This window comes from Streptomyces silaceus (genome assembly GCF_001419745.1).
Classification (GTDB): Bacteria; Actinomycetota; Actinomycetes; order Streptomycetales; family Streptomycetaceae; genus Streptomyces; species Streptomyces silaceus.
The window spans coordinates 1-48193 of the sequence record NZ_LIRJ01000112.1; the positions used below are offsets into that span (position 1 = coordinate 1).

Below are 48193 nucleotides of genomic sequence, written 5' to 3' on the forward strand. Positions count from 1 at the left end.
GGCGAGGCCGAGCAGCGCGATGAACTCGTCGTAGAACTGCTGCTCCAGGGAGCCGACGGCCATGTACCCGCCGTCGGCCGTCCCGTAGGTGCCGTAGAAGGGACAGCCGCCGTCGAGGAGGTTGGCGCCGCGGCGGTCCTGCCAGCCGCCGGCCGCCAGCATGCCGTGGATCATCGCGGAGAGATGGGCCGTGCCGTCCACGATCGCGGCGTCCACGACCTGGCCCGTGCCGTGCACGCGCGCGTGGTGGAGCGCGGCGAGGATGCCGACGACGAGATAGAGCGAGCCGCCCGCGTAGTCGCCCACGAGGTTCGCGGGGATCGCGGGCGGCTCGTCGGGGTTGCCGATCATGCCGAGGGCGCCGGTGATGGCGATGTAGGAGATGTCGTGCCCGGCGCGCTGGGCGAGCGGGCCCTCCTGGCCCCAGCCGGTCATCCGGCCGTAGACGAGCCGCGGGTTGCGGGCGTGGCACTCCTCGGGGCCCACGCCGAGGCGCTCGGCGACGCCGGGCCGGTAGCCCTCGATGAGCACGTCGGCGCGCTCGACGAGGTCGAGGACGCGGGCCGCGCCGTCGGCGGCCTTCAGGTCGACGACGACGGAGCGCTTGTTGCGGTTGGTGACGTCGTACTCGGGGTTGATCGCGAGACCGCTGCCGCCCGGCCGGTCGACGCGGACGACGTCGGCGCCCAGATCGGCCAGGAGCATGGCCGCGAACGGGCCGGGCCCGATGCCCGCAAGCTCCACCACCCGCACCCCGGCGAGCGGTCCGTGAACGCCCTTGCCCGGCACTGCCATTGAGCCCCCAGCGCTATGACACAACTGATGTAACACCAGTGATGCTAAGAACGTGTTCCACCGTGCACAAGCCCCTGGCGAGCAAGCGCTTAGCCAATTCTGGCCCGCGGCTCCCGCCGGCAGCGGGCGGCGCCTAGCCTGAGGACATGGATTCCGTACTGGTCAGCGCGTGTCTGCGGGGAGTTCCGTGCCGCTACGACGGCCGCGACAAGGCCTCGCCCCGGCTCGACGAAGCGGTGGCGGGACGCGAGGTCGTGTCGTTCTGCCCCGAGGCCGCCGGGGGCCTGCCGACGCCGCGCCGGCCCGCCGAACTGGTCGGCGGCGACGGGCACGACGTCCTGGACGGCACCGCGCGGGTCGTCGAGGACACCGGGCGCGATGTGACGGCCGCGTTCGTGGCCGGCGCGCGGCGCGCGCTGGCGGCCGCCCGGCACGGCGGCTGCACGGAGGCGCTGATGATGCCCCGCAGCCCGTCGTGCGGGCGCGGGGCGGTGTACGACGGGTCGTTCGGCGGGGAGCTGGTGGCCGGGGACGGGGTGACCGCGGCGCTCCTCGAACGGAACGGGATCGCGGTGCGGAACGCTCCGGGGGTGTGAATCCGCCAGGTCGTCGCGCGCGGGCCGCGCTCACCCCGCGCGGGCGTCCAGCTCCGCGACGAGCTTCTTCGTGGCGATCGCCCGGTAGCTCTCCTCGACCCAGTCGCACAGCAGCTCGGCCGCGGGGGCGCCCCGCTCCTCCAGGGGGATGCGCACCCAGCCCGACCGGCCGAGGCCGTACCCCGCGGGCTCGGCGCCCGGCGCGGTCAGGGCGTGCGCGTGCGCCGCCTCGTCCGTGAGCTTGACGGTGATCCCCATGGGGTGACTGCCGTCGCCCATGCCGAGGAAGACGAACACCTTCCTGTTGACCTTCGCGACCGACTCGCCCCACGGGAACTCCTCGGTGGCACCCGGCATCCCGAGCGCGAAGACCCGCACGCTCTCCCACTTCTTCACGGCGCCTTTCGGGACAGCCATGGACACCTCCTGGTCGCGGCCCGCCCCTCTCACGCTAGCCTCGGCCACCGACAACTGCCCGGGGGCGTACGGCTGAGAGGTGCCATGACGGGTCGCAACGGCAAGAACAGTGATCGCGCATACGACATCGTGCTCTTCGGAGCGACGGGGTTCGTCGGGGTGCTCACCGCGGAGTACCTCGCCGCGCACGCGCCCGAGGGGCTGCGCTGGGCCCTCGCGGGCCGCGACACCACGAAGCTGGAGAAGCTGCGGGAGCGCCTGGCCGAGGACCACCCGGCCTGCGCCGGGCTCCCGCTGGTGCGGGCCGACGTGGCGGACCCCGCGTCCCTGCGCGACATGGCGGGACACGCGCGCGTGGTCGCCACGACCGTCGGCCCCTATCTGGCCTACGGGCAGGACCTGGTCGCCGCGTGCGCCGAGGCGGGCACGGACTATCTGGACCTCACGGGCGAGCCGGAGTTCGTGGATCTCATGTACGTCCGGCACGACGCCGAGGCCCGGGAGACCGGGGCGCGCATCGTGCACTCCTGCGGCTTCGACTCGGTCCCGCACGACCTGGGGGCGTACTTCACGGTGGGACAGCTGCCGGAAGGCGTGCCGCTGCGGGTCGACGGATTCGTTCGGGCCGCCGCCCAGTTCTCCGGCGGCACCTTCGCCTCCGCGCTCAACCAGTTCGGGCGGGGCCCGCAGATGCTGGCCGCCGCGAAGGACCGGCGGCGGCACGAACCCCGCCTCGTGGGCCGCAAGGCGTACGCGCCGCCGAGCGCGCCCCGGTACGCGGGCGAGGTCGGCGCGTGGGCGCTGCCGCTGCCGACGATCGACCCGCAGGTGGTGCAGCGCTCGGCGCGGGCCCTGGACCGGTACGGGCCGGACTTCCGCTACCGGCACTACGCGGCCGTGAAGTCGCTGCCGGTCGCGGTGGGCGGCGCCCTCGCCGTCGGCGGTCTGGTCACGGCGGCCCAGCTGCCCGCCGCGCGGCGGTGGCTGTCGGGGCGGCTCAGGCCCGGGGACGGCCCGAGCGACGAGCGGCGCGCCAAGTCGTCGTTCTCGGTGCGGTTCGTCGGCGAGGGCGGCGGCAAGCGGGTCTTCACCGAGGTCTCCGGCGGCGACCCCGGCTACGACGAGACGGCGAAGATGCTGGGCGAGGCGGCGATGTGCCTCGCGCTGGACGACCTGCCGCGGACCGCGGGACAGGTGACGACGGCCGTGGCGATGGGGGACGCGCTGCTGGAGCGGCTGCGGGCCGCGGGGCTCGCGTTCCGGGTGGCGTCGGTCCGCTAGCACGGCGGACGGGTGCCCGCCCCCTGCTGGGGCGGGCACCCGTCGGCGCGGAGCTGCCGGTGCCTAGGCGACCGGCACGGGGTAGGTCGGGTACTCGACCCCGGAGACGTACTGGACGACCCGGATGACCTGGCACGAGTAGCCGAACTCGTTGTCGTACCAGAGGTAGAGGATCGCGTTGTCGCCGTCGACCTTGGTGGCGCCGGCGTCGACGATCGAGGCGTGGCGCGAGCCGACGAAGTCCATCGACACCGCGTCGGGCGCCGTCGTGAAGTCGATCTGACGCTTCAGCGGCGAGTGCAGCGACACGTCGCGCAGGTAGTCCAGGACCTCGTCGCGGGTGGTCTCGCGGCCCAGGCGCAGGCTGAGGATGGCGATCGAGACGTCCGGCACGGGCACGCGGATCGAGCTGCCGGTGATCGGGGCCTTGAGGTCGGGCAGCGCCTTCGCGACGGCGGAGGCGGCACCGGTCTCGGTGATGACCATGTTGAGCGGCGCGGAGCGGCCCCGGCGGTCGGCCTTGTGGTAGTTGTCCAGCAGGTTCTGGTCGTTGGTGAACGAGTGGACGGTCTCCACGTGGCCGCGCAGCACGCCGTACTCGTCCGCCATCGCCTTCAGCGGCGGGACGATCGCGTTCGTGGTGCAGGAGGCGCAGGACAGGATCTGCTCGTCCGGCTTGATCGTGTCGTGGTTGACGCCGTGCACGATGTTGGGCACGTCGCCCTTGCCGGGGGCGGTGAGGACGACCTTGTCGATGCCGGGGCGCAGGTGCTGGGAGAGCCCCTCGCGGTCGCGCCACTTGCCGGTGTTGTCGATCAGGATGGCGTTCTCGATGCCGTACGCCGTGTAGTCGACCTCGGACGGGTCGTTGGCGTAGATGACCTTGATCTCGTTGCCGTTGGCGACGATCGTGCTGTTCGCCTCGTCGACGGTGATCGTGCCCTGGAACTGGCCGTGGATCGAGTCGCGGCGCAGCAGCGAGGCGCGCTTCACGAGGTCCTGGTCGCCGCCCCCGCGCACGACGATGGCGCGCAGCCGCAGGCCGTTGCCCGAGCCGGACTTCTCGATGAGGAGGCGGGCGACGAGTCGGCCGATGCGGCCGAAGCCGTACAGGACGACGTCGCGGCCCTCGCCGCGCTCGGCCTTGTTGGCGCCGATGGCACCGGAGACCGCCTCGGCGGTGAACTGCTCGACGGTCAGACCGCGGTCGTCGGCCTTGTAGGCCTCCGCCAGCAGGGCCAGGTCGATCTGCGACGGGCCGAGGTCGAGCGTCGTGAGGGCCTGCAGGAACGGCAGCGTCTCGGTGACCGAGAGCTCCTCGCCGGCGATCTGGCGGGCGAATCGGTGGGTCTTCAGGATGCTGACCACCGACTTGTTCACCAAGGAGCGGCTGTGCAGCAGGACGGTGACGTCCCGCTCGCGGTGCAGCTTCCCGATGACGGGGATCATCGACTCCGCGATCTCCTCGCGGTGCTTCCAATTGGTGAACGAGTCGTCATTGACAGTCACAGGAGTATCTTTCGAGCTAGGCGGCGCTCATATGCTAACCCGACGCTCTTTTGAGCCTTCAACCGGGCGTCAGCCGGACACGGCCTCCCGCAGCGCCGCCCGGCACAGCGCGTCAGCGCGGCGCGTGGACTCCGGGAGGCGGTAGCGCGGGGTCAGGCACAGCGTGTGCGCGCAGGCACCGTCGAGATCCACCCGGTGACCCGCCGAGACGAACACCGGCTTCACGTCCTCGCGGGTGCGCAGCGCGCGGCCCACTTCCTCGGTGCCGTCCAGCAGGGGCGAGGCACTCCCCCGCGGCGCGGCCGGCGCCTCGTACGCGAAGGTGAAGGGGTTCTTGGCGACGCCGATCGTCGGCAGGCCCGTCAGGACGCCGAGGTGGCTCGCGAGCCCGAAGCGCCGCGGGTGGGCGACGCCGTAGCCGTCGCAGACGACCAGGCCCGGGTCGGCACGCAGCCCGCGCAGGGCGGCGAGGACCGTCGGGATCTCGCGGAACGCCAGCAGGCCCGGCACATAGGGGAAGGTCACCGCGCCCACCGCCGTCGCCTCCTCGATCACGTCGAGGGTGGCCGCGTCGAGCACGACGACGGCCGCGGCGACGACGTCCCGCTCGTCGTCGTAGGCGACGTCCACGCCGGTCACGTGGCCGGTGCCGGGCGGTGGTCCCGGCTCGTCGAGGACGACGCGGGTGCGCAGCTCGTCCTGGACGGCGCGCGCCGTCCGCTCGTCGGTGGGCCAGTCGCCCGGAAGTGAGTAGCTGATCATGGTGCGCGTCAGCCTAGTGGGGCCGCCGGGCGGCCCCGGAGCTTTGAACCCGGCAACCGGCAGAACCGGCCCCGGCTTCGGACCGGCATTAAAGAAGCGTAAAGATTGCCGGAAACCGGCAATGAATAGATCACTCCTGACATGTCACGATCGCCCCGTACCGAGGTGAAACGGCATGACGGGGGAAGTGATCCGATGACGGTCTTTCTGGGTCTCGGCATCGCGGGGATCGTGCTGCTGGTGCTCTCGCTCCTCCTCGACGGGGTCCTGGAGGGACTCCTCGGGGGAGCGGGCGCGCTGGACGGGCTCTTCGACGGGCTCCTTTCACTGCCGGTCGTCGCCGGGTTCGTGTCCATGCTCGGCTTCGGCGGGGCACTCGTGCTCGGTACCACCGGACTCGGCGCGGGTCCCGCCACCGTCGCGGGAGCCTGCGCCGGGACCGGAGCGGGCTGGCTCACCTGGAAGCTCACCCGCGCCCTGATGCGTGACCAGACCGCCCCGACCCCGCGCGGCGACGACCTCGTGGGGACCGCGGGCTCCGTGGTCACCGCGATCCCGGCCGACGGCTACGGCGAGGTGCTGCTGCGCCTCGCGGGCCAGCCCGTGAAGCTCTCGGCCCGCAGCTCCGTCGCCGTGGCGCGGGGCACCGAGATCTGGGTCGCCGAAACACTGTCGCCGACCTCGGTGGCCGTGCGGCCCGTGGAGCGCTGACCGGCCGCGGAGCCCCGCGCCGGACACCGGCCGGGCACCGCGCGACCGACCCGCGCACCGCACCGCAGCCGTGACCGCGCACGCCCGGACACGCCCGGGCACGACCGCGCACGCATCGACTGCCCTACGTCTTGTAACCGATCTGCCGTCCCCGGGTGGCAGGGGGGAATGCACATGAGTCCTGTTCTGATCTCCGTCGTCGGAGTCGTCGTACTCCTCGTCCTGTTGGCGCTCGTCGTCATCACGCGCTACAAGGTCGCCGGGCCCAGCGAGGCCTTCATCGTGACCGGGCGGCGCGGCAAGAAGTCCACCGATCCCCACACCGGCCAGGTCATCACCGACAACAGCGGCCAGAAGGTCGTGGTCGGCGGCGGCGTCTTCGTCGTGCCGTTCGTCCAGCAGAAGTTCACCCTCGACCTGTCCTCGCGGCACATCCCGATCGCCGTCCGCGGCGCGGTCACGCTGCGCGGTGTGAAGTCGAACCTCGAAGGCGTCGCCATCGTGAAGGTCGGCGGCACCGAGGACTCGATCCGGGCCGCGGCCCAGCGCTTCCTGGTGCAGCAGGACGGCATCGTCGGCTTCACCCAGGAGGTGCTCTCCGGCGCCCTGCGCTCCATCGTGGGACGCATGTCGGTGGAGGACATCATCCGTGACCGCGCCGCGTTCGCCGGGCAGGTCGCCGAGGAGGCCGAGGCCAGCCTGTCCGGCCAGGGCCTGGTCCTGGACGCCTTCCAGATCCAGGACATCACCACCGAGGGCTCCTACCTGGAGGACCTCGGGCGCCCGGAGGCCGCCCGCGCCAAGCAGGAGGCCGACATCGCCGAGGCCGTGGCGCGCCGCGCCGCCGAGCAGGCGCGGCTGAAGGCGGAGGAGGAGATCGCGATCGCACAGCGGACCTTCTACCTCAAGCAGGCCGAGATCAAGGCCGAGACGGACGAGGCGGCGGCGCGCGCGAGCGCCGCGGGTCCGCTGGCCGAGGCCGCGCGCCAGCAGGACGTCCTGACCGAGCAGGAGAAGGTCGCCAAGCGCCAGGCGGCGCTCACCGACAGCGAGTTGGACACCCAGGTCCGCAAGCCCGCCGACGCGGCGCGCTACCAGGCCGAGCAGGAGGCCGAGGCCCGCAGGATCGGCCTGGTCAAGCAGGCCGAGGCCGACGCCGAGCGGGCGCGGCTCACCGGTGAGGGCGAGAAGGCGCAGCGTGCCGCGCTCGCCGACGCCGTGCGCATGGAGGGTGAGGCCGAGGCCGCCGCGATCGGCGCGAAGGGCGCCGCCGAGGCCGAGGCCATGCGCAAGAAGGCCGACGCGTTCGCGCAGTACGGTGACGCCGCCGTCCTGCAGATGCTCGTCGAGGTGCTGCCGAGCGTGGTCGCCAAGGCGTCCGAGCCGCTGGGCGCGGTGGACAAGATGACGGTCATCTCGACGGACGGCGCGAGCCAGCTCTCCCGCACGGTGGCCGACAACGTCGCCCAGGGCGTCGAACTCCTCAGCTCCACCACGGGAGTGGACCTCGCCGAGATGCTCAAGGGCATCACGGGAGGCAAGGCCACGTCGCCGCAGCCGGCCGCGGCCCCGGCCGCCGCCAACGGCCGGATCGACGTGACGGACTAGCCCGGACCGCGGGGCGAAAGGCCCCTCACGTCCCGGTGCGGCGCACCGCGATCGCCAGGGTGTCGTCCTGGTGGAGCACGTCATGGAGCAGGTCCTCGGCCACCAGGCCGGGGACCTCTTCCGTGGGCGCGGCGCGGTGCCGGCACAGGGCGTCCTTGAGCCGGCGCTCGCCCTCCACCGGGTCGCGCCGGCTCTCGGTCAGACCGTCGGTGTACAGGAGCAGGACGTCGTCGGGCCCCAGCTCCGCCGTCAGGACGCGTTCGCTGCCGGGCAGGGGGAATCCGACGCCGCGCCCGCGCACCTCCAGATACCCCGCGCTGCCGTCGCCCCGGGCAACCAGTGCCGGCGGATGACTGCCGTTGGCGAGGCTGAGCGTGCCGTCGGCGGGGTTCAGCCGGGCCAGCAGCAGGGTCGCCATGACGCTCTGGTCGAAGGGCGCCAGGATGCCGTCGGTCCGCGCCACGATCGACTCCAGCGGATGGCCCTCCAGGGCGAGGGTCCGCACCGCGTGGGTGACGGTCAGCGCGGTACGCGTGCTCGTTATGCCGTGCCCGAGCGCGTCGACGACCGTGATGTGGACGGTGCCGTCCGGCAGCGTGAACCAGTCGTACAGGTCGCCGCCGGTGGGCGCCTCGTCGCTGGCCGGGGCGTAGTGCACGGCCAGTTCCAGGCCGTCGACGTGCAGCGGCCTGGGGCGCAGCGCGTCCTCCAGGGCACGCAGGGTACGGCCGTGCGCGGTGCGCAGCTGTTCGTCGCGCTCTTCGAGCTGTACGTACAGGGCGAGGACGCCGCTGTTCGTCTCGGCCAGCTCGTGCTTGAGCCTGCGGTGCTCGTCGGCCAGGGCGTCCGCGCGCGCGAGGGAGGCACGGAGCTCCTCCTCCAGGAGGGCGACGTCGGCCTCGCCGCTGTGCGCCGCCGCGGGGGTGGCCGGCGGGCGGCTCACCTGCGGCCCGCCGCCGGGGCCCGGCACACCGGCCGGCGGCAGGGGAAGGTTCCACACCACCGTGCCGTCGGGCTGGGTCCGGGCCCGCAGCGGCAGGTTGTCGGTGGCCACGTCGGGGCCGCGGTTCTGGCCCGGCAGGCGCAGGGCGAGGGTCAGCAGATGGGCGCCGTCCTCGTCGGTGTCCCGGCCGCTCAGCAGGGTGACGGGCCGGCCGCCGCCGAGGGCCGCCGCGGCGACCTCGCTCAGCGACAGCACGAGGCGCGCCCGGTCGTCGGCGGGCAGCCGGTGCCCCAGGGCGATGCTTCGTACGGTGTGCCGCAGGGCCGTGAGCGTACGGAAGGTTTCGCGGGTCATCTCATTCCCAGGTGGGGGCCGAGGGCCAGGACGGTGGCGTCGTCGCGCCGGCGGCGGTGGCTGTGGGCCAGGGACGCCGCGAGCATCACCGGGGGCAGCCTGCGGAGCGCATCGGAGGGGGCGTGCGTCCACCGGTGGTCGATCCCGTCGGTGTACAGGACCGCGGTGGTGTGCTCGCCCAGGTCCACGAAGCGGCTCCTGAGCGTGGGGAGGGTGTATCCGACGATGCCGGCCTGGCCGGTGAACTGGTGGTGGATGCCGTCGGGGGACAGCACCGCGGCACGGACGTTGCCGACGCCACAGTACTCGGCCTGTCCGGTGGTGATGCGCAGGGCGGCGACGGCTGCCCCGCGCGTGTGCCGCAGCGCCTTGTGCAGGGCGGTGAGCACGTCCGCCAGCGGGGCCGCGGGGTTCGCCAGGAAGGTCCGTTCGGCGCGCTGGGCGGCCGTGGCGGCCTCGGGTCCGTGGCCGAGGCCGTCGATGACCAGCACGGTCCGGGCGCCGCCGTGTTCGACCACGGCGTACCCGTCGCCGTTCTCCCGCTGGCCGTCGGCGGGCAGGCACAGCGCGCCCGGCGCCGCGGCGGTGCGCGGTGCGTCCGGGGCGGCGAGGCGCGCGTGGGCGAGCGTGCCAAGCCCCGCCTCGGAGCGGATGGTGAACTCCGTGGCGATCCGGCGCACGGCGCCGAGTCCGGCGCCCAGCGTGCTGGTGGTGCTGTACCCGTCCGTGAGGCTCAGGTCGATGTCGGGCATGCCGGGACCGGAGTCGACGGCGATGACGTCCAGGCTGTCGCCGAGCGGCGACCGCTGGACGAACAGGGCGCCGTTCCTCGCGTGCTTGACGATGTTGCTGGCCAGCTCGCTCGCGAGGACGGCCGCCTGGTAGGGCAGCGCGCCGGGCATCTCGCGGGCGCACGACCGGGCGTGGTCGGCCGCGCTCTGCACGGCGCTGGGGTGGTCGATGGCGATGTGCGTGGAGCGGGCCGCCGTGGCGGTGTTCACCGCGGTCCGACCCAGCGCAGGACGGTCACGGTCGTGCCGCTGCCGGGGACGGACCGCACCTGGAACTCGTCCATGAGACGGCGCGCGCCGCCCAGCCCGTGCCCGAGACCGGCACCGGTGGTGTACCCGTCCGTGAGCGCCTCGTCGATGTCGGCGATGCCCGGCCCCTGGTCGCTCACCACGAGGCGCAGCCCCCGGCGGCCGTTGCGCTGGACGATCTCCAGGGTGAGCGTGCCCCCGCCGCCGTGCACGTAGGCGTTGCGGGCCAGTTCGCTGGCGGCCGTGACGATGCGCGTCTGGTCCACGAGCCCGAACCCGACTCTCAGCGTCGCCTCACGGACCGCGTGGCGGACCGAGAGGAGGTCCTCCTCCGCGCGGATGACGTGCTCGGCACGGGTGCCGTCGGTCTCCGAGAGACCCTCGGCGAGGGCGGGGCGGACGGACGTTTCCTCGATGTCACGGTAGAGGGACAACGGGTTCCCCCTTTGGGGGTCGGGGTGCGGGCTGCCAGCCCAGCGCGATCATTCCCTGCTCCGCGTTGAGCGTGGTCTCCACACCGGACAGCTGCAGTCCCAGTTCGACCAGGGTGATCGCGACCGCCGGGCGCATGCCGGCCACGATGACCCGCGCACCCAACAGCCGTGCCGTGGTCGTCAGTTCCATCAGCGTGCGGGCGACGAACGAGTCGATGATCTCCAGCCGCGAGATGTCGATGAGGATCGCGCGGGCCCGGTCGGCGACGATGCGCTCCGTCAGCTCCTCGGTGAACGCGACCGCGGCCTTGTCGTCGAGTTCGTTGAGCAGGCCGGTGACCAGCACGTCACCGAGCCGCAGGATGGGTACGCCGCTCAAGCCGCCGTTCACCGCGCGTCCGCGGGCGAGGCGAGATGGAGCGACGGGTCCCTGAGCAGGGGGATGGCGGCGGCGAGGGCGTCGGCGAGGGTCGCGCGCGTCAGGATGTTCGACAGGTCGATGCCGAGCTGGGCGATGATCTGGGCGATCGGCGGGCGGATGCCGCTGATCACGCAGTCGGCGCCCATCAGCCGTACGGCGTTGACCGTCTGCATCAGGTGGTGCGCCACCGCGGTGTCGACCGTGGGCACCCCCGTGATGTCGATGATGGCGACCTGCGCCTCGTCCCGCTCGATGGCCTCCAGGAGGTTCTCCATCACGACCTGGGTCCGCGTGGTGTCCAGGGTGCCGATCAGCGGCACGGCGAGGACGCGTTCCCACAGGCGCACCACCGGCGTGGAGACTTCGAGGAGTTGGCGGCTCTGACGCCGGATGATCTCCTCGCGGCCCTCGACGTAGATCTCGAAGGACATCGCGCCGGCGGTGTCGAGGAGGCGGTTGATGAACAGCGCGACGTGGTACAGCGCGGTGACGTCGCCCTTGGGCGTGTTCTCCTGCACCGCTTCCAGCAGCGCTTCCTTCAGTGCCAGTACGGCCAGTGAGGTGGCCGTGGGCGTCGCGCCGCCGCGTGCGCGGCGCAGCGACAGGTCCGTGACGGCCTGCCGCAGGCCGGGGTGCGCGGCCACGACGTCCTGCACCGCGTGCTCGGTCTCCAGACCGGCGAGCAGGGCCTCGACCAGGGAGTCGGCCTCCTCGTTCAGCTCGGCCGTGGTGATGCCGGTGTCCAGGACGGCCCGCTCCGACTGGAGCTCCACCCATCGGTCGGCCACCTTCTCGCCTTGCTCGCGCAGGGTGGCACTGACGCGCGACCGGGCCTCGGACTCACTGGTGTTCATTCCATCCACCTTAGCAATTGTTGTCGCGCGGCAAATGTTATCCCGAGGCCGACGATCTTCTGACGCGCGGAGGTCACGATGCGTCAACTGCGGCACCCGGCAGCGCCCTTGACCGACTCCCCGCCGGGGCCCAGCAGTACCGTCACCCCTGCCCAGCTCACACGCAGAAGTATCGTTACCACCAGTTCGACCGTCTGCATGTACCTGGATGCACCGAAAGTAAACCCACGCGATCAGGGGAACCGCCGCCGTCCCGCTCCCGCCGGGACCGCGCGCACCGGGATCAGGCCGACTCGACCGCCCGGGCGCCCGCGGAGCCGGTACGGGGCTCGGTCCCCTCCACCGCCCGACGGAAACCGCCCAGCCCTTTCACCAGAGCGGAGCGTTCGGCGGGCCGCATCGTCGAGATCGCCTCGAGCAGGGCTCCTTCCCGGCGGGCCCGCAGATCCTTGAGGTAACTTTCTCCCCGGCTCGACAAGCGCAGTTCGAGTTCGCGGCGACTGGCTGAACTGAGGGACCGCTCAATGAAGCCCAGGGCATGAAGGCGGTCACACATACGACTCACCGAAGACGGCGCCGACCCCAAGTGCTCACCGAGCGTGCGGAGGTTGATTCCCTGAGCGCCGTCCAGGGCGAACAGCACCCGCAGCTGGGACGACGACACGGGGGCGGTCGGTGTCATGTCCCGGCCTCTCCCCCAGAGCACTTCGAGCAGTTCGATGACTTCCCTGGCGGCCTGCGCGGCCGCACCAGGATCGCCCCCGCCGGAAGTGTCGGCATCCATGCCCGCAACTGTGACACTTCGCAATGACCCTGTCAGTCGATGAGGCATGGCAGGCCGACGGCTCCTTCTCGCACTCTCGTCCCGAACAGGAACAGGTGGTACCCGACAGGTGGACAGATTCACGGCTGTGGAACGTGCCCTGCGCGACTCCGCACCGCACGCTCTGCTCGAAGCAGTGCAGGACGCGCTCGCCGTCCACTACACAGCCCGCTCCGTCGACCTGCTCATGGCCGACTACGCGACGACCATACTCCAACCGGTCAGCGCCCTCCCCTACACCGCGCGGCCCGTGCCGGTCCACACCAGTGCCCCCGGCCGCGCCTTCGGACGCCAGGAACCGCACATCGAGGCCGACGGCCACGAGGGGCAGGGCCCCGGCGGAGAGGGCGCGGAAGGCGTCGTCTGCGTGCATCTCCCGGTCAGCGTGCGCGGCGACCGCATCGGCGTCCTCACCGTGCGCCTGCCCGCCCCCGCCTGCGACCCCGACACCGTGCGCGAACTGAGCGACATCGCGGAGGTCCTCGGGCACGAGATCCTCGTGGCGGAGCGCGACACCGACCTCTATCTCCAGGCCCGGCGCGCCGACCGGCTCACCCTCGCCGCCGAGATGCAGTGGCAGCTGCTGCCCGGACGGTCCTGCTCCCGGCCGGAGTACGACATCGGGGCCCAGCTGGAGCCGGCCTACGCCATCTACGGCGACAACTTCGACTGGTCGACCTCGGCCGACCACCTGACGCTCACGGTCACCAATGGCATGGGCGAAGGCATCGAGGCCGCCCTGCTGACCAATCTGGCGGTCAACGCGCTGCGCAACGCGCGCCGCGCCGGGCTGTCGCTCGCGGACCAGGCGTGCCTGGCCGACCAGGCCCTCTACGGCCACCACCAGGGCGACGTCCATCTCTCCACGCTGCTGCTGCGCTTCGACCTCGCCACGGGAGAGGCCGAGGTCATCGACGCGGGCTCGCCGAAGATGTGGCGGCTGCGTGACGGCCGGGCCGAGCCCATCGAGCTGGACGCGCAGCTCCCGCTCGGCATGTCCGAGGACACGCCTTACACGGCGGAGCGCCTCCAGGTCCTGCCCGGGGACCGGCTCCTGTTCGTCAGCGACGGCGTCTACAACGTGGCATCGCCCTCGGGTGAGCGCTACATCGAGCGTGCGCTCACCCGGGCGATGACCAGCACCCGTCTGCTGCCGCCCTCGCAGGTGCCGCGTGCGGTGCTCCTCGAACTGTCCGGGCACCGCGGGCCGATCGACGCCGAGGACGACGCGATGATCGTGTGCCTCGACTGGCGGGGGCGCGCCTGAGACCGGCATGAGCGCAGGTCAGCCGGCGGGGGTGAGCATGCCCGCGCGCAGGCGCTCCAGGGTGCGGGCCAGCAGCCGTGAGACGTGCATCTGCGAGACGCCCAGGCGTTCGCCGATCTGCGCCTGCGTCAGCTCGTCGACGAACCGCAGGTGGAGGATCCGACGGTCGCGGTCGCCCAGTTCGGCGAGCAGGGGCGCCAGGGTGTGGAAGTCCTCGACCAGTTCGAGGGCCGGGTCCTCCTCGCCGATGAAGTCCGCGAGGGCCGCCTCGCCCTCGTCGGGGTCGCCGTGGACGGAGGCGTCCAGGGAGGTGGAGTTGTAGCCGTTGGCGGCGACCTGGGCCTCGACCACCTCGTCCTCGTCCAGGTTCATCAGGGCGGCCAGCTCCGCGACCCGCGGGGCCCGGCCGAGTCTGGTGCTGAGCTCCTCGGTGGCCTTGGCGAGTTCCACCCGGGCCTCCTGGAGGCGCCGGGGCACATGCACGGCCCAGGACGTGTCGCGGAAGAAGCGCTTGATCTCCCCCGTGATGTAGGGCACCGCGAACGTCGCGAACTGGGTGTCACGGGACAGCTCGAAGCGGTCGATGGCCTTGATCAGACCGATCATGCCGACCTGGACGATGTCCTCCATCTCGTCGGCGCGGTGCCGGAAGCGCCCGGCCGCGTACCGCACGAGGGACATGTTCATCTCGATCAGGGTGTTGCGCGCGTACTGGTACTCGGCCGTGCCCTCCTCCAGCGAGGCGAGGCGGTCGAAGAACACCCTCGACAGGTCCCGGGCGTCCTGCGGGGTCATGGTCCGCGGCGCGGTGATCTCCGGCAGCGTCTCGCTCCCGGTGCTTGCCCGTGTTCCCGTCACCATCGTCATGTTGCCCTCCTTGTCGGCCGGCTCTGCGCGTCCTCCGGAACGCCGGTGGAACGGCTCCGGTGAACCGCGACTACCCCGAAGTGATCACTTCATGTCAGTCGATCGCACAACTCCACGATCTGGCCGGGACGTTCGTACAGTCTCGCGGTTCGCCCGCGTCAAAGGCGTTGAACCCGCCATTTTCGGGCAAGAGATCCTCTCGTACGGCCCTCACCTGCTATTGCCGTACCGACGCACGAGAAGGAGGAGGCTGATGCGGACACCGCACGCACCGCTCGACACCGCACCGCCGGAGACGGCCACCTTCGACAAGAAGCCAGAATCCGTCACGGACGCGCGGGACCTCACCCGTGACTTCGTGGCCGGACTCACCCCGGCCGTCGGCGACCAGGCCGCCGCGACCATCGAACTCGTCGTCTCCGAGCTCATCACCAACGTGGTGCGCCATGCCCGCGGAGCCCTGTGCTCCCTGCAGCTTCAGGCCCGCACCGACGGCATCACGATCGCCGTCTCCGACGCGGACCCACGGCCGCCCCGGGAGCGCGCTCCCGATCTGGAGGGCGGTACGGGCGGGTTCGGCTGGCCCATGGTCCAGAACCTGGCCAGGGCCGTGAGCGTCACCTTTGACGCGACCAGCAAGACCATCCGGGCGGAACTCGCGAGGTAGCGCCCCCGGTGTCCGGCCGCGCCCTCCGGGCGGCGACACTCCGTCCATGAATCCGGACTGCGGTACTCCGCCCCTGGCATGGACCCTGCGCTCCGCGAGGACGGCGGACAGAGAGGCCATCGCGGAACTGCGCGCGATCGTGATGCGGCCGGACCTCGAACGGCTCGGGCGGTTCGACCCGCACCGGGTGCGGCAGCGGCTGCGGGACTCCTTCTCGGCCGAGCACACGTCCGTGATCGAGAGCGACGGCGCCTTCACGGGATCCGTCACCCTGCGGCCCGGCGAGGACGGCCACTGGCTCGAACACTTCTACCTCGACCCGCGGGCGCAGGGGCGCGGCCTCGGCTCGGCCGTCCTCGGCTCGCTCCTGGAGCGCACCGACGCCGAGGGGGCGGCCGTCCGCCTCGACGTCCTCCAGGGCAGCTCCGCCCGGCGGCTGTACGAGCGGCACGGATTCACGGTGGAGACGGAGGACCCGGTCGACGTCTTCATGGTGCGCCCGCCCCGGACGGACGCCTGGCCGGCGGCCCGTTCGGGCCGCCGGGTAGCCTCGCGATCATGTTCATTCTCGAATTGACCTACACCGCGCCGGTCGCCGCCGTCGACGAGCACCTCGCAGCGCACGTGGCCTGGCTCGACGCGCAGTACGAGGCCGGCGTCTTCATCGCCTCCGGGCGCAAGAACCCGCGCGACGGCGGCGTGATCATCGCCGTCGCGGACGACCGTGCGCGGATCGAGGAGATCACCGCCGCGGACCCGTTCACGGTCGCCGGGGTGTGCGCGTACCGCGTCACCGAGTTCTTCGCGACGAAGACGGCCCCGGAGCTCGCCGCCTACCGCGAGCAGCTGCCCGCCTAGCGCGGCTCCAGGCGGGCGATCCTGCCCTTCTCGCCGGATGCCCAGCAGCCCCGGTCCCGGGCGCAGTCGACGGTGTCGTACGAACCCGTATCGACCGTGCGCCAGGTCCTGCCGCCGTCCGTCGTGACGTCCGTGCCCGTGGGGCCGACCGCGAGGGCCGTGCCGCGGCTGTGCGGGAACCACGTCACGCCCGAGCGGTAGGCCGGTGGCGGGCGGGCGGCGGGGTCCCAGGTGCGGCCGCCGTCGCGGGTGACCGCCGCCGCCTTCGGCGAGGCCTGGTCGGCGCGGTAGTCGCCGCCGACGGCGATGCCGTGGGCGCGGTCGCGGAAGGCCAGCCCGAAGACGCCACGGGCCGGATCGCCCGCCGGGATCGGGGCGTCGGTGGCCGTCCAGGTCAGACCGCGGTCGGCGGAGTGCAGGACGCGCGCGCGGGCCGCCCCGCCGGTGGCCAGCCACACGTCGCGCGGCCCCGAGCTCACCAGGCACTGGCCGCTCGCCGCGAAGGCCGCCTCGCCCTCCTGGGCGGCGGGCATGCCGGCGTTCGGCAGCACCTTCCAGGACCGGCCGCCGTCGGCGGTGGACAGGATGCGGTACTTGCCGTCGACGGGGTCGCTCATCGCCAGGCCGTGGCGGCGGTCGAAGAAGGTCATGCAGTCGTAGAAGGCCTTGGCGTCGGTGTTGCGGAAGGACTCCGTCCAGGTCGCCCCGCCGTCCTCGGTGCGCAGCACCCGGGACGCCTCGCCCTCGCCGATGGCGAGGACCACCGCGCGGCGGCCGTCGAAGGCCTCCACATCGCGGAACTCCAGATCGGCGGCGCCCGGTGGGGAGACATCGCGCCAGGTCTCGCCGCCGTCGGTCGTACGCAACACCGTCCCCTTGGTTCCCGCCACCCAGGCCGTCCGACCGCTGACGGCGGCGAGACCGCGGAAGCGCGCGTCGGTGCCGCTGTCCTTGAGCTGCCAGCGTGGCGCCCCCTTCGACGGGTGTCCGCGGCCGTCCGCCTGCGCGGTCCCCGGCGCCGCGAGGACGGCCCCCGCGAGCGCCGCGCCGCACAGTCCCGCCAGTACCGTGCGCCTCATCGACTTCGTCTTCCCCATGCCCCTCATGGCGGGCGAAGCTAGCCGACCCGCCGGGCCTCGTCCAGATGGCCGGAAGGCGTCCCCCGTGCGGTGAGCGACGGGAACCGCGCGGGCCGCCACGGTGTCGCGGTGACAGAGGTCACTCGCTCTCACCCGCTCTCCGTGTGCACGGATCTCGTCATTCCGTCGTCTATCCAGGTGCCGAACCCCAGTCGTCCAGCAGTCAGTGAGGGAGCAGGCGTTGTCCACCGTCATCGAGCAAGCCGTAGAGGCCCGCCTCGTCGCCGCCGCGCCGCGGATGCCGACCATTCCCGCCTCGCTCCACTACGACCTGCGGGATCCTTTCGCCGTGCGGATGAGCTTCCCCGCGCCGGCGACCCTCGAGGGCATCGAGGTCTACTGGACCTTCGCCCGCGAACTGCTGACCCAGGGCGTCGAGCGCCCGGCGGGCGACGGCGACGTGCGCGTGCGCCCGTACGGCTTCGACCGCACGGTCGTGGAGTTCCACGCGCCCGAGGGCACCGCGATCGTCCACGTCCGCACCGGCGACCTGCGCCGCTTCCTGCACCGCACGACGGCGCTCGTGCCCCTCGGCCAGGAGTTCCGCCACGTCGACCTGGACCAGGACCTGGCCGAGCTGATGCGGGACGCCTGCTGAGAGAAGCCCGCTGAGGGAAGCCCCCGAGGGCCCTCCCTCTCCCTCACCGGCTTCCCTGTCACGCCCCCGCGGCTCTCAGCCGCCCCCGGAGCGCGCGACCTCCGCCGACGCGATCGCCGTGGCCAGTGCCTTGCGGAGGTGGCGCATCAGCTCCCGCAGCTCCGGCGACCCGCCCGCGCTGCGGTCGGTCAGCTCCTCCAGCCTGTCCTTGTGACGCCTGCGGTCCCTGCCGGTGACGACCGGGCGCAGCTTCCCGGTGGCCGCGCACACGACGAGCGCCGCCTCGCGCTCACCGACCTCCTCGACCGGCTGCGGTCCCCGCAGCACGGCGAGCACCTCCGCGTGCAGGGCCTCCGCGTATCCCGTGCGCTCCAGCTCCCAGTGCCGGGTGGGAAAGACACCGAGGGCGCGCCTGCGCTCGGCGCGCAGATAGCCGTGGGCGGTCAGCTGGTCGCGGACCGCGCTCAGGGTGGCGCGGGAGCGGTACGTCAGCCAGCCGCGCCACTTGCGCGGGCGGGAGCGCTCGACCGCTTCGAGCAGGCCGTCCAGGACCGTGTCGCCGGTGCGCGCGCCCACGGCCGGTGCGACGGTGCCGCCCGACTCGCGCAGCAGGCCGCGCTGCGCCAGCTCCGTGAGCGCCCCGGCGCGGACCACGAGGTGCAGGTCGGGTCCGCCGGTGAATCTGCCCTTGTCCGGGTGGTAGGCGAGCAGGAAGAGCTTGGCGGGCAGGGACAGCGTTCCGAAGTGCACGGCGCCTCCTCGGCCGGTGGGCCGGACGATAAAACGTTGACACGCACCTGGGGCCTTCGTACGGTGTACAGCGGTTCTGTTGCCGTCGATAGGAGAAGGACGTTGCTCGTCTGAGGTCATGAGACACCGCGTCACGCAGCTTTCGCTGTCGTGCACGCCGTTGTGCGACCTCGGCATCCGAGCCGTCCCGTCCCCCGGCACAGGCCTTCCTTCTTCTCCCGGCCTCTCCACCGCCGCGGTGTCTCGAACGCGTTGCCCCTGACCACGCTCGACTCACGCAACCGCGAGGCCCGTATGTCTCCTACCCCCACCTCTCTCACCTGTACGTCGCTCTCCTTCGCCTGGGCCGACGGCACCGGCGTCTTCGACGGCCTCCAGGTGGCCTTCGGTCCCGGCAGGACCGGGCTCATCGGCACCAACGGCTCGGGGAAGTCCACCCTGCTGAAGCTCGTCGCCGGCGAGCTGACGCCCACCGAGGGCGCCGTGCGCGTCGTCGGCGAGGTCGGCTATCTGCCGCAGAACGTCACGCTCGACACCGGTGCCCGGGTCGAGGACGTGCTCGGCATCACCGCGACGCGCGCCGCCCTGCACGCCATCGAGGCGGGCGACGTGCGCGAGGAGCACTTCGCCGCCGTCGGCGACGACTGGGACGTCGAGGAGCGCGCCCGCGTCACCCTCGACGAGCTCGGGCTCGGCCACATCGGCCTGGACCGCACCACGGGCGAGGTGTCGGGCGGCGAGTCGGTGCTGCTGCGCCTGGCCGCGCTGCTGCTGCGCCGGCCGGACGTCCTGCTGCTCGACGAACCCACCAACAACCTCGACCTGTACGCCCGTCGGCGCCTGTACGCGGCCGTCGAGGCGTGGTCCGGGGTCCTGGTCGTGGTCAGCCACGACCGTGAACTCCTGGAGCTCGTCGACCAGATCGCCGATCTGCACGAGGGCGAGGTGCGGTGGTACGGCGGGAACTTCAGCGCGTACGAAGCGGCGCTCGCCACCGAGCAGGAGGCGGCGGAGCGCATGGTGCGCGTCGCCGAGTCCGATCTGCGCAGGCAGAAGCGCGATCTGGCCGACGCCCAGGTGAAGCTCGCCCGCCGCAAGCGGTACGGCCAGAAGATCCAGGACAGCGGCAGCCTGCCGAAGATCCTCGTGGGCGCGCGCAAGCGGGCCGCGCAGGAGTCGGCCGGCAAGCACCGCATCATGCACCAGGAGAAGCTCGCCGAGGCGAAGGAGCGCCTGGACGACGCCGTCGAGGCGGTGCGGGACGACGACGAGATCCGCGTCGACCTGCCGCGCACCCTGGTCCATCCGGGGCGCACCGTCCTGACCCTGAGCGGTCTCGAACTGCGCTACGGCGCCCGTGTGAAGGGCGAGTTCGAACTGCGCGGGCCCGAGCGGATCGCGCTGATCGGCCGCAACGGCGCGGGCAAGACCACGCTCCTGCGCACCATCTCCGGTGAGCTGGAAGCGGTCTCCGGCGAGGCGCTGACGCACGTCCCGACGCGGTTCCTGCCGCAGCGCCTGGACGTGCTCGACGACGGGCTGAGCGTCGCCGAGAACGTGGCGGCGCACGCGCCCGACGCGACCAACAACCGCGTCCGGGCGCGTCTGGCCCGCTTCCTGTTCAAGGGGGCCAAGGCCGACCAGAAGGCCGGGACCCTGTCGGGCGGGGAGCGGTTCCGGGCGGCGCTCGCGGCGCTGCTCCTCGCGGAGCCGGCGCCCCAGCTCCTCATGCTCGACGAACCGACCAACAACCTCGACATGGCGAGCGTGAAGCAGCTCTCGACGGCCCTGGAGTCGTACCAGGGCGCGCTGATCGTGGCCAGTCACGACGTACCGTTCCTGGAGTCCATCGGCATCACGCGGTGGCTGCTCCTGGACGGGGAACTGCGGGAGATCACCCAGGAAAAGAAGACAGAAGCTGTCGGGTATTCCGACTAGCTTCGCGTGCATGCACCAGGAGACGCACGCATTCATCACCATCGCCGGAGCCCGTGAGAACAACCTGAGGGAAGTGGATCTGCGCATCCCGAAGGGCCGTCTCACGGTCTTCACCGGGGTGTCCGGGTCCGGGAAGTCGTCGGTCGTCTTCGACACGATCGCGGTCGAGTCGCAGCGCCAGCTGAACGAGACCTTCACGTGGTTCGTCCGCAACCGGCTGCCGAAGTACGAGCGGCCGCACGCGGACACCATCGAGGAGCTCTCGCCCGCGATCGTGGTCGACCAGCGGCCGATCGGCGGCCACTCCCGCTCCACCGTGGGCACGATGACGGACATCTACTCCGTGATCAGGGTGCTGTTCTCGCGGCACGGCACGCCGAGCGCCGGCCCGGCGACGGCGTACTCGTTCAACGACCCGTCGGGCATGTGCCCGGAGTGCGACGGCCTGGGCCGCACGGTACGGCCCGACTACGGCCGCATCATCGACCCGGCGAAGTCCCTGGCGGACGGCGCGATCCTCTTCCCGCCGTTCGCCGTGGGGACCTGGCAGGGGCAGACGTACACGAACACGACCGACCTCGACACGCACAAGCCGGTCGGTGAATTCACCGCCGAGGAACGGCAGTTCCTGCTGCGCGGGAGCCGGGACCGGAAGAAGGTCAACGTCGACAACACGGGCGGCGCCCGCGACATCGACTACGAGGGCCTCGCCGACCGCTTCGAGCGGCTCTACCTCAACCGCGACCTGTCCACGCTCTCCCAGAAGACCCGCGACATGGTGCAGGCGTTCCTGGACGAGGGTTCCTGCCCGTCCTGCCACGGGGCCCGGCTCAACGCGGCGGCGCTCGCCACCCGCGTCAACGGCCTGGGCATCGCCGACTGCACCCGCATGGAAGTCAGCGACCTCATCGAGGAGTTGGGCCGTGTCCACGACGCGGTCGCGGGCCCGGTCGCGCAGGCGGCCGTGGCGGCCCTGGAGCGGATCGAGGCGATCGGCCTCGGCTATCTCAGCCTGGACCGCGAGACGTCCACGCTCTCGGGCGGCGAGGGCCAGCGCCTGAAGATGGTGCGCCATCTCGGCTCCAGCCTCACCGGCATGACGTACATCTTCGACGAGCCGAGCGTGGGGCTGCACCCGCGTGACGTGGGGCGCCTGAACGATCTGCTGCTCCGGCTGCGCGACAAGGGCAACACCGTCCTGGTCGTCGAGCACGACCCGGACGTGATCGCCGTGGCCGACCACGTCGTCGACATGGGCCCCCGGGCCGGGACGGGCGGCGGCCTGGTCGTCTTCGAGGGCACGCCGGACGAGCTGCGGCGCGCCGACACCCTCACCGGCCGCCACCTGCGCCGCGCCACCGGCATCAAGGAGCACCCGCGGACGCCGACCGGCGGTCACTGGATCGAGGGCGCCGACCTGCACAACCTGAAGAACGTCAGCGTGCGCGTGCCGACCGGGGTGCTCACGGCCGTCACCGGCGTCGCGGGCTCCGGCAAGAGCACGCTGGTGTCGAAGGCGTTCACCGAGGCGCATCCGGACGCCGTGGTCGTCGACCAGTCGTCCATCGGCATCTCGGGCCGCTCGACCCCGGCGACGTACCTCGGGATCATGGACACGGTGCGCAGGCTCTTCGCGCGGGAGACCGGGACGAAGGCGAGCCTGTTCAGCTTCAACTCGCACGGCGCGTGCGAGCGTTGCCAGGGACGCGGGATCATCTACAGCGACCTGGCGTTCATGGATCCGGTGACCACGACGTGCGAGGCGTGCGAGGGGCGCCGCTTCAAGGACGAGGTGCTGCGGCTGACCGTCGACGGGAAGTCCGTCGTGGACGTCCTGGAGATGACGGCCGAGCAGGCGCTGGCGTACTTCGAGCACCTCGGCGACGACGCGGTACGCCGCCGGCTGCGCGCCCTGCGCGACGTGGGGCTCACCTACCTCACGCTCGGACAGCCGCTGAGCACGCTCTCCGGCGGCGAGCGCCAACGCATCAAGCTGGCCACGCAGTTGCACCGGACGGGCACGACGTACGTCCTGGACGAGCCGACCACCGGCCTGCACATGGCGGACGTCGACGGGCTGCTCGCGATGCTCGACCGGCTGGTCGACGCGGGCAACACGGTGCTCGTCGTCGAGCACAACCTCGACGTCGTCAAGCACGCGGACTGGGTGATCGACCTCGGCCCCGACGGCGGCAAGCACGGCGGACGCGTCGTCTTCGAGGGCACGCCCGCGCAGCTCCTGCGGGCCGAAAGGTCCTTCACGGCGGAGCATCTGCGAGGCGCTCTGGGCGAGGGGCGGGCGCGCGCTGCATGATGTGCGGCACCGCCGCGCCCGGTCGGGGCGCGGCAGCCCGTCCGCCCGCGTGAGGAGAGCCAGCCGTGCCCAGCAAGAAGGCCCTGATCCGCCGCCCGGGACCGCGCCTCGCCGAGGGGCTGGTCACCCACCTGGAACGCACGCCGGTGGACGTCGGCCTCGCGCTGCGCCAGTGGGAGACGTACGTCGCGGCACTGGACGCGCACGGCTGGCAGACCTTCGAGGTGGAACCGGCGGACGAGTGCCCCGACGCGGTCTTCGTGGAGGACGCGGTGGTCGTCTTCCGCAATGTGGCGCTGATCGCCCGGCCGGGTGCCCTGCCCCGGCGCGGCGAGACGCCGGGCGTCGAGGAGGCGGTGGCCCGGCTCGGCTGCTCGGTCAACTGGGTGTGGGAGCCGGGCACCCTCGACGGCGGCGACGTCCTCAAGGTCGGCGACACGATCTACGTGGGCCGGGGCGGCCGGACCAACGCGGAGGGGGTGCGGCAGCTGCGGGCCGTCTTCGAGCCCCTCGGGGCGCGCGTCGTCGCGGTGCCCGTGTCGCGGGTGCTGCACCTGAAGTCCGCGGTGACGGCGCTGCCCGACGGGACGGTCGTCGGGTACGGGCCGCTGGTCGACAGCCCGGCCCTCTTCCCCCGTTTCCTTCCCGTACCGGAGGAGGCGGGCGGGCACGTGGTGCTGCTGGGCGGATCGAGACTGCTGATGTCGGCCGCCGCACCGAAGAGCGCGGAGCTGTTCGCCGATCTGGGATACGACCCGATTCAGGTTGATATCAGCGAGTTCGAGAAGCTCGAAGGGTGTGTGACGTGCCTCTCAGTCCGACTCCGTGAACTGCACGACTGACCAGCAATGAGGCCCCAGTTGCACAGGGGCCGGCCGGGACCCGGGATGCCGGGCCCTTTACGGCGGGTTTAACCTACGGCAACGTAACCTACGACACCGTAGGTAGTGCACCGCTCGCACTGCCCGTACGCACCTCCGTAACCCTCTGGCCCGTCCCCCCTCTGGAGCCCCCGTGACGATCACCTCTCCCCACCTCGGCAGCGCGGACAGCTGGACCGACGCCCGCCTGCTGTACGCGCTGGAGGAAGTCGTCGAGCGCGAGCTGAACCGCCATCTGAAGGTGGCGAAGGACTGGATGCCGCACGAGTACGTGCCGTTCACCGACGCCCGCAACTTCCCCGGCCAGTTCGAGGACGGCGAGGCCTGGGAGAAGGGCCAGTCGCCGGTCACGGACATCGGGCGCATCGCCTTGGTGGTCAACCTGCTGACCGAGGACAACCTCCCCAGCTATCACCACGAGATCGCCAGCCTCTTCGGCCGCGACGGCGCCTGGGGCACCTGGGTGCACCGCTGGACGGCGGAGGAGGGCCGGCACGGCATCGTGATGCGCGACTACCTGCTGGCCTCGCGCGCCGTCGACCCGGACGAGCTGGAGCGCTTCCGGATGGCGCACATGAGCGAGGGCTTCGAGTCGGACAACCGCCACTCGATGCTGCACTCGGTCGCCTACGTCGCCTTCCAGGAGCTGGCGACCCGCATCTCGCACCGCAACACCGGCCATCAGTCGGGCGACCCGGTCTGCGACCGCATGCTGGCGCGCATCGCGACCGACGAGAACCTCCACATGGTCTTCTATCGCAACCTCCTCAAGTCCGCCTTCGAGCTCGCGCCCGACCTGACGATGCAGGCCGTGCGCGACGTGGTGGTCAACTTCCGGATGCCGGGCCACGGCATGCCGGGCTTCGAGCGGGCCGCCGCGCAGATGGCGATCGGCGAGGTCTACAACCTGCGGATCCACCACGACGACGTGCTGCAGCCCGTGCTGCGCTTCCTGAAGATCATGGAGATCGACGGGCTCGGCGCCGAGGGCCGCCAGGCCCAGGAGGAGCTGGGCTTCTACATGGGCGGGCTCGACGCGGAGGCGTCGAAGTTCGACGAGAAGCTGGCCGCGCGCAAGGCGCGGATGGCGGCGCGGCGCGGCTGACCGCCGCCGGTGGGATCGGGGGGCGCCCTGCCCCCCTCCCCCCGGGACCAGGTGGGGCTCGGCCTCAGGCGGCGAAGACCGCGCTGGCCAGGGCCACGTGGACGGCCGTGCCGCCGAGGATGCTCAACAGCGCGTTGCGGCGCCACAGATGGAGGCCGACGGTCACGGCCAGGGCCACCAGCGGTGCCAGGGCGCGCGGTTGCGTGAGCGGCAGGTCGCGCAGGCAGTAGACGACCAGGATCACCATGACGCCGGCGGGCATGCGGGTGCTGAGGTACTGGACGGTGGCGCTCTCGCGCAGGGGGGCGAGGGCGGCGAAGGGCAGGGCGCGCAGGGCCCAGGTCACGGCGGCGGTGACGAGGACCGCGGCGACGGCGTAGCGGGCGTCAGGCATGGTGCGGCGTTCTTCCGGTCGTGACGTGGCGGGCCAGCAGGCCGACGGTGAACAGGGCGAAGGCGGCCAGGAGCAGTTCGCCGGGGAACAGGAGCCGGGCGAACAGGGCGCTGAGCAGGGCGATCACGGGGGTGGGCAGGTCGCCGCGCAGATCCCGGCAGGCCTCCAGGGCGAGGACGGCGAACAGGGCGGTCAGGGCGAAGTCGAGGCCCGTGACGGACTCCGGGATGAGCGAGCCGAGCAGCGCTCCGGCGACCGCGCTGCCCGCCCAGTACAGATGCAGGAGTCCCTGCACCCACAGGATGCGCTGCCCCGGCCAGGAGCGCCCCCTCTCTCCCGAGGTCAAGGCGTACGCCTCGTCGGTCAGCGCGAAGGTGGAGTACCCCTTGCCCAGGGCGCCGCCGACGCGGTCCAGCGGGAAGGAGAGCGAGTAGAAGACGTGCCGGACGTTCACCATGAAGGCGGTCGCGGCGATGGAGAACAGCGGGGCCGCTGCGGCGACGAGGCCGATGAGCAGGAACTCGAACGATCCCGCGAAGACGAGGGCCGCGGACAGGCCCGCCCACCACCAGTCGAGGCCGGACTGGGTGACGAGCGCCCCGAAGGCGAGCCCGAGCGGAATGAAGGCCAGCCCCACCGAGGCGGACTCCTTGAAGGCCACCACCGCCTCCGACCTGGGACGGGAGCCGACATCGAGGGCTGGGGCGGAAGCACGGCAAGCAGGAACGGAAGCAGGTGCGGGAGAAGAGGCAGAGGAGGAGACGGGAGGATCGCCGACGACGGAAGGCGGTATACGCATACCCGAAACATTATGCCGAATCGCACCTTATTTGGTTGCCTATAGTGGCCGTATCATCGCTCCATGAGCAATGAAATCCGCCTGGACTCCGTGGACCGTGAAATTTTGTTTCACCTCCGCCAGGACGGCCGTCTGACCAACGTCGAACTGGCCAAGCGCGTCGGCCTGACCGCGCCCCCGTGCCTGCGCCGGGTCAAGCGCCTGGAGGACGCCGGCGTCATCTCCGGATACCGCGCCGTGATCGACCACGGCGCCCTCGGCCGCGGGCTCGAAGTCCTCATCGACGTCGAGGTCAGCGCGAACGACCGCAAGACGTACCTGGAGTTCGAGGAGGTCGTGGCCTCGTACGAGGAAGTCGTCGAGGTCCGGCGGATGTTCGGCCGCCCCGACTACTTCATCCGCGCCGCGGTCGCCGACCACGCCGCCTACGAGGCCTTCCTCACCGGCAAGCTCACCGGTCTGCCCTGCGTGCTCCGCGTCGACTCCCACCTGACCATGAAGACGATCAAGGGCCCCTGACGGCGAACCCCGACGGAGTCCCCGATTTACGGAATCCCTCCGCGGTGCGACTGTGGGCACCAGGGGTGAACCCATGGCGCAGACCCATGAGTGGATGTTCTACGAGGTCATGTGGCGCAGCTGGGCGGGCCGGGCGCAGGTGCCCTACCCCGTTCCGTGGTGGACGCAGCAGGCCTTCCGGCGCTGGAGCGACGACTTCGACTCCGGGACGTACGAATCGAAGGAGGCCGCCCTGGCCTCCAACGCCCTGTACCGCTACTGGCACATGGTGGGCGTGAAGGACCACCGCCAGGAGTCCCTGATCGGCCAGGCCGGCGAGATCGAGCCGGTCTACGACAAGTACTGCCTGTCCTTCTTCCTCTACGACCCGGTGACGGGCGCCCTGCACCTGCCGCAGCTGATCGAGGGCGGCTCGGTCGGGCAGCGCATGGAGGCGCCGCATCTGCCGGTGGTCCTCACCGACTTCCGCACTCCGGACGGCATCGAGTTCGTGCAGCGCACCTTCGCGACGGCGATCGGGGCGCGGCAGCGCGACCTGGTGGTCACCCGGCTGACGGTGGGCACCGCGACCGGCCAGCCGCGTCAGGGCTGGCTGTGCGCGGCGGTCATGCCCGCGGGGCCGAGCGGCTTCCAGCGCCACGACCGCGACGGCCGGCGGATCACCGACCGCAGGCTGACCTTCCTGCGGCATCTGCCGGAGGAGAACCGCGTGGAGACGAACAGCGGCTGGGGCCCGGTGTTCGACACGCCTCCCGAGCAGTACGGCGTGTACGGCAACCCCGAGTTCAGCCGGGACCCGGACAGCTACCTGGCCCACAGTCCGTTCCACGACCTGGTCATGGGCGGCAAGCTGAACGGTGCCCGCCAGGCGCAGGACCAGGTCGCCGGCCTGTGCAGCGCGGTGTTCGCCTGGCCCTTCCGGGTCGTCGACGACGAGATGTTCGAGGTGGACGTACGGCTGCCCGTCGATCTGTACAGCGGGGCCGCCGACCTGGCGGAGATCAGGGCGACGCCCGCCGCCGAGCTGGAGGAGCGGAACCGTCAGTTCTGGACGACCAAACTCCTCGGCCAGGGCGTGCAGCCGGAACTGCCGTGGCCGGTGACGCACTTGACGGACCTGTTCCGCGAGGCCCGCTCGCAGCTCCTGATCCTCTCCGACGGCGGTGAGATCCATCCGGGGCCGACGGTCTACGACTCGTTCTGGATCCGCGACTCGTCCGTCGAGGCCACGGCCTGCTCGCTGGTGGGCGACCAGGCGCTCGCCGAGCACCAGCTGGGCACGCACTACCCGCTCAGGTTCAACCGCGGCACGGGCCGGATCGGGCCGTGCGCCGAGTACGGCTTCTTCGGCGGGCCGCACGAGCGGGACGCCCACGAGTGGGACAGCAACGGCCAGGCGCTGTGGGCGATCGGCCGCTTCGACCGCACGAAGGGCCGCGGCGCGGCGTTCGGCGCGAAGCTGTACCAGCCGTACGTGGTCGACGGCGCCCGGTGGCTGCGCGACAACCGCGATCAGTACGGGCTGCTGCACAGCGGATGGAGCGCCGAGCACCTGGGCGAGAGCGACAAACCGCACTACTGGGACGACCTGTGGGCGGTCGCCGGGCTCTACGAGGCGGCGCGGCTCGCGGAGCGCATCGGCTCGCCCGACGCGCCCGAGCTCTGGGCGGCCTTCGACGACGTGCGGCGGGCCACGGCCGCCTCGGTGCGCTGGGTCCTCGCGGAGCAACGCCGTCGCGGCGCCTGGGAGACGTACATCCCGACCGGTCCCGCCGATGTCGGACGGCTGGACTCGACGATGATCGGCACGGCGGCGTTCTTCCATCCGCTGCGGCTGCACATGGGCAGCAAGCTGGGCGCGGACATCGACCGGGCGGCACGCTTCACGCTCGACACCATGTACGCCCATTTCGTGTCCGGCGGCTACCGGCACGAGGCGGCCTGGAACGCCTACGGCCCCTATCTCACGACGCAGTTGGCGCACGCCTGTCTGCTGGCGGGCGATCCGGTGCGGATGGACGCGCTGCTCGGCTGGACCGTCGGGGCGTCCTTCCCGAGGACGCAGGAGCGGGCGGTCGCGCTCGGCGCGTGGAACGAGCAGCACGCCTTCTCCATCGCCTCCGACTTCCGCGAAGTGCCCTCCCGCCCCTGGTACATGGGCGACATCCCGCACGGCTGGGCGGCCGCCGAGTATCTGCTCCTGATCCGCGACATCCTGCTCTTCGAGGCGGACGAGGACCGGGATCCGCATCTGTACATCGCGCCGGGCGTGCGTCCGCACTGGGTGCCGGACGGGGACACGGTGGCCGTGGAGTCGGCGCCGACGCTCTTCGGTGCCCCCTTCGGCTACCGGCTCACCCATGACGCGGACCGGCGGACCGTGACGGTGGAGATCGGCGAGGCCCCGGAACGGGTGCGCTACGTCTATCCGTGCCGCTTCGGGCCGGTGCGCTCCGTGTCGGTGGACGGGCGGGACCTGCCGGTCACCGGCGACGACGTCCAGGTCCCCGCCGGGGCGCGGCGGTTCAGGGTGACGTACGCCTGACACGCGCTCGTCCGCGCCCGGTCACCGCTGGGGTGGCCGGGCGCGGACGAGGTCGGACGCGTACGGGTACGGACGTGGTCGGTTGCGCGGGTCAGGCGCGCGGTTCCCGTCTGAGGGCGTACCGCTCCTTCTCGGAGAGGCCGCCCCAGACGCCGAACCGCTCGTCGTTGGCGAGTGCGTACTCCAGGCAGGCCGAGCGCATCTCGCAGAGCTGGCAGATGAACTTCGCTTCGCGCACCGAGCTACCGGGCTCGGGGAAGAAGAAGTCGGCTCCGGTCTGGGCGCACAGCGCCTGCTCCTGCCAGGCGAGTTCGGGCTCGGCTGTCATGTCGATCTGCATGCAGCAGATGCTGCCCCACCGCGCGAAACAAGCGATCAACAAACGATCAACAACCGTTTGGCCGGTGTTTCGCGACGGCACGCGCGGTGCTCGACACCTTGCCCTTCCCGAGGGTCCGATGCTCATCGGCGCGCCGGGACATCCGACGCTTCCCCGCGCCGGGGCGCCGCTCTCCTCGGCCCCGATGAGGGTTGCCCCGCGGGCCCCGCCGCGAAACGCCCCGCGCGCCCCGGCCCGCGGCCTACCCCTCCATCTCCTCGCCGGGAGGCGACGGCTGCAGCACCGCGAACCGCGCGCCCGCCGGGTCGGCGAGCTTGGCGAAGCGTCCCACGCCCTGCATCGAGATCGGCTCCATCCGCACCGTGCCCCCGCCCCGCCGGGCCCTGGCCACCGCCTCGTCGCAGTCCGCCACCTGGAAGTACGGGAGCCAGTACGCCCCCTCGCCCGCCTCCGAGGGGTCGCTCGCGAGCGGCACCATGCCGCCGAACATGTCGTCCTCGGTGCCGTCCGCCGGATGCACCATGGTGTAGCTGCCGCCGGGGAAGGGGGTCTCTGAGGTGCCCCAGCCGAACACGGAGCCGTAGAACGCGGCGGCCCGGGGGACGTCCGCGGTGTAGAGCTCCGTCCAGACCAGGCTGCCCGGTTCGTTGACCACGTCGAGGCCCTTGAGCTCGCCCTGCTGCCACACGGAGAACGGCACTCCGGAGGAGTCGGTGAGGCCCGCCATGCGGCCGAGGTCACGGATGTCCACCGGCTCAAAGAGGGCTCCGCCGCCGGCCTGCTCGACCGCCTTCACCGTGGCGTCGACGTCCGGCGTGCGGAAGTAGAGCGTCCAGGACGGCGCGGCCTCCTCCGCCGGCATGGCCATCGCGCCCGCCGCGGTCCTGCCGGACAGCTGGAACCGGCTGTAGCCCCCCACGTCCGCGCCGCCGGGCTCGAGCTCCCAGCCGAACAGGTCGCGGTAGAAGCCGCTGACGTCGGCCAGGTCGGGGGCGCACATGTCCACCCAGACCGGGGCGCCCGTCAGGAAACGGGTATTGAGCATGATCGACTCCTTTGTCGCATCTCTCTTCCGTATCTCCGAGTCTGGCACCCGCCACTGACAATCCGCCCGCCATGCCGCCACACGCCGACGACCTCGTCATTTCATGAACGCACAACATTTCTGAGAGCGCTCTCAGTCACAACTCTTGACGCCCCTCGCGCCCGCCACGACAGTGGTGCACCACCCGCACGAGTCCCCCCAACCCCTGTACGCACCTCCCCCGCACACCTCTTGTCACCACGTCCCCCCACACACTCACGACCGCGCAGGAGACCTTCCGTGATATCGCGTCGAATGTTCCTGACCTCAGCCGCCGGCGCGGCGGGCGCCCTCACCTACCCCGTCTGGGGCAGCGCCCTGAGCCCCAGCGCCCGCGCGGGCGGCAAGGCCGCGCCCGCCACCTGCGAGCTGGCCCTCGCGAACAAGTCGCTCCCGGGCCAGGTGCACGCCTACGTCACCGGGCACGAGCAGGGCACCGACCGCTGGGTGCTGCTCAAGCCCGACGGCGGCGTCTACCGCCCCGACTCCCCCTCCGCGCCGCAGACCCCGCTGCCCGTCGACTGCGCCATCCCGCTCGGCGCGGCCGGTTCGGCCCCCAAGGTCCTGACGCTGCCCCAGATGTACGGCGCCCGCGTCTACTTCGTGCGCGACGACAAGCTGGACTTCTTCCTCAACCCCGGCCCCTCGCTGGTCGAGCCCGCCTTCGCGACGCCCGAGGACCCCAACTACGGCCGCACCTGGTCGTTCTGCGAGTTCACCTTCAACCCGCAGCAGCTCTACGCCAACATCAGCTACGTCGACCTGGTCACCGCGCTCCCCATCGGCCTGTCCCTGGAGGGCGACGGCAACCACACCGTCGCCCCGCTGCCCGACGGCGCCGTCGACAAGATCGCCGCGGACCTCGCGGCGCAGGCGGCCAAGGACGGCCAGCCATGGGACGACCTGGTCATCCGGGGCGACGGCGGCGTCCTGCGGGTCATCTCGCCGCAGAACCTCATGGCCCCGTACTTCGACAAGCCCGACCAGATGCCCTTCCGCGACGTGTGGAACGGCTACATCGACCAGGTGTGGGACAAGTACCGCTCCACGGACCTCAAGATCGACCTGCAGGGCGGCCGCGGCGTGTTCACCGGGCGCGTCAGCGGCGACGTACTGACGTTCAACGGCGGCCACTCCTTCACCAAGCCCACGTCGAAGGACATCTTCACCTGCAACCACGGCCCCTTCGCCAACAACCCCGGCGACCCCGACGACAAGAAGGGCCTCCTCGCCCGCCTCGCCGCCGGCTTCAACCGCAGCATCATGCTCACGCACCCCGAGCAGCCGAACGGCGCCACGTCGGACGACTACTACCGCGACGCGGTGACCAACCACTGGTCGCGGGTGGTCCACGCCAACTCGCCCATCGGGTACGCGTTCCCGTACGACGACGTGCGGCCCGACGGCCAGCCGGACGTCTCCGGCGCGGCGCACGACGGGAACCCCCGGCGGTTCACGGTGAGCGTGGGGTCGTAGCCTGCGGGAACGTGGGTCCGTAGGCTTCAGAGAAGTCGTGCCCTCGGAGAACCCGGTGGTCCAGACCCGTTACGCCGAGGCCCTGCGCACCAGGGCCGTCGGCAGGACCACCGGGGAGGGCTCTGGATCCGCCGCCCCGCCTCTGCCGCGCAGGAGCATGCGGGCCATCAACCGGCCCATCTCCTCGATGTCCTGACGGACCGTCGTCAGAGGCGGGTCGGCCTGTTCGGCCACCGGCAGCATGTCGTCGAAGCCGACCACCGCCACGTCGTCCGGCACCCTCCTGCCGTGCTCGCGCAGCACGCGCAGGGCGCCGGCGGCGGACAGGTCGTTGGCGGCGAACACGGCGTCCACATCCGGGACCCTGTCGAGGAGTTCCCGCATCGCGCGCTCGCCGCCCGCCGGGGTGAAGTCGCCCTCGGCGATCAGCCGCGGGTCCGCATCGGCCAGCACGTCGCGGAAGCCGTCCAGCCGGTCGACCGCCGAGGTCTGGTCGAGGGGGCCGGTGATGTGCGCGACCCGGCCCCGGCCGAGTCCCACCAGGTGACGCACCGCTTCGCGCGCCCCGCCGCGGTTGTCGCAGTCGACGTACGGGGCGACGGGATCGCCGGGGTCCAGTGGCCGCGCCGCCCGGGCGTCCGCCCAGCCGGGCCGGCCGCCGAACACCGTCGGCACCCCCGCCCTGCCGATGATGCCGGGCAGCGGGTCGTCCAGGTGCAGCGAGAAGACGAGCGCGCCGTCGACATGGCCGCCCGCGAGATAGCGGCCCACCCGCTCGTGGTCGTCCCGCCCCTCGGTGAGCAGCAGCACCAGCTGGACGTCGTGCGCCGTCAGCTCCTTGCTGATCCCCCGCAGTTGCAGCGCGAAGAACGGATCCGCGAAGACCCTCGTCTCCGGCTCCGCGATCACCACGGCGACCGCGTCGTGGCGCCGGGTCACCAGGCTGCGGGCGGCGCGGTTGGGGACGTAGCCGAGCTCGTCGACCGCGCGTCTCACCTTCTCGGCGAGCACCTCCCGTACACCCGGGTCACCGTTGACCACACGGGAGACGGTGGCCCTGGAGACCCCGGCCCGGGCGGCCACGGCTTCCAGGGTGGGACGCGGTTCCTCGGTCACCTTCGCTCACTCCTCCCTGACGATGTCAGGAGGCATCCTTCCGTACGAGGCCCTCCGGCGGCTCGGCGAGGGCGGGTTCTCCATAGAGGGGGCTCCCGCAGAGGGTCGCGTGTCCCGTACCCGTGACACATACGCTGCCCCCATGTTCAAGAAGCGGAGAGAGCGCAAGCAGGCCGAACTCCACGAGCGGCTGGCGGCGGCCCTGCGGGACCCGGACGCGGGCGTCCGCGCCACGGCGGCGACCGAGGCCGCGGAGTCCGCCGACCTGGAGTGGGCGCTGCCCGAGCTGGCGCGCGCCGTGGCGCGCGAGCCGTGGACGGACGACTTCCACGAGACGGTGGTGGACGGCTTCGCCGTGACGCTGCGCCGCGACACCGCCCTGCGCGAGCGCGCGGAACGGATCGTCGCCGGGCATCTCGACGACCCCGAGGGCTTCCTGCGCGCCTGGACCGCCTTCATGACGGAACTCGGCTGGAGCCCCGCCCCGCGGGACGCCGGCGAGGACATGCACGACGACATGCGCGAGCGGCTCGCGGCGCTGCGCGGGCACGGCTGGAGCGCGCAGGGCCTCGCCGGGCTCGGGCGGCCGGACGCCTTCGAGCGCGAGCTGGCGTTCGACCTCGCGGTGATGCTGGCCTCGGCCGTCCTGCGCCGCAACGAACCGCTGTCTCCGGAGGAGGCGGACCGGGTGCGGTCCGGGATGCGCTCCGGCCTCGCCGAGGCGCTGAAGCTGGCGCCGGGCGGCACGGAGCGCACCGACGCCCTCGTCCACCTCGCGCGGCCGGCCGAGGAGGACTCCGGGACGGAGCGCGCGCGGGTCGCCCTGCTGGTCGACGAGGCGCTGGCGCTGTGCGCCGACGAGGACCCGGAGCGGGTGGCCCTCGGGATGGAGGCGCTCTCGGATCTGCTGCTGTTCAACGGCGCGCTCCGCTACGACCGCGTGCGCGCGACGCTGGACCGCCTGGTCGCGGGCGAGCCGGACGCCCCCGTCCTGCGCGATGCGCTGTCCTGCTACGACTACCTCCACGTGCACGCGCCCCTGGCCGAGCCACCGCTCCCGCTGTTCCTCGACGGGCTGCGGCACGCCGACGCCGGCGTGCGCAGGGCCGCCGCCGACGGACTCCACCCGATGGCCGCGGGCTCCACCGCGGAGCGCGCGGCCGTGGACGCGCTCGCCGAGCGGGTGGAGCGCGACGAGGACGAGGAGGTGCGGCTGGCCGCCGCCGCGTCCCTCGCCAACCTCCCGTACGCCGAGGAGCGCAACGCCCTGGCAGCCGCCGACGCCCTGGAGCGCCACCTCGACGCGCCGGATCCCGAGCTGCGCGCGATCGCCGTCGGGGACGCGCTCGGCCGTGGCGTGCCCGACGCGTACGACCGCCTCCTCCACGAGTTCGAGTCGCCCGACGTGCACTGGCAGTTCGTGTCGGGCCTCGCCCACGCGTCCGCGAACGACGACGTCCACGTCCCCGACGACCTGCGCCCCCGTCTCGTCGAGCGGCTGGAGAGCCTGGAGGCGTCCGGCTGGGCGGACCGCGGCGGCCCCGCCGACGGCTTTCCCGACGCGGAGGAGCGGGCCGAGATGCTCTCCGGACTGCTGCGTCAGCTGCGCGCCGGGGGCCGGTGAGCCGAGGGTCCGCGCGGCTCACCGGCGCGTCCGTCGGGTGGCGCCTCAGCGGAAGGCGGCGATGTTGCGGGCGACCCAGTCGTCGAAGGGGCGCGGGGCGCGGCCGAGGACGCGTTCCACGTCCGGGCTGATCCGCAGTTCGGCCGGGTTCGGGGCGGCGATGATGTCCAGGGTGTCGTCGGCGAGTTCCGCCGGCACGAACCGGGTCATCGCGGCCCTGGCCTCGTCGCGGGTGAGTTCGTGGAACCGTACCGGCGAGCCGAGCGCGGCGGCGATCGCCTCCGCCTGCTGACGCGGTGTGATCACCTCCGGCCCGGTCAGCTCGTACACCCCTCCGGCGTGCCGGTCCTCCAGCAGGCAGGCCGCCGCGACCCCGGCGATGTCCGCCGGGTCGACGACCGGCACCCCGACGTCGCCGAAGGGCGCGGCGACCGTTCCTTGCGTGCGGACGGACTCCGCCCAGGCCAGGGCGTTGGAGGCGAAGCCGCCCGGTCGCACGAGGGCCCAGTCCATGCCGGACTCCCGCAACGCGTCCTCCACCGCGCGCATCGCGACCCGCGACGGGCCGAGCGGCCGGGTCGCCACGCCCTGCGAGGACAGCAGGACGACCCTGCGGACCCCGGCGGCCGCGGCCAGGCCGATGAGGTCGGCCGGCCGGGCCCCGGGTGCGTGCAGGTCGCCGGAGAGCAGGAGGAAGAGTGCCTTCGCCCCGTCCAACGCGTCTGCGAGGCGTGCCGGTTCGGCCAGGTCGGCCGCCACGTGCCGGACCCCGTCCGGCACGGCCGCCGCGTGCCGCGACACCGCTGTCACCTGCTCGCCCGCCTCGGCGAGTGCCTGCGTCAGAGGCCGTCCCACATTTCCGGTAGCTCCGGTCACCACGATCATTTCCAGCTCCTGGTCCGTTGTGTGCTGCGGAAGTTGAAGCTAGGAACCGGGCTTACTTTTTGTAAGAACATACCCAGAGGTAAGCTCCGGACATGACGGAAGGCGCGCAGCTGAAGCAGGCCGAGGCGAGCCCCCGGTATGAGGTGTTTCACACCGACTGCCCCGCGCGTGACGTGGTCGACCACGTGACCAGCAGGTGGGGCGTCTGGGTGCTGATCTCCTTGCGGAGCAACGACCTTCGGTTCTACGAGCTGCGCGACAGCATCCGGGGCATCAGCGAGAAGATGCTCGCCCAGACCCTGCGCGCGCTGGTCCAGGACGGCCTGGTCTGGCGGGAGGTCGAGCCGACGACGCCGCCCCAGGTCACCTATGGGCTGACCGAGTTCGGGCAGGACATCGGCCGGCCGCTGACCGACCTGTTCGACCGGATCACCCGCCAACTGCCGCCGCGCGGCACGGAACAGACGGCGCGGTAGCGGTCGGCCTCGAAGCCGGGCACGCCTTCGAGGCCGACACCGTCGATGGACGTGCCGGCCCGGCACGTCCATCGACGGATCCACGGACCGCGCCCCTAGTGGTGATCGTGCCCCGACGCCCCTGACTCCGGCTTCTCCGCGCCCTTGGAGTCACCGGAACCCTTGGACTCCTCGGCGCCTCCCGAGCCCTTCTTCGTGGCCGCCCCCGCATGGTGCGGCTCGTAGTCCGGGATCGTCCCGTCGGCCTTCTTCACCAGGAACAGGCCCGCCATGCCCATGTCCGAGTGGCTCTGGACATGGCAGTGGTACATCCAGGCCCCGGCGCCCACGCCCTCTCCCGCGATGACCTGGAAGCCGAAGGAGTCGCCGGGTCCCGTGATCTTGTCGTCGAGGATCTGGCTCGGGTCGTCGGGGCCGGTCAGCATGCCCGTGCGGTTGTCCGCCCAGCGATGACCGTGCACATGGAACGTGTGGTAGTACTCGCCGTGCGTGATCGACACGAACTCGACCCGGTCGCCCACGGTGGCCTCGAAGGCGGGACTGTCGTGGCCCGCCTTGTTGTTGATCGTCATGTCGTTGAAGACGACGGTGAAGGTCTTGTCCGGCAGCAGGTCGCCCTTGCGCCGCACGATCAACGCGCCGTAGAGCCCCTTCCGTACGCCGCCGGTGCCGTGGTCCGTGCCGACCACGTGGTCGTGGTAGTGCCAGTAGCCCGCGGTGCCGGGGCGCCAGGTGCCGTCCTTGCGGCGGCCGGGGGCGTGCGTGCGCCAGGTGTACGTGCGCCTGCCGCCCGGCTCGACATGGCTCTTGGTGTGCCGGGTGCCGTCGCTGGAGATCTCGTAGTCCATGCCGTGGACGTGCAGGCTGGCGTCCACGTCCATCGCGTTCTCGAACTCGATGTGCAGGGTGTCGCCCTCGTTCAGCTCGATCAGCGGGCCCGGGATGGAGGCCTTGCCCTTCTCCAGGCCGTACCCCATCTGCCCGTCGGGGAGCTTCTCCGCATACATCTTGATCCGCTTGACCTCGCCGCCCGCGGGCGCCGTCCTCGGCGGCGCCTCGGCGGTGCTGGCCTCGGGCGCGTTGGCGAGCGACAACGATGTCACCCCCGCCGCGGCGGCCGCGCCGCCGACCAGCATCCTCCGGTTGAAGCTCCGTCTGTCCATGCCGAACTCCCCACTGCGGTACGGAGACTGACGGGGCGCAGGAGGCCCCGGGGACGGCCACACGGTATCGGCGGGATCTTCGTTTATCCACACGCAGGACAAAGTTTGCGTTATCGCGGTGATACCTATTGGCGAGTTGCGGAAAGAGGTCTAGCTTCGTCGGCGCTGTTGCTGTGACCGACGAGGGGTGGGTGTACTCATGCGGCGCACACCGCATCAACGACCCTTGGGCCTACAAGGGTTGAGCAGAACTCGACGCAGACCGAACCGTTCGCACCGGGCCTGGGCGGCCGCCCTGCTGTCCGGGGCCCTGGTCACGGGCGCGCTGTCCGCCCAGGCCGCCTCGGCGCGGCCCTACCCGGACCCGCCGTTGACAACGATGTCTCTCCCGTCGCCGCCCGGCGGCGCCAACGTCAAGGTGCTGGTCTTCCACGGCTCGGCGGCCGGCGGCGAGGAGTCCCCCGTCGTCAACGCCGGCATCGAGGCCATCGAGAAGATCGGCCAGTCAGGCCCGGCCGCCCAGCGGTTCAGGATCGAGGCGACGGACGACCCGTCCGTGTTCACGAACGAGGCGAAGCTCGGCAAGTTCAACGCCGTGACCTTCCTGACCGGCGGCGGCGATGTCCTCGACGCCGAGCAGGAGGCGGGCCTGGAGGCCTACATGGAGGCCGGCGGCGGCTTCCTCGGCATCCACGACGCGGCCCGCGCCGAGCCGTACTCCAGCTGGTTCACCGGCCTGATCGGCGCCCGGCCCGCGGACTCCAGCCCGACGGACGTCCAGCGGGCCACCGTCGAGGTCGGCGACCGCCAGAACCCGGCGACCAAGGACCTGCCCCTCCAGTGGAAGCGCCCCGACCGGTGGCTGAACTGGACGAAGAACCCCTCCGGTGATGTGCATACAGTCGCCCGTGTACGAGAGGCGACATACAAGCCCGGCGACAGCAAGAACGGGTGGGACCACCCGGTGTCGTGGTGCCGCGACTACGACGGCGGACGGTCCTTCTACACCGGCATGGGCGGTACGGCCGCCTCGTACGACGAGGCGGACTTCCGCGGCCATCTGCGCGGCGCCCTGCTGTGGACGACCCGTATCGCGCGCGCCGACTGCAAGTCGACGATCAACGCCAACTACAAGGCGGAGCGCCTCACCCAGCCCAACCAGCCGGGCCAGAACGACCAGATCGGCGAGCCGCACGGCCTGGTGACCGCGCCCGACGGGCGTGTCTTCTACATCGGGCGCGGCGGCGCCGACTCCTCCCGGCCGGTGGTCACCGACTGGAACAACCCGGACATCGGCAAGGGCCGGGGCGAGATCCACGTCTACGACCCGAAGACCAAGAAGGTGACGCTCGCGGGCGCCCTGTCGATCTTCGGCAACAAGGGCGGCGGCGACGAGCTCATCAAGGTCGAGGAGGGACTGCTCGGCATCGAGCTCGACCCGAAGTTCGCGCAGAACGGCTGGGTGTACCTGCACTACACGCCCCACTCGAAGATCAACCGCGAGACGCACATGGCGGAGCGCTACGTCTCCCGCTTCACCCTGGACCAGGCCACCAACAAGCTGGACATGGGCAGCGAGAAGGTGCTCCTGAAGTGGCCGGTGCAGATCCACAGCTGCTGCCACGCGGGCGGCGGGATGGCGTGGGACTCCAAGGACAACCTCTACATCGCCACCGGTGACAACAACTCCTCGGGCTTCACGGACGGCTACTCGGGCAACAACCCGCAGCCCAACTTCAAGGGTGTCTCCTTCGCCGACGCGCGCCGCACCGCGGGCAACACCAACAACCTCAACGGCAAGATCCTGCGCATCCACCCGGAGCCGGACGGGACGTACACGCTCCCCGAAGGGAACCTCTTCACGGGCAAGGAGCCGGACGAGGGCGGCGGCAAGACGCGCGGCGAGATCTACGTGATGGGCGTCAGGAACCCGGCGCGCATCTCGATCGACAAGAAGACCGACACCCTGTACGCGGGGTGGGTCGGGCCGGACGCCCCCACGCCGTCGACGACCTGGGGCCCGGCGAAGTACGACACGTTCGCCGCGATCACCCACGCCTCCAACCGCGGCTGGCCGTACTGCATGGGCAACAACCAGCCCTACCGCGACCGCAATCTGCCGGACCCGACGAAGCCGCTGGGCTGGTACGACTGCAAGAACCTCAAGAACGAATCGCCCAACAACGACGGCCTGGTGAAGATCCCGCCGGCCGAGCCCAACACCATCTGGTACTCGCCCCAGGGCGGCGGCGTCGACTACCCGCGCGACGCGAACGGCGTGCCGAGCTACAAGACGGAGGAGCAGAAGCTGCTCCTGCCGTGGCTCAAGGGCGGCGGCCAGGCCACGATGAACGGCCCGGTCTACCGCTACGACGCGGCGAACACGAGCGCCGACAAGTGGCCCTCCTACTGGGACGGCAAGTGGTTCGTCGGGGACTTCTACGACGGGGACCAGCCGCGGCACGCGGTGCTCACCGACCCGAAGACGGTCGGCGGCGGAGGCCTCCCCGTGCACGCCGAGTCGCTGAAGAAGATCATTCCGGTCGGCAACGACGGCATCAAGAACCTCATGGACTGGAAGTTCGCGCCGGACGGCTCGCTGTACGTCCTCGACTACGGCAGGGGCTTCTTCACCTCGGACTCCAAGTCGGCGCTGTGGCGCGTGACGTACAAGGGCGGCGCGGCGACTCCGGCCGCCGACGACCTGGCGAGGAAGGCGGGATGATGCGCGCGTCCTGGAAGGCTTTCGACAGTACATCGCGTACTGGATCCAGAAAGCGAAGACTGTATACAGCGCTGTTCGCGGCACTCCTGATGGTGCTCGGCCTCACGTCCGTGGCCACGGCACGCCCCGACGACCCCGGCATCGCCGCCCAGGCACAGACCCTGACCTGGACCGCCGACAACGACATCACGAAATATAAGTCGGCGCCCACCACGGCGGTGGCGGGCCCGACGACGATCGTCTTCGAGAACAGCGAGGCGACCGGCAACACCACGGGCATGCCGCACACGCTGACGTTCGACGTCTCCGACCCGGAGTACAACAACGACGTCCCGCTGAACATCCTGGCCAACCCCAATGACGAGCAGGGCGGCAAGCACACGGCCGAGGTCACGCTCACCCCGGGCCGCTACCGCTACCACTGCACGATCCCGGGCCACGGTTCGATGCAGGGCATCCTCGTCGTGACCGAGGGCGGCGGCGAGGACACCACGGCGCCGGAGGTCTCCGCCAAGGTCGAGGGGACCACCGACGCCGACGGCGCGTACGTCGGTTCGGCGACGGTGGCGGTGACCGCGACGGACGAGGGCTCGGGCGTCGACGGGATCGAGTACGCGGTGGGGGCGGACGGCGCCTGGCAGCCGTACACCGCGCCCGTCGTCGTCGACCAGGTCGGCACCCACAAGATCCGCTACCGGGCCGCCGACAAGGCGGGCAACGTCGCGGCGGAGAAGGCCGCCGACTTCACGGTCGTGGCGCCGCCGACGGACGACAAGACGCCTCCGGAGACATCGGCCACGGTGACCGGCGAGAAGAACGACCAGGGGCAGTACATCGCCATGGCGACGGTCACGGTGACGGCGTCCGACACCGGGTCCGGTGTCAACAAGATCGAGTACGCGATCGGCGACGGCGCCTGGACCGCGTACACCGCGCCGGTCATGGTGCACGAGACGGGCACCCACAAGGTCCGCTACCGCGCGTCCGACAAGGCCGGCAACCAGGCCGCGGAGAAGTCCGTGGAGTTCACCGTCGTCGCGCCGCCGGTCGAGGACAAGACGCCTCCGGAGACCTCGGCGAAGGTCGACGGCGACAAGGACTCGGACGGCGCCTACCTCGGCAAGGCGAAGGTGACGGTCACCGCGACGGACGCCGACTCCGGCGTCGCCAAGGTCGAGTACTCCTTGGACGGCGGTCCGTATCTCGCCTACGAGGCGCCGGTCGTCGTCGACCGTGTGGGGCGCCACTCGGTGGCCTACCGGGCGAGCGACGAGGCGGGCAACACCTCCGCGGCCAAGAACGTGGCCTTCACCGTCTCCGAGGGCGGCGGGGTCCCGGCCCCCAACTGCCCCGAGTTCGACGAGCGGTCGACGGTGATCGTGGGCACGGTCGACACGGGCGTCCCGAACCGTGTCACGAACAACCGCTGCCGCATCAACGAACTCATCGAGGACGAGAAGGAGTGGACGTCCCACGCACTGTTCCTCAAGCACGTCAAGACCGTCACGGACAGGCTCCTGAAGGCCGGCGAGATCGACCAGCGCGAGTACAACAAGATCAACCGGGCCGCCAAGCAGTCCGGCATCGGCAAGCCCGGCCAGACAGAGGGCTACCGCAAGCTCTTCGACGGCACCAAGGAGACCTTCGGCAAGTGGGAGCAGGTGGGCGGCGGCAAGTTCGGTCTCCATGACGACGGCACCATCACCAGCTCCACCAGCGTCGAGGGCATGGGCATGCTGTGGTTCCCCGAGCGGAAGTACGGCGACTTCTCGCTGAAGCTCCAGTGGCGGGACGACGCGCCGGGCAACGGCAACACCAACTCCGGTGTGTTCGTGCGCTTCCCGCAGGTCCACGACCACCCGGAGGAGTCACGTCCGGAGTGGGTCGCCATCAAGTACGGCCACGAGATCCAGGTGCACGACCGGCCCGACGGCGACATGTACAAGACCGCGTCGGTCTACGGCTTCGACCGGGTGGGCCTGGCCGGCGCGGGTGTCACCCCGAAGGGCACGTGGAACGACTACGAGATCCGCGTGGTGGACCAGCACTACTCGATCTACCGCAACGGCGTCCTGCTCAACGAGTTCGACAACACCGGCGGCCAGGAGTTCGTGCCGCCGCGCGGCGACGACCCGGGCACGGACGGGCGCCGCTACGCGTCCGGCTATGTCGGGCTCCAGGTCCACGGCGTGACGGACGTGGTGTCGTACCGGGACATCAGGATCAAGGAGCTGTAGGCCGCGGAGCCGCCGGCCTGCCCGCCGTCGGCCGCGTACGTTCCGCTCCACTTCGGCGCCCTCGCCCCGTCCGGGGCGGGGGCGCCGTTGCCACGACGCGACGCCCGCCCCGGAGGGGTCAGGCGCCCTCGTGCTTCGCGCGGCTCGGCTGCACCCGCTTCGGCTCTCCCGGCATCTTCGGGTACTCCGGCGGATAGGGCAGGTCGCCGAGGCCGCGGTCGCGCTCGTCGCGGTCGGCCAGTTCGAGGAGGGCGTCGAGCGCGTACGCCTGGTCCTCCATGTCCGCGTGGACGTCGCCGAGCCGCTCGAAGCGGGCGGGCATCGTGACGACGTCGAAGTCCTCGGGCACGGCGTCGTCGACCTCGTCCCAGCGCAGTGGCGCCGACACGGGTGCGTGGGGGCGGGCCCGTACGGAGTAGGCGGAGGCGATCGTGCGGTCGCGGGCGGTCTGGTTGTAGTCCACGAAGATCCGCGCCCCGCGTTCCTCCTTCCACCACGCCGTCGTCACCGCGTCCGGCATCCGCCGCTCCAGCTCGCGCCCGCAGGCGATGGCGGCACGCCGTACCTCGGTGAAGGTCCAGCGCGGCGCGATCGGCACGAAGACGTGCAGGCCGCGCCCGCCGGAGGTCTTGGGCCGGCCGGCCAGGCCGCCGCACTCGTCGAGCACGGCGCGCAGTTCATGGGCGGCGCGCACCGCGTCGGCGTAGTCCGTGCCCGGCTGCGGGTCGAGGTCGATGCGGAGTTCGTCGGGGTGGTCGGGGTCGTCGCGGCGCACGGGCCAGGGGTGGAAGGTGAGCGTGCCGTACTGGGCGGCCCAGATGACGGCGGCGACCTCGGTGGGGCAGATCTCGTCCGCGGTGCGGCCGCTGGGGAAGGCGATGGTGCCGGTCGGGATCCAGTCGGGCAGGTTCTTCGGGGCGCGCTTCTGGTAGAAGGACTCGCCGGTCACGCCCTCGGGGTAGCGCTCCAGGGTCGTGGGGCGGTTCCGCAGGGCGCGCAGGATGCCGGGGCCGACCGCCACGAAGTACCGGGCGAGGTCGAGCTTGGTGATGCCCCGCTCGGGGAAGACCACGCGGTCCGGGCTGGACAGGCGCACCGTCCGCTCCCCCGTGTCGATCTCCACGGCCGCGCTCTTGCCCTTGGCTGCACCCATGCGAGCCACGCTAGACGCGCTGGACATACACCGCACACCGGGCGATAGCCGACAAGACGCCGCAGAATCGAATCATGGACCTGCCGGTGATGCCGCCCGTGAAGCCCATGCTCGCCAAGCCCGTGGCGAAGATCCCGCCGGGCATGCAGTACGAGGCCAAGTGGGACGGCTTCCGTGCCGTCGTCTTCCGCGACGGCGACGAGATCGAGCTGGGCAGCCGCACCGGCAAGCCCCTGACCCGCTACTTCCCCGAGCTGGTCGAGGCGCTGCGCGGGCGCCTGCCGGCACGCTGCGTCTTGGACGGCGAGATCGTGATCGCCCGGGACGGGCACCTCGACTTCGACGCGCTCACGGAGCGCATCCACCCGGCGGCCTCGCGCGTCGCGCTGCTCGCCGAGCGCACCCCCGCCTCGTTCGTCGCCTTCGACCTGCTCGCGCTCGGGGACGAGGCGCTGCTGGACGTACCCCTGGCGGACCGGCGGGCGCTCCTGGTGAAGGCGCTGTCCGGGGTCACGGCCCCGGTCCACGTGGCTCCGGCGACCACGGACCCCGGGGTGGCGCGGGAGTGGTTCGAGCAGTTCGAGGGCGCGGGCCTCGACGGCGTGATCGCCAAACCGCTGGACCTGCGCTACCGCCAGAACGAACGGCTCATGTTCAAGATCAAGCACGAGCGCACGGCGGACGTCGTGGTCGCGGGCTACCGCTTCCACAAGAGCGGGCCGGTCGTCGGCTCGCTCCTGCTGGGCCTGTACGACGACGAGGGCACCCTCCAGCACGTCGGGGTCGCCGCGGCCTTCGCCATGAAGCGGCGGGCGGAGCTCGTCGAGGAGCTGGAGCGGCTGTCCCTGCCCTTCACGGAGGAGACCACGCCGAGCGACGCGGAACTGCGCATCGCGCAGGCCCAGTTGGTCGGCTGGCTGGAGGGTCTCTTCCACGGGATCCAGACGACGCTGTTCGCGCAGCAGATGGCGGCGCGGGCACAGCTGGAGCAGATGCGCCGGGCGCTGCCGCCCGGTGTGGGCGGCGGCGACGAGGAGGAAGAGGGCGGCGGCATCGCGGGCCGCACGGGAGGTCCCTACCTCTAGACCTTCAGGCAGGCCTGACGAGAACAACGAGAGGGGCTCGGTACGCGCACCGCGTACCGAGCCCCTCTTCCGTACTGCCCGGGCGGACCAGCCCGTACCGCTCAGCGGGCTCACCCGTGGAGACGTCGCATCAGGCCGGATTACCCGTGGAGACGTCGAACTCGATGTCCACGTTCTTCGGGTCGATCTCCGTGCCCTCCTTCGGCATCTGCCGCATGACGGTGTCCTCGCCGTAGGCGTTCTCGTCGAGCTTGCGCTTGTCGTAGTTCCACCCGGCCGCCTGGAGGCAGGACAGCACCGACTTCCAGTCCTTGAAGGTGAAGTCGGGAGTCTTGATCTTGTTCTCGTCGTTGTAGCCCGGCTCCGGGTCGGTGCACTTCTCGGTCTCGATGGTGTTGCCGCGCTCGGGCCCCTTGTGCCCCGCGACCGGCTGCTTCGACTTGTCGCCGGTGCCCTCCTTGCCGTCGTCGTCGCCGTTCATCGAGAGGGCGGTGATGAGGCCGCCGATGGCGAGCAGGGCGACGACGATCGAGCCGACGATGACCGGCATGTTCCGCTTGCCGCCGCCGGAGGTGTCCGAGCCGCCCGAGGACGGGGACGAGGCCGAGACCGTGGCGGGCTGCGGCGAGAGGTTGTACGGCGGCGGGGTCTGCGCCTGCGGCGCGTACGCGTTGGCGGGCGCCGGGGTCTGGTAGCCGCCCTGCTGGGGCGGGTAGCCGTAGCCCTGCGTCGGGGCCGGGGTCGGCGGGCCGTAGGGACCCGGCTGGTACGGCGTCTGGACGCTGCCGCTCTGCGGCATCGACGTGTCGACCGGCGGGAAGACCGCGGAGCCGACGCCGGCGCCGCTCGCCGTCTGCGCGCCCGGCACGATGCTGGGGGCCGCCGCCTGGAAGGACTGGGCGACGCGCAGGCACTCGTCGCGCATGGACTCGGCGGTCGGGAAACGCTCGTTCGGGTTCTTCTTCAGCGCGCGGGCGACGAGCGCGTCGATCGCGGGCGGCAGCGAGCGGTTGATCGAGGAGGGCGCGACGGGCTCCTCCTGGACGTGGGCGTACGCGATCGCCAGCGGCGAGTCCGCCTCGAACGGCAGCCGCCCGGTGACCAGCTGGAAGAGCATGATGCCGACCGAGTACAGGTCGGAGCGCGCGTCGACGCCGCGGCCCAGGGCCTGCTCGGGCGAGAGGTACTGCGGGGTGCCGACGACCATGCCGGTCTGCGTCATGGAGGTGACGCCGGACTGCATGGCGCGGGCGATGCCGAAGTCCATGACCTTCACGACGTTGCGCTTGGTCATCATCACGTTGCCGGGCTTGATGTCGCGGTGGACCAGGCCCATCTCGTGGCTGATCTCCAGGGCCGCGAGCACATCGGCGGTGATCTTCAGCGCCTGGTCGGTGGGCATCGCGCCGAACTGCGAGACGGCGGCGTCGAGCACCGAGCCGAGCGGCTTGCCCTCGACGTACTCCATGACGATGTACGGCATCGTCGTGCCGTCCAGGGCGTCCTCGCCGGTGTCGAAGACCGACACGATGTTGGTGTGCGTGAGCTTCGCCACCGACTGCGCCTCGCGGCGGAAGCGTTCACGGAAGGACTGCTCGCGGCCGAGCTCGGAGTGCAAGGTCTTGATGGCGACCTGGCGGTCGAGCACGGTGTCGTAGGCGAGGTGCACCGACGCCATGCCGCCCTCGCCGAGCAGATCGCGCAGTTGGTAGCGGCCACCGGCCAGCGAACGCCCCGCGTACCGCCCCTGTGCGCCGTCCTGGCTGCTCATCTCGTGCGTCCCCCATCGGCGCGGTGGCCGGACGGCTCCGCGGCTGGTGATCGAATTACCCGCTATTCCAGGCCAAGTCTGCCCGAGGACGATGACGCGTCAAGCTCGGTGCCCGTTCCGTGACCGTACGCGCAAGAAGCGTCTCGGAAGCGTTACAAGTTTGCGCACGGGACCCCACGAAGGCTTTGATGTGCGGTCCACCTCGAATCGGGGGGTGGCCCGAAGGCTGTAGCGTGGCCCGACGGAGTACCCCGTTATCGCGACGTACTCAGCACCAAGTACCACGACCAGAAACGACGGCGAGGACTGATGGCACAGACGCAGCGCGCTCAGGGCCCGTCCGACCCCGAGGCGACTGGCGGCGGTATGTCAGACGCGCCTGAGTTGTGGGGCAATGGCGGGCTTGTCGGAGACGGCCGATACCGGCTGACCCGCAGACTCGGCCGGGGCGGCATGGCCGAGGTGTTCGCGGCCGAGGACGTGCGCCTCGGGCGCACCGTCGCCGTCAAACTGCTCCGCTCCGACCTCGCAGAGGACCCGGTCTCCAAGGCCCGCTTCACGCGCGAGGCACAGTCCGTCGCGGGTCTCAACCATCACGCCGTGGTGGCGGTGTACGACTCCGGTGAAGACGTCGTCGGGCCGAACGTCGTCCCGTACATCGTCATGGAGATCGTCGAGGGCCGGACGATCCGCGATCTGCTGATCAACGCGGAGGCGCCGGGTCCGGAGCAGGCGCTCATCATCGTGTCGGGCGTCCTGGAAGCGTTGGCATATTCGCATCAGCACGGCATCGTGCACCGCGACATCAAGCCCGCGAACGTGATCATCACCAACACCGGCGCGGTGAAGGTGATGGACTTCGGCATCGCGCGCNNCTGCTCTACGAACTGCTCGCGCTGCGGCCCCCGTTCACCGGTGAGACGCCGCTCTCCGTGGTCTACCAGCACGTCCAGGACCAGGCCGTGCCGCCCTCCGAGGTCTCGGACGCGGCGCCGCCGGAGCTGGACGGGCTCGTCATGCGCTCCCTCGCCAAGGACCCGGACGACCGGTTCCAGACGGCCGAGGAGATGCGGGGTCTGGTCCAGTACGGGCTGCAGATGCTGCACGAGCAGGGCAGCCACACGGGCACCTGGAACACCGGCCCCGTCGAGATGCACGAGGGCGGCAGCACCCCGGCGATGGGCGTCGCCGGCACCGCGGCGATGGGGCACCCGGACTCCGGGACCGCGCAGATCCCGAGCCCGATGCTGCCCACACGGGGCGGCGACGACGGCGGCTTCGAGGGCGGCCACGGCGGCGGCCGGAGCGGCCGCGGCAAGATGTGGATCTTCGCCGTGCTCGCGGTGATCGCGATCGCGGTGGGCGTCACGTTCGCGCTGACGGCGAGCGACAAGAAGAACGACAAGGACACCCCGAAGACCCCGGCGACCAAGCAGTCGCAGTCCAAGGAGCCGAGCAAGAGCGCGGACGAGGAGACCTCGGACGGCTCGACGGAGCCCGAGGAGGGCACCGGCGGCGAGACGGACTACAACCCGCCGCCGAGCCGGAGCGAGGGCCCGACGAACCCGACCACGGGGCCGACGACGCCGACCGGGGACCCGACCACGCCCACGACGGACCCGACCACGCAGGAGCCGACGCAGGAGCCGACGGACCCCGCCACGGAGGAGCCCACGGAACCGACCGAGCCCACGGACGGCGGCGAGGGCGGGGACCCGGCGGGCGCCGGGGGCGGCGACGGGGCGTAAGGCCTCGGGGGCGTCAGTACGTCACGGGATGTCCCGGGGCGTCAGTACGTCACGGGATGTGCCGCGGCGGGCGATGTCACGGGATGTGCCGTGGCGCGCGACGTCACAGGATGTGCTCCAG

The 48193-nt window shown here is 71.5% G+C and carries 44 protein-coding genes and 1 pseudogene; 23 read left to right on the forward strand and 22 right to left on the reverse strand.

All coding sequences use genetic code 11. The features are described 5' to 3' along the window. Nucleotides 1–795: CaiB/BaiF CoA transferase family protein (locus tag AOK22_RS12620; RefSeq protein ID WP_079036527.1), on the reverse strand; the 795-nt coding region annotated here is incomplete at its 3' end. A gap of 146 nt (nucleotides 796–941) precedes the next feature. Here AOK22_RS12620 and AOK22_RS12625 point away from each other — a divergent pair. Further along, nucleotides 942–1391, forward strand: a complete 450-nt coding sequence (locus tag AOK22_RS12625) for a 2-thiouracil desulfurase family protein (RefSeq protein WP_055698708.1) — start codon at nucleotides 942–944, stop codon at nucleotides 1389–1391. 30 nt (nucleotides 1392–1421) lie between these two features. Here AOK22_RS12625 and AOK22_RS12630 read toward each other — a convergent pair whose 3' ends face one another. Continuing rightward, complete coding sequence (locus AOK22_RS12630) at nucleotides 1422–1808, reverse strand: MmcQ/YjbR family DNA-binding protein (protein ID WP_055698709.1); 387 nt, start codon at nucleotides 1806–1808, stop codon at nucleotides 1422–1424. Between the two features lie 84 nt (nucleotides 1809–1892). On the opposite strand from AOK22_RS12630, the gene AOK22_RS12635 reads away from it, so the two are divergent. After that, nucleotides 1893–3089 (forward strand): saccharopine dehydrogenase family protein, encoded by a 1197-nt coding sequence (locus AOK22_RS12635; protein ID WP_055698710.1) that lies wholly within the window; start codon nucleotides 1893–1895, stop codon nucleotides 3087–3089. Nucleotides 3090–3152: 63 nt separating this feature from the next. On the opposite strand, the gene AOK22_RS12640 is transcribed toward AOK22_RS12635, so the two are convergent. Together AOK22_RS12640 and AOK22_RS12645 are read right to left on the reverse strand one after the other, a co-directional pair. Continuing rightward, on the reverse strand, nucleotides 3153–4598 hold the full coding sequence (locus tag AOK22_RS12640; protein WP_055698711.1) for a glyceraldehyde-3-phosphate dehydrogenase: 1446 nt from the start codon (nucleotides 4596–4598) through the stop codon (nucleotides 3153–3155). A gap of 69 nt (nucleotides 4599–4667) precedes the next feature. Then, nucleotides 4668–5360 carry an endonuclease V gene (locus tag AOK22_RS12645; protein WP_055698712.1) on the reverse strand — a complete coding sequence of 231 codons (693 nt, stop codon included), beginning with the start codon at nucleotides 5358–5360 and terminating at the stop codon, nucleotides 4668–4670. 195 nt (nucleotides 5361–5555) lie between these two features. On the opposite strand from AOK22_RS12645, the gene AOK22_RS12650 reads away from it, so the two are divergent. Continuing rightward, on the forward strand, nucleotides 5556–6071 hold the full coding sequence (locus tag AOK22_RS12650) for a hypothetical protein (RefSeq protein WP_055698713.1): 516 nt from the start codon (nucleotides 5556–5558) through the stop codon (nucleotides 6069–6071). A 174-nt stretch (nucleotides 6072–6245) separates the two neighbouring features. After that, nucleotides 6246–7679, forward strand: a complete 1434-nt coding sequence (locus AOK22_RS12655) for a flotillin family protein (RefSeq protein ID WP_055698714.1) — start codon at nucleotides 6246–6248, stop codon at nucleotides 7677–7679. A 25-nt stretch (nucleotides 7680–7704) separates the two neighbouring features. Here the strand turns inward: AOK22_RS12655 and AOK22_RS12660 are convergent, their stop codons facing one another. The 6 genes from AOK22_RS12660 to AOK22_RS12685 form a co-directional block, all read right to left on the reverse strand. After that, nucleotides 7705–8976: a PP2C family protein-serine/threonine phosphatase gene (locus AOK22_RS12660; RefSeq protein ID WP_055698715.1), complete on the reverse strand. Its 1272-nt coding sequence runs from the start codon at nucleotides 8974–8976 to the stop codon at nucleotides 7705–7707. Then, complete coding sequence (locus AOK22_RS12665; protein WP_055698716.1) at nucleotides 8973–9977, reverse strand: SpoIIE family protein phosphatase; 1005 nt, start codon at nucleotides 9975–9977, stop codon at nucleotides 8973–8975. Before AOK22_RS12665 ends, AOK22_RS12660 begins: the two co-directional genes overlap by 4 nt. Beyond that, nucleotides 9974–10357 carry an anti-sigma regulatory factor gene (locus AOK22_RS12670; protein ID WP_237773394.1) on the reverse strand — a complete coding sequence of 128 codons (384 nt, stop codon included), beginning with the start codon at nucleotides 10355–10357 and terminating at the stop codon, nucleotides 9974–9976. Before AOK22_RS12670 ends, AOK22_RS12665 begins: the two co-directional genes overlap by 4 nt. 76 nt (nucleotides 10358–10433) lie before the next feature. Next, nucleotides 10434–10829: an STAS domain-containing protein gene (locus AOK22_RS12675; protein WP_425264021.1), complete on the reverse strand. Its 396-nt coding sequence runs from the start codon at nucleotides 10827–10829 to the stop codon at nucleotides 10434–10436. Between the two features lie 8 nt (nucleotides 10830–10837). Next, a complete protein-coding gene (locus AOK22_RS12680; protein WP_055698718.1) occupies nucleotides 10838–11725 on the reverse strand; it encodes an STAS domain-containing protein in 888 nt (295 codons plus the stop codon). 283 nt (nucleotides 11726–12008) lie between these two features. Beyond that, nucleotides 12009–12509 carry a MarR family winged helix-turn-helix transcriptional regulator gene (locus AOK22_RS12685; protein WP_055698719.1) on the reverse strand — a complete coding sequence of 167 codons (501 nt, stop codon included), beginning with the start codon at nucleotides 12507–12509 and terminating at the stop codon, nucleotides 12009–12011. Nucleotides 12510–12618: 109 nt separating this feature from the next. On the opposite strand from AOK22_RS12685, the gene AOK22_RS12690 reads away from it, so the two are divergent. Then, on the forward strand, nucleotides 12619–13815 hold the full coding sequence (locus tag AOK22_RS12690; protein ID WP_055698720.1) for a PP2C family protein-serine/threonine phosphatase: 1197 nt from the start codon (nucleotides 12619–12621) through the stop codon (nucleotides 13813–13815). Between the two features lie 18 nt (nucleotides 13816–13833). Here AOK22_RS12690 and AOK22_RS12695 read toward each other — a convergent pair whose 3' ends face one another. After that, a complete protein-coding gene (locus AOK22_RS12695; RefSeq protein WP_055698721.1) occupies nucleotides 13834–14682 on the reverse strand; it encodes an RNA polymerase sigma factor SigF in 849 nt (282 codons plus the stop codon). 253 nt (nucleotides 14683–14935) lie between these two features. Here AOK22_RS12695 and AOK22_RS12700 point away from each other — a divergent pair, with 253 nt between their 5' ends. Genes AOK22_RS12700 through AOK22_RS12710 form a run of 3 tightly spaced genes read left to right on the forward strand, consistent with a single transcriptional unit; the run spans nucleotide 14936 to nucleotide 16207 of the window. Then, complete coding sequence (locus AOK22_RS12700) at nucleotides 14936–15349, forward strand: ATP-binding protein (protein ID WP_055698722.1); 414 nt, start codon at nucleotides 14936–14938, stop codon at nucleotides 15347–15349. Between the two features lie 46 nt (nucleotides 15350–15395). Further along, nucleotides 15396–15926, forward strand: a complete 531-nt coding sequence (locus tag AOK22_RS12705) for a GNAT family N-acetyltransferase (protein ID WP_055698723.1) — start codon at nucleotides 15396–15398, stop codon at nucleotides 15924–15926. Then, nucleotides 15908–16207 carry a YciI family protein gene (locus AOK22_RS12710; RefSeq protein ID WP_055698724.1) on the forward strand — a complete coding sequence of 100 codons (300 nt, stop codon included), beginning with the start codon at nucleotides 15908–15910 and terminating at the stop codon, nucleotides 16205–16207. Before AOK22_RS12705 ends, AOK22_RS12710 begins: the two co-directional genes overlap by 19 nt. Here the strand turns inward: AOK22_RS12710 and AOK22_RS12715 are convergent. Beyond that, nucleotides 16204–17286: a WD40/YVTN/BNR-like repeat-containing protein gene (locus AOK22_RS12715; RefSeq protein ID WP_055698747.1), complete on the reverse strand. Its 1083-nt coding sequence runs from the start codon at nucleotides 17284–17286 to the stop codon at nucleotides 16204–16206. The two genes, AOK22_RS12710 and AOK22_RS12715, sit on opposite strands and share 4 nt — an antisense overlap. Before the next feature lie 241 nt (nucleotides 17287–17527). On the opposite strand from AOK22_RS12715, the gene ssgD reads away from it, so the two are divergent. Continuing rightward, nucleotides 17528–17944: a spore wall synthesis regulator SsgD gene (gene ssgD / locus AOK22_RS12720; protein ID WP_055698725.1), complete on the forward strand. Its 417-nt coding sequence runs from the start codon at nucleotides 17528–17530 to the stop codon at nucleotides 17942–17944. 75 nt (nucleotides 17945–18019) lie between these two features. Here ssgD and AOK22_RS12725 read toward each other — a convergent pair whose 3' ends face one another. Further along, nucleotides 18020–18694 (reverse strand): GOLPH3/VPS74 family protein, encoded by a 675-nt coding sequence (locus AOK22_RS12725; protein ID WP_055698726.1) that lies wholly within the window; start codon nucleotides 18692–18694, stop codon nucleotides 18020–18022. Nucleotides 18695–18988: 294 nt separating this feature from the next. Here AOK22_RS12725 and AOK22_RS12730 point away from each other — a divergent pair, with 294 nt between their 5' ends. The 4 genes from AOK22_RS12730 (at nucleotide 18989) to AOK22_RS12745 (ending at nucleotide 24932) form a co-directional block, all read left to right on the forward strand. Next, nucleotides 18989–20632 carry an ABC-F family ATP-binding cassette domain-containing protein gene (locus AOK22_RS12730; protein ID WP_055698727.1) on the forward strand — a complete coding sequence of 548 codons (1644 nt, stop codon included), beginning with the start codon at nucleotides 18989–18991 and terminating at the stop codon, nucleotides 20630–20632. 10 nt (nucleotides 20633–20642) lie between these two features. Continuing rightward, nucleotides 20643–22946, forward strand: a complete 2304-nt coding sequence (locus AOK22_RS12735; protein ID WP_055698728.1) for an ATP-binding cassette domain-containing protein — start codon at nucleotides 20643–20645, stop codon at nucleotides 22944–22946. Between the two features lie 65 nt (nucleotides 22947–23011). Then, on the forward strand, nucleotides 23012–23788 hold the full coding sequence (gene ddaH / locus AOK22_RS12740; protein WP_055698729.1) for a dimethylargininase: 777 nt from the start codon (nucleotides 23012–23014) through the stop codon (nucleotides 23786–23788). A gap of 172 nt (nucleotides 23789–23960) precedes the next feature. Continuing rightward, nucleotides 23961–24932, forward strand: a complete 972-nt coding sequence (locus tag AOK22_RS12745; RefSeq protein ID WP_055698730.1) for an acyl-ACP desaturase — start codon at nucleotides 23961–23963, stop codon at nucleotides 24930–24932. Between the two features lie 64 nt (nucleotides 24933–24996). Here AOK22_RS12745 and AOK22_RS12750 read toward each other — a convergent pair whose 3' ends face one another. Continuing rightward, the gene (locus tag AOK22_RS12750; protein ID WP_055698731.1) at nucleotides 24997–25326 is read right to left on the reverse strand and encodes a branched-chain amino acid transporter permease; all 330 of its coding nucleotides are present in this window, start codon (nucleotides 25324–25326) and stop codon (nucleotides 24997–24999) included. Beyond that, nucleotides 25319–25987 (reverse strand): AzlC family ABC transporter permease, encoded by a 669-nt coding sequence (locus AOK22_RS12755; RefSeq protein WP_244164762.1) that lies wholly within the window; start codon nucleotides 25985–25987, stop codon nucleotides 25319–25321. The genes AOK22_RS12750 and AOK22_RS12755 overlap by 8 nt, the downstream gene beginning before the upstream one ends. Nucleotides 25988–26188: 201 nt before the next feature. Here AOK22_RS12755 and AOK22_RS12760 point away from each other — a divergent pair, with 201 nt between their 5' ends. Together AOK22_RS12760 and AOK22_RS12765 are read left to right on the forward strand one after the other, a co-directional pair. Continuing rightward, on the forward strand, nucleotides 26189–26644 hold the full coding sequence (locus AOK22_RS12760; RefSeq protein ID WP_055698733.1) for an Lrp/AsnC family transcriptional regulator: 456 nt from the start codon (nucleotides 26189–26191) through the stop codon (nucleotides 26642–26644). Between the two features lie 73 nt (nucleotides 26645–26717). Then, the gene (locus AOK22_RS12765) at nucleotides 26718–29189 is read left to right on the forward strand and encodes a hypothetical protein (protein WP_055698734.1); all 2472 of its coding nucleotides are present in this window, start codon (nucleotides 26718–26720) and stop codon (nucleotides 29187–29189) included. Between the two features lie 91 nt (nucleotides 29190–29280). Here AOK22_RS12765 and AOK22_RS12770 read toward each other — a convergent pair whose 3' ends face one another. Together AOK22_RS12770 and AOK22_RS12775 are read right to left on the reverse strand one after the other, a co-directional pair. Next, nucleotides 29281–29529 (reverse strand): WhiB family transcriptional regulator, encoded by a 249-nt coding sequence (locus AOK22_RS12770; RefSeq protein WP_055698735.1) that lies wholly within the window; start codon nucleotides 29527–29529, stop codon nucleotides 29281–29283. A 241-nt stretch (nucleotides 29530–29770) separates the two neighbouring features. Continuing rightward, the gene (locus AOK22_RS12775; RefSeq protein WP_055698736.1) at nucleotides 29771–30574 is read right to left on the reverse strand and encodes a VOC family protein; all 804 of its coding nucleotides are present in this window, start codon (nucleotides 30572–30574) and stop codon (nucleotides 29771–29773) included. 279 nt (nucleotides 30575–30853) lie between these two features. Here AOK22_RS12775 and AOK22_RS12780 point away from each other — a divergent pair, with 279 nt between their 5' ends. After that, complete coding sequence (locus tag AOK22_RS12780; RefSeq protein ID WP_055698737.1) at nucleotides 30854–32089, forward strand: glycoside hydrolase family 64 protein; 1236 nt, start codon at nucleotides 30854–30856, stop codon at nucleotides 32087–32089. 69 nt (nucleotides 32090–32158) lie between these two features. On the opposite strand, the gene AOK22_RS12785 is transcribed toward AOK22_RS12780, so the two are convergent. Then, on the reverse strand, nucleotides 32159–33205 hold the full coding sequence (locus AOK22_RS12785) for a LacI family DNA-binding transcriptional regulator (protein WP_055698738.1): 1047 nt from the start codon (nucleotides 33203–33205) through the stop codon (nucleotides 32159–32161). A gap of 142 nt (nucleotides 33206–33347) precedes the next feature. Between AOK22_RS12785 and AOK22_RS12790 the strand changes: the two genes are divergently transcribed. Then, entirely contained in the window at nucleotides 33348–34829 is a 1482-nt protein-coding gene (locus AOK22_RS12790) for a HEAT repeat domain-containing protein (protein ID WP_055698739.1), read from the forward strand. Nucleotides 34830–34874: 45 nt separating this feature from the next. Here AOK22_RS12790 and AOK22_RS12795 read toward each other — a convergent pair whose 3' ends face one another. After that, nucleotides 34875–35714 (reverse strand): NAD(P)H-binding protein, encoded by an 840-nt coding sequence (locus AOK22_RS12795; RefSeq protein WP_055698740.1) that lies wholly within the window; start codon nucleotides 35712–35714, stop codon nucleotides 34875–34877. A 92-nt stretch (nucleotides 35715–35806) separates the two neighbouring features. On the opposite strand from AOK22_RS12795, the gene AOK22_RS12800 reads away from it, so the two are divergent. Next, the gene (locus AOK22_RS12800; protein ID WP_055698741.1) at nucleotides 35807–36190 is read left to right on the forward strand and encodes a winged helix-turn-helix transcriptional regulator; all 384 of its coding nucleotides are present in this window, start codon (nucleotides 35807–35809) and stop codon (nucleotides 36188–36190) included. Nucleotides 36191–36285: 95 nt separating this feature from the next. Here the strand turns inward: AOK22_RS12800 and AOK22_RS12805 are convergent, their stop codons facing one another. Then, the gene (locus tag AOK22_RS12805; RefSeq protein WP_055698742.1) at nucleotides 36286–37353 is read right to left on the reverse strand and encodes a multicopper oxidase domain-containing protein; all 1068 of its coding nucleotides are present in this window, start codon (nucleotides 37351–37353) and stop codon (nucleotides 36286–36288) included. 199 nt (nucleotides 37354–37552) lie between these two features. Here AOK22_RS12805 and AOK22_RS12810 point away from each other — a divergent pair, with 199 nt between their 5' ends. Together AOK22_RS12810 and AOK22_RS12815 are read left to right on the forward strand one after the other, a co-directional pair. Then, complete coding sequence (locus AOK22_RS12810; RefSeq protein ID WP_079036525.1) at nucleotides 37553–40078, forward strand: ThuA domain-containing protein; 2526 nt, start codon at nucleotides 37553–37555, stop codon at nucleotides 40076–40078. A gap of 89 nt (nucleotides 40079–40167) precedes the next feature. Beyond that, a complete protein-coding gene (locus AOK22_RS12815) occupies nucleotides 40168–42315 on the forward strand; it encodes an OmpL47-type beta-barrel domain-containing protein (protein ID WP_208606393.1) in 2148 nt (715 codons plus the stop codon). 118 nt (nucleotides 42316–42433) lie between these two features. Here the strand turns inward: AOK22_RS12815 and ligD are convergent, their stop codons facing one another. After that, entirely contained in the window at nucleotides 42434–43468 is a 1035-nt protein-coding gene (gene ligD / locus AOK22_RS12820) for a non-homologous end-joining DNA ligase (protein ID WP_055698744.1), read from the reverse strand. Nucleotides 43469–43542: 74 nt separating this feature from the next. Between ligD and AOK22_RS12825 the strand changes: the two genes are divergently transcribed. Then, nucleotides 43543–44553, forward strand: coding sequence for an ATP-dependent DNA ligase (locus AOK22_RS12825; RefSeq protein ID WP_079036526.1), 1011 nt, complete (start codon nucleotides 43543–43545; stop codon nucleotides 44551–44553). A gap of 130 nt (nucleotides 44554–44683) precedes the next feature. Here the strand turns inward: AOK22_RS12825 and AOK22_RS12830 are convergent, their stop codons facing one another. Continuing rightward, a complete protein-coding gene (locus AOK22_RS12830) occupies nucleotides 44684–46324 on the reverse strand; it encodes a protein kinase domain-containing protein (protein ID WP_055698745.1) in 1641 nt (546 codons plus the stop codon). A gap of 309 nt (nucleotides 46325–46633) precedes the next feature. Between AOK22_RS12830 and AOK22_RS42650 the strand changes: the two genes are divergently transcribed. Together AOK22_RS42650 and AOK22_RS42655 are read left to right on the forward strand one after the other, a co-directional pair. Beyond that, the coding region (locus AOK22_RS42650) for a protein kinase domain-containing protein (RefSeq protein ID WP_244164763.1) at nucleotides 46634–47197 on the forward strand (564 nt) is incomplete at its 3' end. A 2-nt stretch (nucleotides 47198–47199) separates the two neighbouring features. Next, a pseudogene (locus tag AOK22_RS42655) lies at nucleotides 47200–48072 on the forward strand (serine/threonine protein kinase); the annotation flags it as partial. Between the last annotated feature and the right edge of the window lie 121 nt (nucleotides 48073–48193).

Excerpts from the sequence above, each read along its gene's own strand:
- AOK22_RS12770 (WP_055698735.1), bottom strand. The coding sequence starts at position 29,529 with ATGCAGATCGACATGACAGCCGAGCCCGAACTCGCCTGGCAGGAGCAG.
- AOK22_RS12825 (WP_079036526.1), top strand. The coding sequence starts at position 43,543 with ATGGACCTGCCGGTGATGCCGCCCGTGAAGCCCATGCTCGCCAAGCCC.
- AOK22_RS12810 (WP_079036525.1), top strand. The coding sequence starts at position 37,553 with ATGCGGCGCACACCGCATCAACGACCCTTGGGCCTACAAGGGTTGAGC.
- AOK22_RS12630 (WP_055698709.1), bottom strand. The coding sequence starts at position 1,808 with ATGGCTGTCCCGAAAGGCGCCGTGAAGAAGTGGGAGAGCGTGCGGGTC.
- AOK22_RS12765 (WP_055698734.1), top strand. The coding sequence starts at position 26,718 with ATGGCGCAGACCCATGAGTGGATGTTCTACGAGGTCATGTGGCGCAGC.
- AOK22_RS12700 (WP_055698722.1), top strand. The coding sequence starts at position 14,936 with ATGCGGACACCGCACGCACCGCTCGACACCGCACCGCCGGAGACGGCC.
- AOK22_RS12655 (WP_055698714.1), top strand. The coding sequence starts at position 6,246 with ATGAGTCCTGTTCTGATCTCCGTCGTCGGAGTCGTCGTACTCCTCGTC.
- AOK22_RS12790 (WP_055698739.1), top strand. The coding sequence starts at position 33,348 with ATGTTCAAGAAGCGGAGAGAGCGCAAGCAGGCCGAACTCCACGAGCGG.
- AOK22_RS12680 (WP_055698718.1), bottom strand. The coding sequence starts at position 11,725 with ATGAACACCAGTGAGTCCGAGGCCCGGTCGCGCGTCAGTGCCACCCTG.
- AOK22_RS12685 (WP_055698719.1), bottom strand. The coding sequence starts at position 12,509 with ATGGATGCCGACACTTCCGGCGGGGGCGATCCTGGTGCGGCCGCGCAG.
- AOK22_RS12730 (WP_055698727.1), top strand. The coding sequence starts at position 18,989 with ATGTCTCCTACCCCCACCTCTCTCACCTGTACGTCGCTCTCCTTCGCC.
- AOK22_RS12800 (WP_055698741.1), top strand. The coding sequence starts at position 35,807 with ATGACGGAAGGCGCGCAGCTGAAGCAGGCCGAGGCGAGCCCCCGGTAT.
- AOK22_RS12635 (WP_055698710.1), top strand. The coding sequence starts at position 1,893 with ATGACGGGTCGCAACGGCAAGAACAGTGATCGCGCATACGACATCGTG.
- AOK22_RS12805 (WP_055698742.1), bottom strand. The coding sequence starts at position 37,353 with ATGGACAGACGGAGCTTCAACCGGAGGATGCTGGTCGGCGGCGCGGCC.
- AOK22_RS12795 (WP_055698740.1), bottom strand. The coding sequence starts at position 35,714 with ATGATCGTGGTGACCGGAGCTACCGGAAATGTGGGACGGCCTCTGACG.
- AOK22_RS12650 (WP_055698713.1), top strand. The coding sequence starts at position 5,556 with ATGACGGTCTTTCTGGGTCTCGGCATCGCGGGGATCGTGCTGCTGGTG.
- AOK22_RS12775 (WP_055698736.1), bottom strand. The coding sequence starts at position 30,574 with ATGCTCAATACCCGTTTCCTGACGGGCGCCCCGGTCTGGGTGGACATG.
- AOK22_RS12735 (WP_055698728.1), top strand. The coding sequence starts at position 20,643 with ATGCACCAGGAGACGCACGCATTCATCACCATCGCCGGAGCCCGTGAG.
- AOK22_RS12645 (WP_055698712.1), bottom strand. The coding sequence starts at position 5,360 with ATGATCAGCTACTCACTTCCGGGCGACTGGCCCACCGACGAGCGGACG.
- AOK22_RS12695 (WP_055698721.1), bottom strand. The coding sequence starts at position 14,682 with ATGACGATGGTGACGGGAACACGGGCAAGCACCGGGAGCGAGACGCTG.
- AOK22_RS12760 (WP_055698733.1), top strand. The coding sequence starts at position 26,189 with ATGAGCAATGAAATCCGCCTGGACTCCGTGGACCGTGAAATTTTGTTT.
- ligD (WP_055698744.1), bottom strand. The coding sequence starts at position 43,468 with ATGGGTGCAGCCAAGGGCAAGAGCGCGGCCGTGGAGATCGACACGGGG.
- AOK22_RS12705 (WP_055698723.1), top strand. The coding sequence starts at position 15,396 with ATGAATCCGGACTGCGGTACTCCGCCCCTGGCATGGACCCTGCGCTCC.
- AOK22_RS12830 (WP_055698745.1), bottom strand. The coding sequence starts at position 46,324 with ATGAGCAGCCAGGACGGCGCACAGGGGCGGTACGCGGGGCGTTCGCTG.
- AOK22_RS12710 (WP_055698724.1), top strand. The coding sequence starts at position 15,908 with ATGTTCATTCTCGAATTGACCTACACCGCGCCGGTCGCCGCCGTCGAC.
- AOK22_RS12815 (WP_208606393.1), top strand. The coding sequence starts at position 40,168 with ATGGTGCTCGGCCTCACGTCCGTGGCCACGGCACGCCCCGACGACCCC.
- AOK22_RS12660 (WP_055698715.1), bottom strand. The coding sequence starts at position 8,976 with ATGACCCGCGAAACCTTCCGTACGCTCACGGCCCTGCGGCACACCGTA.
- AOK22_RS12715 (WP_055698747.1), bottom strand. The coding sequence starts at position 17,286 with ATGAGGCGCACGGTACTGGCGGGACTGTGCGGCGCGGCGCTCGCGGGG.
- AOK22_RS12750 (WP_055698731.1), bottom strand. The coding sequence starts at position 25,326 with ATGCCTGACGCCCGCTACGCCGTCGCCGCGGTCCTCGTCACCGCCGCC.
- AOK22_RS12625 (WP_055698708.1), top strand. The coding sequence starts at position 942 with ATGGATTCCGTACTGGTCAGCGCGTGTCTGCGGGGAGTTCCGTGCCGC.